The organism is Paraburkholderia sp. GAS42, assembly GCF_050436565.1.
GTDB lineage: Bacteria > Pseudomonadota > Gammaproteobacteria > Burkholderiales > Burkholderiaceae > Paraburkholderia.
On sequence record NZ_JBNDML010000019.1, the window covers coordinates 57,672 to 113,973 of the forward strand.

At 61.9% G+C, this 56,302-nt stretch carries 51 protein-coding genes and 3 pseudogenes (1 of these 54 running past the window's edge); 32 read left to right on the forward strand and 22 right to left on the reverse strand.

Going from position 1 to position 56,302, the window contains the following annotated elements:
• From P3T16_RS25385 to dhaK, 10 genes are all read left to right on the forward strand, one after another.
• Window positions 1–603 carry the 3' portion of a hypothetical protein gene (locus P3T16_RS25385; RefSeq protein WP_429344450.1) on the forward strand. The gene continues 327 nt to the left of window position 1, outside the view, so 603 of the gene's 930 nt are visible here — the last part of the coding sequence; its start codon lies beyond the left edge, outside the window; it ends in the stop codon at window positions 601–603.
• Between the two features lie 385 nt (window positions 604–988).
• Window positions 989–2,008, forward strand: a complete 1,020-nt coding sequence (locus tag P3T16_RS25390; protein WP_429253981.1) for a LacI family DNA-binding transcriptional regulator — start codon at window positions 989–991, stop codon at window positions 2,006–2,008.
• Between the two features lie 111 nt (window positions 2,009–2,119).
• A complete protein-coding gene (locus tag P3T16_RS25395; protein WP_429253982.1) occupies window positions 2,120–3,448 on the forward strand; it encodes an ABC transporter substrate-binding protein in 1,329 nt (442 codons plus the stop codon).
• Between the two features lie 75 nt (window positions 3,449–3,523).
• Window positions 3,524–4,480: a carbohydrate ABC transporter permease gene (locus P3T16_RS25400; protein ID WP_429344379.1), complete on the forward strand. Its 957-nt coding sequence runs from the start codon at window positions 3,524–3,526 to the stop codon at window positions 4,478–4,480.
• The gene (locus tag P3T16_RS25405; protein ID WP_429344380.1) at window positions 4,477–5,430 is read left to right on the forward strand and encodes a carbohydrate ABC transporter permease; all 954 of its coding nucleotides are present in this window, start codon (window positions 4,477–4,479) and stop codon (window positions 5,428–5,430) included. Before P3T16_RS25400 ends, P3T16_RS25405 begins: the two co-directional genes overlap by 4 nt.
• Entirely contained in the window at window positions 5,427–5,624 is a 198-nt protein-coding gene (locus P3T16_RS25410) for a hypothetical protein (RefSeq protein ID WP_429253985.1), read from the forward strand. Before P3T16_RS25405 ends, P3T16_RS25410 begins: the two co-directional genes overlap by 4 nt.
• A gap of 2 nt (window positions 5,625–5,626) precedes the next feature.
• A complete protein-coding gene (locus P3T16_RS25415; protein ID WP_429344381.1) occupies window positions 5,627–6,730 on the forward strand; it encodes an ABC transporter ATP-binding protein in 1,104 nt (367 codons plus the stop codon).
• Window positions 6,723–7,751: an ABC transporter ATP-binding protein gene (locus P3T16_RS25420; protein ID WP_429344382.1), complete on the forward strand. Its 1,029-nt coding sequence runs from the start codon at window positions 6,723–6,725 to the stop codon at window positions 7,749–7,751. Before P3T16_RS25415 ends, P3T16_RS25420 begins: the two co-directional genes overlap by 8 nt.
• Window positions 7,748–8,377, forward strand: a complete 630-nt coding sequence (dhaL, locus tag P3T16_RS25425) for a dihydroxyacetone kinase subunit DhaL (RefSeq protein ID WP_429344383.1) — start codon at window positions 7,748–7,750, stop codon at window positions 8,375–8,377. Before P3T16_RS25420 ends, dhaL begins: the two co-directional genes overlap by 4 nt.
• Before the next feature lie 17 nt (window positions 8,378–8,394).
• Window positions 8,395–9,384, forward strand: coding sequence for a dihydroxyacetone kinase subunit DhaK (gene dhaK, locus P3T16_RS25430; protein WP_429253989.1), 990 nt, complete (start codon window positions 8,395–8,397; stop codon window positions 9,382–9,384).
• A 15-nt stretch (window positions 9,385–9,399) separates the two neighbouring features.
• Here the strand turns inward: dhaK and P3T16_RS25435 are convergent, their stop codons facing one another.
• Both P3T16_RS25435 and P3T16_RS25440 read right to left on the reverse strand, forming a co-directional pair.
• Entirely contained in the window at window positions 9,400–10,173 is a 774-nt protein-coding gene (locus tag P3T16_RS25435; protein ID WP_429344384.1) for a 4'-phosphopantetheinyl transferase family protein, read from the reverse strand.
• A complete protein-coding gene (locus P3T16_RS25440; protein ID WP_429344385.1) occupies window positions 10,170–13,163 on the reverse strand; it encodes an acetoacetate--CoA ligase in 2,994 nt (997 codons plus the stop codon). Before P3T16_RS25440 ends, P3T16_RS25435 begins: the two co-directional genes overlap by 4 nt.
• A gap of 596 nt (window positions 13,164–13,759) precedes the next feature.
• Here P3T16_RS25440 and P3T16_RS25445 point away from each other — a divergent pair.
• The 4 genes from P3T16_RS25445 (at window position 13,760) to P3T16_RS25460 (ending at window position 16,918) form a co-directional block, all read left to right on the forward strand.
• The gene (locus P3T16_RS25445; RefSeq protein ID WP_429253992.1) at window positions 13,760–14,008 is read left to right on the forward strand and encodes a hypothetical protein; all 249 of its coding nucleotides are present in this window, start codon (window positions 13,760–13,762) and stop codon (window positions 14,006–14,008) included.
• A 449-nt stretch (window positions 14,009–14,457) separates the two neighbouring features.
• A complete protein-coding gene (locus tag P3T16_RS25450) occupies window positions 14,458–14,970 on the forward strand; it encodes a hypothetical protein (RefSeq protein ID WP_429253993.1) in 513 nt (170 codons plus the stop codon).
• The gene (locus P3T16_RS25455) at window positions 14,930–16,075 is read left to right on the forward strand and encodes a diguanylate cyclase domain-containing protein (RefSeq protein ID WP_429344386.1); all 1,146 of its coding nucleotides are present in this window, start codon (window positions 14,930–14,932) and stop codon (window positions 16,073–16,075) included. Before P3T16_RS25450 ends, P3T16_RS25455 begins: the two co-directional genes overlap by 41 nt.
• A gap of 249 nt (window positions 16,076–16,324) precedes the next feature.
• Window positions 16,325–16,918 (forward strand): hypothetical protein, encoded by a 594-nt coding sequence (locus P3T16_RS25460; protein ID WP_429253996.1) that lies wholly within the window; start codon window positions 16,325–16,327, stop codon window positions 16,916–16,918.
• Window positions 16,919–17,039: 121 nt separating this feature from the next.
• On the opposite strand, the gene P3T16_RS25465 is transcribed toward P3T16_RS25460, so the two are convergent.
• Window positions 17,040–17,306 (reverse strand): helix-turn-helix domain-containing protein, encoded by a 267-nt coding sequence (locus P3T16_RS25465; protein ID WP_429344387.1) that lies wholly within the window; start codon window positions 17,304–17,306, stop codon window positions 17,040–17,042.
• 35 nt (window positions 17,307–17,341) lie between these two features.
• Window positions 17,342–18,754 carry a PLP-dependent aminotransferase family protein gene (locus P3T16_RS25470; RefSeq protein WP_429344451.1) on the reverse strand — a complete coding sequence of 471 codons (1,413 nt, stop codon included), beginning with the start codon at window positions 18,752–18,754 and terminating at the stop codon, window positions 17,342–17,344.
• Window positions 18,755–18,919: 165 nt separating this feature from the next.
• Between P3T16_RS25470 and P3T16_RS25475 the strand changes: the two genes are divergently transcribed.
• Complete coding sequence (locus P3T16_RS25475) at window positions 18,920–21,274, forward strand: FdhF/YdeP family oxidoreductase (protein ID WP_429344388.1); 2,355 nt, start codon at window positions 18,920–18,922, stop codon at window positions 21,272–21,274.
• Here the strand turns inward: P3T16_RS25475 and P3T16_RS25480 are convergent.
• A complete protein-coding gene (locus tag P3T16_RS25480) occupies window positions 21,219–22,193 on the reverse strand; it encodes a VTT domain-containing protein (protein WP_429344389.1) in 975 nt (324 codons plus the stop codon). The genes P3T16_RS25475 and P3T16_RS25480 overlap by 56 nt on opposite strands.
• 103 nt (window positions 22,194–22,296) lie before the next feature.
• Window positions 22,297–24,312 (reverse strand): VTT domain-containing protein, encoded by a 2,016-nt coding sequence (locus P3T16_RS25485; protein WP_429344390.1) that lies wholly within the window; start codon window positions 24,310–24,312, stop codon window positions 22,297–22,299.
• A 227-nt stretch (window positions 24,313–24,539) separates the two neighbouring features.
• Here P3T16_RS25485 and P3T16_RS25490 point away from each other — a divergent pair, with 227 nt between their 5' ends.
• Both P3T16_RS25490 and P3T16_RS25495 read left to right on the forward strand, forming a co-directional pair.
• Window positions 24,540–25,004 carry a cupin domain-containing protein gene (locus P3T16_RS25490; RefSeq protein WP_429344391.1) on the forward strand — a complete coding sequence of 155 codons (465 nt, stop codon included), beginning with the start codon at window positions 24,540–24,542 and terminating at the stop codon, window positions 25,002–25,004.
• A 36-nt stretch (window positions 25,005–25,040) separates the two neighbouring features.
• Entirely contained in the window at window positions 25,041–25,658 is a 618-nt protein-coding gene (locus P3T16_RS25495; protein ID WP_429344392.1) for a histidine phosphatase family protein, read from the forward strand.
• 45 nt (window positions 25,659–25,703) lie between these two features.
• Here P3T16_RS25495 and P3T16_RS25500 read toward each other — a convergent pair whose 3' ends face one another.
• Window positions 25,704–26,795 (reverse strand): TIGR03118 family protein, encoded by a 1,092-nt coding sequence (locus P3T16_RS25500; protein WP_429254004.1) that lies wholly within the window; start codon window positions 26,793–26,795, stop codon window positions 25,704–25,706.
• 457 nt (window positions 26,796–27,252) lie between these two features.
• On the opposite strand from P3T16_RS25500, the gene P3T16_RS25505 reads away from it, so the two are divergent.
• A complete protein-coding gene (locus P3T16_RS25505) occupies window positions 27,253–29,601 on the forward strand; it encodes a molybdopterin cofactor-binding domain-containing protein (protein WP_429344393.1) in 2,349 nt (782 codons plus the stop codon).
• Complete coding sequence (locus P3T16_RS25510; protein ID WP_429254006.1) at window positions 29,583–30,068, forward strand: (2Fe-2S)-binding protein; 486 nt, start codon at window positions 29,583–29,585, stop codon at window positions 30,066–30,068. Before P3T16_RS25505 ends, P3T16_RS25510 begins: the two co-directional genes overlap by 19 nt.
• A gap of 16 nt (window positions 30,069–30,084) precedes the next feature.
• Here P3T16_RS25510 and P3T16_RS25515 read toward each other — a convergent pair whose 3' ends face one another.
• The 5 genes from P3T16_RS25515 to P3T16_RS25535 form a co-directional block, all read right to left on the reverse strand.
• A complete protein-coding gene (locus P3T16_RS25515) occupies window positions 30,085–31,425 on the reverse strand; it encodes a metallophosphoesterase family protein (RefSeq protein ID WP_429344394.1) in 1,341 nt (446 codons plus the stop codon).
• Window positions 31,426–31,751: 326 nt separating this feature from the next.
• A complete protein-coding gene (locus tag P3T16_RS25520) occupies window positions 31,752–32,945 on the reverse strand; it encodes an amidohydrolase family protein (RefSeq protein ID WP_429344395.1) in 1,194 nt (397 codons plus the stop codon).
• Entirely contained in the window at window positions 32,942–33,745 is an 804-nt protein-coding gene (locus P3T16_RS25525; protein ID WP_429344396.1) for a hypothetical protein, read from the reverse strand. Before P3T16_RS25525 ends, P3T16_RS25520 begins: the two co-directional genes overlap by 4 nt.
• A 53-nt stretch (window positions 33,746–33,798) precedes the next feature.
• Window positions 33,799–35,421, reverse strand: a complete 1,623-nt coding sequence (locus P3T16_RS25530; protein ID WP_429344397.1) for an MFS transporter — start codon at window positions 35,419–35,421, stop codon at window positions 33,799–33,801.
• A gap of 481 nt (window positions 35,422–35,902) precedes the next feature.
• Window positions 35,903–36,613: a glutathione binding-like protein gene (locus tag P3T16_RS25535; protein WP_429344398.1), complete on the reverse strand. Its 711-nt coding sequence runs from the start codon at window positions 36,611–36,613 to the stop codon at window positions 35,903–35,905.
• A gap of 358 nt (window positions 36,614–36,971) precedes the next feature.
• Here P3T16_RS25535 and P3T16_RS25540 point away from each other — a divergent pair, with 358 nt between their 5' ends.
• Together P3T16_RS25540 and P3T16_RS25545 are read left to right on the forward strand one after the other, a co-directional pair.
• Entirely contained in the window at window positions 36,972–37,265 is a 294-nt protein-coding gene (locus tag P3T16_RS25540; protein ID WP_429254012.1) for a GYD domain-containing protein, read from the forward strand.
• A 112-nt stretch (window positions 37,266–37,377) separates the two neighbouring features.
• Window positions 37,378–38,106, forward strand: a complete 729-nt coding sequence (locus P3T16_RS25545; protein WP_429344399.1) for a pentapeptide repeat-containing protein — start codon at window positions 37,378–37,380, stop codon at window positions 38,104–38,106.
• A gap of 88 nt (window positions 38,107–38,194) precedes the next feature.
• On the opposite strand, the gene P3T16_RS25550 is transcribed toward P3T16_RS25545, so the two are convergent.
• Both P3T16_RS25550 and P3T16_RS25555 read right to left on the reverse strand, forming a co-directional pair.
• Window positions 38,195–38,998, reverse strand: coding sequence for a transglutaminase-like domain-containing protein (locus P3T16_RS25550; RefSeq protein WP_429344400.1), 804 nt, complete (start codon window positions 38,996–38,998; stop codon window positions 38,195–38,197).
• Between the two features lie 42 nt (window positions 38,999–39,040).
• Window positions 39,041–39,910 carry a transglutaminase family protein gene (locus P3T16_RS25555; protein WP_429254015.1) on the reverse strand — a complete coding sequence of 290 codons (870 nt, stop codon included), beginning with the start codon at window positions 39,908–39,910 and terminating at the stop codon, window positions 39,041–39,043.
• Between the two features lie 40 nt (window positions 39,911–39,950).
• On the opposite strand from P3T16_RS25555, the gene P3T16_RS25560 reads away from it, so the two are divergent.
• Window positions 39,951–40,145: a hypothetical protein gene (locus tag P3T16_RS25560; protein ID WP_429254016.1), complete on the forward strand. Its 195-nt coding sequence runs from the start codon at window positions 39,951–39,953 to the stop codon at window positions 40,143–40,145.
• Window positions 40,146–40,210: 65 nt separating this feature from the next.
• Here the strand turns inward: P3T16_RS25560 and P3T16_RS25565 are convergent, their stop codons facing one another.
• Window positions 40,211–40,612, reverse strand: a complete 402-nt coding sequence (locus tag P3T16_RS25565; RefSeq protein WP_429344401.1) for a DUF302 domain-containing protein — start codon at window positions 40,610–40,612, stop codon at window positions 40,211–40,213.
• A gap of 191 nt (window positions 40,613–40,803) precedes the next feature.
• On the opposite strand from P3T16_RS25565, the gene P3T16_RS25570 reads away from it, so the two are divergent.
• Window positions 40,804–41,568, forward strand: a complete 765-nt coding sequence (locus tag P3T16_RS25570; RefSeq protein ID WP_429344402.1) for a ribonuclease activity regulator RraA — start codon at window positions 40,804–40,806, stop codon at window positions 41,566–41,568.
• Window positions 41,569–41,667: 99 nt separating this feature from the next.
• Window positions 41,668–41,964, forward strand: coding sequence for a hypothetical protein (locus P3T16_RS25575; RefSeq protein WP_429344403.1), 297 nt, complete (start codon window positions 41,668–41,670; stop codon window positions 41,962–41,964).
• Between the two features lie 64 nt (window positions 41,965–42,028).
• Here the strand turns inward: P3T16_RS25575 and P3T16_RS25580 are convergent, their stop codons facing one another.
• Both P3T16_RS25580 and P3T16_RS25585 read right to left on the reverse strand, forming a co-directional pair.
• Complete coding sequence (locus P3T16_RS25580) at window positions 42,029–43,519, reverse strand: glycosyltransferase family 2 protein (RefSeq protein WP_429344452.1); 1,491 nt, start codon at window positions 43,517–43,519, stop codon at window positions 42,029–42,031.
• A 35-nt stretch (window positions 43,520–43,554) separates the two neighbouring features.
• Window positions 43,555–44,157 carry a cytochrome b gene (locus P3T16_RS25585; protein WP_429254020.1) on the reverse strand — a complete coding sequence of 201 codons (603 nt, stop codon included), beginning with the start codon at window positions 44,155–44,157 and terminating at the stop codon, window positions 43,555–43,557.
• A 340-nt stretch (window positions 44,158–44,497) separates the two neighbouring features.
• Here P3T16_RS25585 and msrB point away from each other — a divergent pair, with 340 nt between their 5' ends.
• From msrB to P3T16_RS25605, 4 genes and pseudogenes are all read left to right on the forward strand, one after another.
• Complete coding sequence (gene msrB / locus P3T16_RS25590) at window positions 44,498–45,013, forward strand: peptide-methionine (R)-S-oxide reductase MsrB (protein WP_429254021.1); 516 nt, start codon at window positions 44,498–44,500, stop codon at window positions 45,011–45,013.
• Between the two features lie 153 nt (window positions 45,014–45,166).
• Window positions 45,167–45,862 carry a peptide-methionine (S)-S-oxide reductase MsrA gene (msrA, locus tag P3T16_RS25595; RefSeq protein ID WP_429344453.1) on the forward strand — a complete coding sequence of 232 codons (696 nt, stop codon included), beginning with the start codon at window positions 45,167–45,169 and terminating at the stop codon, window positions 45,860–45,862.
• Window positions 45,863–46,523: 661 nt separating this feature from the next.
• Window positions 46,524–48,185: pseudogene (locus P3T16_RS25600) on the forward strand (filamentous hemagglutinin N-terminal domain-containing protein); the annotation flags it as partial.
• Between the two features lie 1,098 nt (window positions 48,186–49,283).
• Window positions 49,284–49,652: pseudogene (locus P3T16_RS25605) on the forward strand (polymorphic toxin type 22 domain-containing protein); the annotation flags it as partial.
• Between the two features lie 200 nt (window positions 49,653–49,852).
• On the opposite strand, the gene P3T16_RS25610 reads toward P3T16_RS25605, so the two are convergent.
• On the reverse strand, window positions 49,853–50,032 hold the full coding sequence (locus P3T16_RS25610; RefSeq protein ID WP_429344404.1) for a SymE family type I addiction module toxin: 180 nt from the start codon (window positions 50,030–50,032) through the stop codon (window positions 49,853–49,855).
• Here P3T16_RS25610 and P3T16_RS25615 point away from each other — a divergent pair.
• A pseudogene (locus P3T16_RS25615) lies at window positions 49,993–51,036 on the forward strand (ShlB/FhaC/HecB family hemolysin secretion/activation protein); the annotation flags it as partial. The gene P3T16_RS25610 and the pseudogene P3T16_RS25615 overlap by 40 nt on opposite strands.
• A gap of 434 nt (window positions 51,037–51,470) precedes the next feature.
• On the opposite strand, the gene P3T16_RS25620 reads toward P3T16_RS25615, so the two are convergent.
• A complete protein-coding gene (locus P3T16_RS25620) occupies window positions 51,471–51,776 on the reverse strand; it encodes a hypothetical protein (protein ID WP_429344405.1) in 306 nt (101 codons plus the stop codon).
• Between the two features lie 117 nt (window positions 51,777–51,893).
• Window positions 51,894–52,268, reverse strand: coding sequence for a RidA family protein (locus tag P3T16_RS25625; RefSeq protein ID WP_429344454.1), 375 nt, complete (start codon window positions 52,266–52,268; stop codon window positions 51,894–51,896).
• Between the two features lie 313 nt (window positions 52,269–52,581).
• Here P3T16_RS25625 and P3T16_RS25630 point away from each other — a divergent pair, with 313 nt between their 5' ends.
• Complete coding sequence (locus P3T16_RS25630) at window positions 52,582–53,196, forward strand: J domain-containing protein (protein ID WP_429344406.1); 615 nt, start codon at window positions 52,582–52,584, stop codon at window positions 53,194–53,196.
• Between the two features lie 163 nt (window positions 53,197–53,359).
• Complete coding sequence (locus P3T16_RS25635; protein WP_429344407.1) at window positions 53,360–54,322, forward strand: RDD family protein; 963 nt, start codon at window positions 53,360–53,362, stop codon at window positions 54,320–54,322.
• A gap of 54 nt (window positions 54,323–54,376) precedes the next feature.
• Here P3T16_RS25635 and P3T16_RS25640 read toward each other — a convergent pair whose 3' ends face one another.
• Both P3T16_RS25640 and P3T16_RS25645 read right to left on the reverse strand, forming a co-directional pair.
• On the reverse strand, window positions 54,377–54,649 hold the full coding sequence (locus tag P3T16_RS25640; RefSeq protein ID WP_429254025.1) for a DUF1488 family protein: 273 nt from the start codon (window positions 54,647–54,649) through the stop codon (window positions 54,377–54,379).
• Between the two features lie 116 nt (window positions 54,650–54,765).
• The gene (locus P3T16_RS25645) at window positions 54,766–55,077 is read right to left on the reverse strand and encodes a hypothetical protein (RefSeq protein ID WP_429254026.1); all 312 of its coding nucleotides are present in this window, start codon (window positions 55,075–55,077) and stop codon (window positions 54,766–54,768) included.
• A gap of 515 nt (window positions 55,078–55,592) precedes the next feature.
• Here P3T16_RS25645 and P3T16_RS25650 point away from each other — a divergent pair.
• On the forward strand, window positions 55,593–55,817 hold the full coding sequence (locus P3T16_RS25650; protein ID WP_429254503.1) for a DUF2866 domain-containing protein: 225 nt from the start codon (window positions 55,593–55,595) through the stop codon (window positions 55,815–55,817).
• Window positions 55,818–56,302 lie beyond the last annotated feature (485 nt).

Consider the following 56,302-nt stretch of genomic DNA (forward strand, 5'->3'; position numbering starts at 1 on the left):
GCGGCGTACTACGCTTCGAATCGCTGGATCACGCAGCTTCAGTTGAATCGTGTGCAGGTTCAGCACGGGCCGGACACGACCGCCATATTGCTCGGCGTCGGATATCAGCTCGATGCGCCGGACACGCCCGGCCCGCGCGACTGGGCCGCCGGCAGCACGACCAAAGTCACGCATAGCGAAATCACCGCGTACTTCGGCAAGAGCATCGTCAATTCGACGAGTTCGCCTTCCGCTTTCGCAGGCGCGATCGATTACCGCATTGGTCTGATGAAGTATCTCGACCTGACAGCGGGCTACCTTCACGAAGGCAGCAGCAAGATCGCGCGGCGCGACGGCCTGACCACGCAGTTGTGGCTTACACGCGCGTTCATCGAAAATCGCATCACGCTGGGTGTCGGCGTGGGTGCGTACTACGCGATCAACGAGAACGAGAACAGTGCATCGCCGGGCCCCGGTAGCGGCAAGTTCTCCGGCCTTGTGTCCATCTCGGGCGCGTACCGGTTTACCGCGCACTGGGCGGCGCGCCTCACATGGAATCGCGTCGTCACGCGTTACGACCGTGATTCGGACGTGATCTTCGCTGGCGTCGGTTATCGGTGGTAAGCATCGCGAAGCCGCAGCGGAAAACGGGCGGCTTCGTGACGTGTTGCAGGTCAGGCGAGGCGGCAAGCCTCTGCCGCAAACAGCCCGTGCAACGCAGGCTGTCGAGCACGCTCATCGAGTGAGTTCGCCATGACGTGATGCAGCATTTCACTGTTCTTCACATACCTTCCTTAGTCATCCGATGAAGCTTTTACGGCGTACGGGCGTCGGGCGATGCGGGGTTTTGCATCGCAACGAAAACTTTGTTTTCAACGCATGCTCCATTTAAGCCATCAAAAATGATGCTTTTAACGAAGCGAAAAAGCTTGCATTCGTGCAGGAAAAAACTAACTTGATGTAAAGCGGCATCGATAAAAGATGCAGAGCGCGGCAACGGAGGAGACCCATGCCGGCTACACGTATGATGATTGCGCGTCGTGCGGGTGTCAGTGTGGCCACGGTCGATCGTGTGCTGCGCGACGACCAGGCGGTGCGTCCGGAGACGGCTGAGCGTGTGCATCTCGCGCTCGCGAACCTGCGCGATGAACGCGCAAGTCGCGGACGTCCTGCCAAGCCCAGTGCATTTCGCGTGGCCTTCGTCCTGCCGCAAGTCAATTCCCGCTTTCTCGATCACGTCGAGCGCGACATTGCGCTGTCGGCGAGCTTTTTTCGCGAGCATCGCATCACGCCATCGTTCTATCGATGCGATTTCTCCAGCCAGCGCGACACGGCGACCTTCGCTGAGCAGGCCGTCGATTACGACGCACTTGTGCTCGTGCCACTCGACTACCCATGGGTCGAACGCTTTATCGAAGAGATGAACGATGCGGGCGTGCCGGTTGTCACGGTGTTCTCCGATCTGCCGTCGAGCCGTCGTGCCGCGTATGTCGGCGTAGATAACCGCATTGCCGGGCGTACTGCGGGATTGTTGATGGGCCGCTTTCTCGGCGCGCGCATCGGCACGGTCGCGGTGCTCTCCGCTTCATCGCGTCTGCACGATCAGGTGGAACGGCGCACCGGCTTTTCGCAGGTGCTCGAAGAGGATTTTCGCAATCTGCGCTGGGTCGCCGAACCCGACTTCGCCGAAGACGACGATAGCGCCGGTCTCGCCGTGCAGGGGCTGCTCGCGCGTCATCCGGATCTGGTCGGCGTGTATGCGACGGGCGGCGGTATTTCCGGCATTGCTGCTTCATTGCAGGAATCCGGCGACAAGGCGCGTCTCATTGTGGTCGGCCACGAATGCACCGCAGAGACCCGCACACAGCTATCCGGGCGCGCGATCGACGTGATCCTCGATCAGGATGTGCGCGGCATCGTGCACTGGGCGGGCCTTGCTGCTATCAACTTTCTGAACGACGTGCGGGGCGCCCTTGCCATTCCGACGCCGGAAACCCGAATTTATCTTCGTGAGAATGCGCATGCCTGACGCTCGCGACACGCGGACCGCTAGCTGAATCCGCAAGAGCCGAAACCCGGTGCCCGGCGCATGGGCGCTGCTTGACAGGTTGGAGACCGGAAGGACACAAGGAGAAGATTCATGTTACGTCTTACGTCAGCAAGGGTAATGGCTGCGGTCGTGCTATCGCTGGGGCTCAGCATGGCTGGCGGCGCGCACGCACAGGGCAAGCAGTTGACGCTATGTTGGGCGGCCTGGGATCCGGCCAACGCGCTCGTCGAACTGTCCAAGGATTTCACCGCCAAAACCGGCATCAAGATGAAGTTCGAGTTCGTGCCATGGACGAGCTACGCCGATCGCTTCATCAACGAACTCAATTCGCACGGCAAGCTGTGTGACCTGATTATCGGCGACAGTCAGTGGATCGGCGGCGCGGCGGTGAATGGTCACTACGTCAAGCTCAACGACTTCTTCACGAAGAACAAGATCTCGATGGATGACTTCGTGCCGGCGACGGTTGTCGGTTATGCGGAGTGGCCGAAGAATACGCCGAACTACTGGGCGTTGCCTGCGATGGCCGATGCGGTCGGCTGGACATATCGCAAGGACTGGTTCGCAAGGCCCGAATTGCGCGCGGAGTTCAAGCAGAAATATAAACGCGAACTTGAACCGCCGACAACGATGGATGAACTGAAGCAGACGGCCGAGTTCTTCCAGGGCCGCAAGATCGACGGCAAGACGGTATATGGCGCTTACATCTTTACCGAGCGCGGTTCTGAAGGCATCACGATGGGCGTGACGAACATGCTCTACAACTTCGGCTTCGAATACGAGAACCCGAAGAAGCCGTACCAGCTCGATGGCTTTGTCAATTCTCCGGGCGCCATTAAAGGCCTTGAGTTCTATAAGGCGCTTTACAAGTGCTGCACGGCGCCGGGCATGACGAACGCCTACATGCAGGAAGGCCTGGACGCGTTCAAGTCCGGCCAGGTCGCGATGCAGATGAACTGGTTCGCGTTCTTCCCGGGCCTCTACAAGGACCCTAATGTCGGCGGCGACAAGATCGGCTTCTTTGTGAATCCCAAGGAGACGAAGCAGTTCACGCAGCTTGGTGGACAGGGTATTTCGGTCGTCTCGTATTCGGATCACAAGGACGACGCGCTTGAGTACATCAAGTGGTTTGCTCAGGGTGACGTCCAGAAGAAGTGGTGGCAGCTGGGCGGTTATTCGGCGGCGAAGTCGGTGGTCGATGCACCGGACTTTCCCAAGAGCCAGCCGTTTGCGCCCGCGTTCCTGAAGTCGATGGCGATCGTGAAGGACTTCTGGGCCGAGCCCGCGTATGCCGAACTTCTGCTCGACATGCAAAAGCGTGTGCATGACTACGTGGTGGCCGACAAGGGCTCCGCGAAGGACGCACTCGATCTGCTCGTCAAGGACTGGAACAAGGTCTTCAAGGGTGCAGGCAAGTAACACGTATGAGGACTGGGCCAGTAACCGCTTAAGCGTGGGCAACAGCGGTTGCTGGTCCGCTTGAAGGAGGCAGGCATGTTGGCAAACAAGCCTTTTCCGCCGCACGGTATTGAAACGGCCGCGCAGACGCGTATCAGTGCGCGTCTGCGCGGACTGTCAGACCGAACGATCGCATGGATCTTCATTCTGCCGACGATCCTGCTGCTGCTCGCGATCAACATCTTTCCGTTGATCTGGGCGTTGCGGCTGTCGTTCACGAACTTCAAGTCGAATATGCCGAGCGTGCCTGCGCGCTTTGTCGGCATCGACAACTATGTCGATATTCTCACCGATGAAGATATCTGGTACGCGATGCAGGTTACTGCGCGCTTCGTGTTCTGGTCAGTCGGGCTTGAAGTGCTGCTCGGATTCGGCCTTGCATTGCTGATCAACCGGCAGTTTCGCGGTCACAGTTTCTGGACGACGCTGATCCTGCTGCCGATGATGCTTTCGCCTGCTGTCGTGGGTAACTTCTGGACGTTTCTGCTGCAACCGCAGACAGGTCTCTTCAACGACATCGTCGGTTTCTTCACGGGCATCGCGCCGGGCTCGTTCCAGATGATCGGCGATGTGCCGCTCGCGCCGTGGACGATCGTCATGGTCGACACATGGATGTGGACGCCGTACGTGATGCTGATCTGCCTTGCTGGCCTGCGCTCGATTCCCGACTACATCTACGAAGCTGCAGAAGTGGATCGCGCAACACCATGGCGCCAGTTCTGGTCGATCACGCTGCCGATGACGCTGCCGTTCCTGATGCTCGCGGTGCTGTTTCGCGGCATCGAGAACTTCAAGATGTTCGACATGGTGAATCTGCTGACTTCCGGCGGACCGGGTTCGGTGACGGAAACCGTATCGATCACGCTCAAGCGCGCCGCGTTCGAAAAGTGGCAAACGGGCTATTCGTCGGCGCTGGCGATCATCCTGTTCGTCACGGTGTTCGGTGCGGCCAACATCTACGTGAAGGCGCTCAACCGGGTGAAACAGCGATGAGACCGACCACCTCCCAACATTCAGTCGTGGCGGCGACGCCGCGTGGCAAGCGCGTAGCGGCCACGATCGTCATCGCATATGCGTTGATCGCAACGTTACCGATGGTGTGGATCTTCCTCACCAGCTTCAAGTCTCAGGAAGACGCGATCGCGTATCCGCCCGTCGTACTGTTTCATCCTTCGATGGAAGGCTACGTCAATCTCTTCACGATCCGCTCGCGTCAAACGCCAGAGTTCATCGCGAGCCTGCCGCCCGCGCAGACCTGGTATGAACGTGACGTACGCAAACGCAATATGGTGATTGCGGGCCCGTCGAAAGTGTTGCCGCGCTTCATGAATTCGCTGGTGATCGGCTTTGGCTCGACGTTCCTGGCGGTGTTTCTCGGCACGCTCGCGGCTTACGCGTTTTCGCGCTTCAAGGTGCCGCTAGCGGACGACCTGCTGTTCTTCATTCTGTCGACGCGCATGATGCCGCCGATCGCCGTCGCCATTCCGATCTACCTGATGTACCGAGCGCTGGGTCTTAGCGATAGTTATGTCGGCATGATCGTGCTTTACACGGCGGTCAATGTGTCTTTGGCGGTATGGCTGCTCAAGGGCTTCATGGACGAGATTCCGCGTGAGTACGAAGAGGCGGCGCTGGTCGATGGCTATACGCGGTTGCAGGCATTCGTGAAGGTCGTGCTGCCACAGGCGATCACCGGCATTGCTGCGACCGCGATCTTCTGCCTGATCTTCGCGTGGAACGAATACGCGTTTGCCTCGCTGCTCACGAGTGGCGACGCGCAGACGATGCCGCCATTCATCCCGTTCATCATCGGCGAAGGTGGTCAGGACTGGCCCGCGGTCGCAGCGGCGACCACGCTCTTCGTGCTGCCTATCCTCTTCTTCACCGTCGTGCTGCGCAAGCATCTGCTGCGCGGCATTACCTTCGGAGCGGTGCGCAAATGAAACATGACTCTGTCCTGCCGTCACGCCGACGCTTCCTGCGGCGCGGTTATAGCGAAGGCGCGTCGACCGTGTTGATCGGCGTCGGTACGGCGATGCTGGTTCAGCCTTTTTCGCTCGCGCTCTTCACTTGGTCGTTTCCCGTCATCCTGGCTGGCGCGCTTGCGTTCGTCGTCACCAGCCATTTTCCCGATTGATCATGTCCACGATCGTTCTCGCCAACCTGCACAAACGCTTCGGTGATTTCACCGCCGTGCGCGACACCAGTCTGACGATCACCGCGGGCCGCTTCGTCGTGCTGCTTGGCCCGTCGGGCTGCGGCAAGACCACGACGCTGCGGATGATCGCCGGCCTGGAGTTGCCCACATCGGGCCAGATTCTTATCGATGGTGAAGACGTAACCGCGCTTCGCGCCAGGCAACGCGATATCGCCTTCGTTTTTCAGATGTTCGCGCTGTATCCGCATATGACGGTGCGCAACAACATCGCGTTTCCGCTCAAGAACGAGCATGTGTCGCGTCAGGAGATCGCGACGCGCGTCGCTGCGGCCGCGCACATGCTGCGAATCGAGAACATCCTTGATCGCAAGACGGGCGGCCTTTCGGGTGGCGACCGCCAGCGGGTTGCATTGGGCCGCGCCATCGTGCGGCAACCGAAAGCCTTCTTGATGGACGAGCCACTCGGCACGCTCGACGCCGACTTTCGTGAACTGATGTGTCTGGAGTTGCGCAAGCTTCACAACGCGCTATCCGCGACGACGGTTTACGTCACGCATGACCAGAGCGAAGCGATGGCGATGGCCGACGATATTGTCGTGATGAACAAGGGCGAAGTGCTGCAGTCCGGGTCGCCGCACGAGATCTATCACTTCCCGGCGACGGTGTTTGTCGGCAATTTCATCGGCAGCCCGCCGATGAATTTTCTGCGCGTCGACGGTGGCGTCGAGGCGGGCAGCGAGCAGGTGCTTCTGCGTGGCGCGCCGGTCGCTGTGCCGCGCTGCGATGCAGGCGCGGCCAGTGTGCTGCTGGGCATTCGTCCCGAGCACGTGTTTATCGATGATCTCGGCCCGCTGCGCGGCAAGGTCATTGCCGATGAATATCTCGGCTCACATCAGGTGCTGGTGATCGAGACCGCGCTCGGCATCGTGCGGGTGCGGGCCGGCAAGGACGACGGCCTGCCTGCGGGTACGCAGGTGGGCCTGTCGTTCCGCACGGAACGCACGCTGCTCTACGACGCCGTCACCGAGCGCCTGCTACCCAGTGCGGCGCCTGCGATTCCCGCTAACGGAGACAGCCATGGCTGAAATCCAGTTGCGCAATGTATCGAAACGCTTTGGCGATATCGTCGCGGTGGATGATCTGTCGATCGACGTGAAGGATGGTGAATTCGTCGTGCTGCTCGGGCCAAGTGGCGCAGGCAAAACCACAACGCTGCGACTGATCGCTGGACTTGAGAAGCCCGACAGCGGCGATGTGTTGATCGACGGCGAAGTGGCGACTCATGTGCATCCGTCCGATCGCGATGTCGCGTTTATCTTCCAGCAGTATTCGTTGTATCCGCATCTAACCGTGTTCGGCAATCTCGCGTTCCCGTTGCGTTCGCCGAGACGACGCAGTAGCGAAACTGATATTCGTGCACGCGTTCAGGCCGTCGCGGAAATGCTGCACATGGAATCGAAGCTCGACAACATGGCGACGCATCTGTCTGGTGGCGAAATGCAGCGCGTTGCGATTGGACGCGCGCTCGTGCGGCAACCCAAGGCGTTCCTGATGGACGAACCGCTTTCATCGCTCGACGCCAAGTTGCGCGAGGAATTGCGCATCGAGCTCAAGCGGCTGCATCGCACGATCGGCGCGACGATCGTCTATGTGACACACGATCAGGTCGAAGCGACGACGCTCGCCGACCGCATCGGCATCCTCGAGCATGGGCGTCTGGTGCAGCTGGGCACGCCGCGCGAGGTCTATGGAAATCCTGTGTCACTGGGCGCGGCGCAGCGTCTTGGCTCGCCGCCGATCAACCTGTTGCCGCCCGCGCTGTTCGATTCCGCGGTGATGCCGGCGGGCACGGCGACCGTCGCAATCCGTCCTGAGGACATTGTGCTGCACGACGCAGCGTCGCAACACACGGGCGACGCGTTGAATCTGAAGGTGCTGGAATATTCGCCGCTACGTCATTTGCTGATTCTCGATCGCGAAGGAACGGCGGTTGTCGCGACAACCGTTGCCGAGCGCAACTTCATTCCAGGGCAATCGGTAGGCGTTTCGTTGCCACCGCGCAGCCTTCTCTATTTCCGTGCCGACGGCAGGAGGATCCCGACATGAACGGCAAAACGGTCATGGCGTGCATCGACGCCGCGTATGCATCGCTAAAGGAACACACTGAGGAGATCGCGCTGCTCGACCAGCAGATCGGCGATGGCGATCACATTTTCAATCTGCTGCGCGGCATGGAGGCGCTGCTCGCGGTGCGCGCCGAGATCGAAGCGGAAGGTTTTGGACCATCACTTGAAATCGCTGCAGCGAAGGTTCTCTCGACAGTCGGAGGATCATCAGGGCCGCTGTTTTTCTCATTGCTGAACGGCATGTCGAAAGCCTCTGTGGGCAATGCGATGGACGTCGCAGGATTTGCACGCATCTATGCCGCGGGCGTGGAAGCGGTTGGGCAACGCGGCAAGACAGGTGTAGGCAGCAAGACGATGATGGACGTGCTGATTCCAGTCGCAATCCGTTTCGATGAACTTGCCGCGGCAGGCGAGCCGAAACGCGCGGTGCTCGATGCACTGCCGCAGGTCGCGGAGGAAAACATGCTGGCCACACGCGACATGCTCGCCACTAAAGGACGTGCATCGTTTCTGGGCGAGCGTTCGCGCGGGCATATCGATCCGGGTGCGCGTTCGAGCCAGTTGATGATCACGGCGGTATGTGCGCGGCTCGCGCAAAGCAGCTAATGAAAGGAGCGGAGACCATGAAGAAATTTATCAATCACGTCGACGATTTCCTTGCGGAGAGTCTCGCCGGGTTTGCAAGTGCGCATGCCGATCTCGTCGTGCTCAACCAGGAACCGCTGTTTGTCCGGCGCAAGGATCTTAAGCCCGGAAAGGTTGCGCTGATTTCGGGGGGCGGTTCAGGACACGAGCCCTTGCATTCTGGCTTTGTCGGCTATGGCATGCTCGATGCGGCATGTCCGGGGCAGATTTTCACGTCGCCGACGCCGGACCAGATGATGGCTGCCGCAAAAGCTGTCGATACCGGCGCGGGCGTGCTGTTCATCGTCAAGAATTATTCGGGCGATCTGATGAACTTCGAAATGGCATCCGAGATGTCGGACGTGCCGAACGCGATGGTGCTGATTAACGATGACGTCGCCGTCGAAAACTCCAGCTATACAACCGGACGGCGCGGCGTGGCAGGTGCGGTGATCGTCGAAAAGCTGGTCGGTAGCCTGGCGGAAAGCGGCGCGAATCTGGAAGAGTGCAAGGCATTTGGCGACAGGATCAACAAGCGGACGGCTTCGATGGGCGTTGCGTTCACAAGCTGCACGGTGCCGGCGGCGGGAACGCTGACGTTCAAGATCGGCGATGACGAAATTGAAGTCGGTGTAGGCATTCACGGCGAGCCGGGACGGCGTCGCGCGAAATTTGCGCCCGCCGATACGATTGTGGCTGAGTTGCTGACCGCGATCGTCGACGATCTGAAACCGGCGGCGGATGCGCAGTTGCTGGTGCTTGTTAACGGCCTTGGAGGCACGCCGCTCGGCGAGCTTTATCTGCTCTTTAACTCGACGCGCGCGTGGCTGCAGAAACGCGACCTGCGCATAGCGCGCGCGCAGGTCGGCCCGCTGACGACGTCGCTTGAAATGGCAGGTGCGTCCATCACGCTATGCGTGCTCGATGATGAAATGATGCGGCACTGGGATAGCGCGGTGCATACGCCGGGGTTGCGGTGGGGCAGATAGGCTGGGAGAAAAGCGTCAGTGACACAGGGAGGCGAGCTCGTTCGTCATCTGGCAACGATGCACCATGACGCGCACGCCTTCGTGCGACACCGCGAGCGCACCGCGGATGTCCTGCCCCAGCACGAGATCGAGACACGTCCAGCCCGAAATGGGGATGCCGTTGCGCGAGGCGCGCCAGCGGCCGTTACCTGGACATGGCCCGTCTTCTGTTACCCAGGCAGTCGGATCGCCGGACAGACCCGTACCGAGCGCCTTCAGCAACGCTTCCTTGCGGGTCCAGATGCCAAGCAAGGTCGCTAACGGATCGGGTTGTGCAGCGTCGAGCCTTGCGGTTTCGATTGCAGAGAATATGCCGCTCCCAAGGCCATTGATGTCCATGCCATCAATCCGGCGTTCTACATCCACGCCGAGATAGCGGGCCCATGCGAATGCGAACAGCGTCAGGCCTTCGGTGTGTGCAAGGTTGAACGCGAAGCCTGCAGCGCGAGGCCACAGAAGGATCGGCTTTCCGAAGTCACTGACGCTAAAGCGCAATGACTCCGGCTTGCAGGACAGATAGCCTCCGATCAGCCAGCGGAGCACGCTCCGTCGCGCGATAAAACAACGACGATGCCGTTCCTGCCGATAGGTGCGGGCGCGTGCCCGTTCGTCGCGCGAAAGCGTGTACGCGAGCGCCGAGCACATCGGTTCGATCAGATCGTCCCTCAGTGTCCACAGCGCTACGGCGTTGTTCGGTAGCGACAGGCGACTGCTGCATTGCAATGCCGGCGGCCGGCTACGTGGTGTCATAGGGCGGCCAGTCCACGGTCGAGCACGGCCGCGACGACATGCACGTTCGGCTCTGCGATCATGCCGTTGTGGTCGCCGGATACTTCTACGACCTCCAGGCCGGCGCGCGCGACGCGTCGCCAGAGCGGCAGCGGATCGCCGCGACCGTTCTGCCCGACGGCAGCGCGCACGTAGACGATCGGTCCCGCGTGATACGGACGGGGCCGGTAGATCGTCATCGCAACACGCATGGTTTCGCGGACGCGCTGCAGGACGGGCGGCATCGATGCATTGTGGCTGTCGGGACGATGCGCGAGACGCCCGACGCGCATCCGGATGAGATCGGCCGCGCCCAACGCCCTTTCGCGCAGATAGCCTGGCAGTTGCGTCACCGGTACCGCACGCAGTTTTCGCCAGTGATCGCTCACATAGCTCCATTGGTGACGAATGCGTGCGCGCCACGGCAGACAGTCTTCATGGACGTACGTATCGAGCAGGCACAGCAGTTCGATTTCTTCGCCTGCACGCTGGAGCTGCTGCGCGATTTCGAACGCGATCAGACCGCCGAATGAATAGCCGGTAACGGCGTAAGGGCCCGATGGCTGCACGGTGCGAATCTGTTCGATATAGCTGGCTGCAATGTCTTCGACGCGCCGTTGCGGCTGCTGGTCGCCGTCAAGGCCGCGCGCCTGCAGTCCGTAGACCGGACGGGCGCTGTGCAATGCACCCGCGAGCGCCCAGCATTCCATCACCGTGCCGCTTACGCCATGCACGAGAAATAGCGGTGTGCCGACGCCGGCGCGCACCGGCACCAGCATCGGCGAAGACGCTGGCAATGTCCCGCTTTCGATCACAGTGGCGAGCCGCGTGATCGTCGGCGCGATCAGCATGGTGGCGAGGGGGATTGCGCGCCCGGTTGAGTGGCGCACATCGGCGAGCAACCGCGCCGCGAGCAGCGAATTGCCGCCGAGCTCGAAGAAGTTGTCGTCGGACCTGATCGGGGAAAAGTCGAACAGGTTCCCCCACAAGGACTGCAGGTATCGCTCGAGTTCTTCGCGCGATGCGCCGGCGGGCGGCAATTCGCGGGTTGCCGGGTTCGGGGCCGTCTGCTTTCTGATCGCGTCGAGGCACGCCGGGTTGCGTAACGCGGAAGCGTTTCCGACCGGCACTCCATTGACCGCATTGCGCGCGGCCGCTTCAGACAGTTTGCCATTGTGCGTAACCGGCAATTCACTCACCGCGATGATCCGGTCGGGCACGTGCGCGGCCGACGCACGTTGCGCGAGTTCGCGGCGCACACGCGCGGTCAGCTCGGCCGTCAACGTCACGCCATCGCGCAGGACCAGTAATAGCACGATCATCGCCGGATCAATACTCCCCGATGGCGAGCGCTGTGCCAACGCATGACTTGAGCGTTGCTCGACCACAATCGCTTCGCGGATCTCGGGGGTGCCGTTGAGCACCCGATAGATCTCGCCCGGTCCAACGTTGATGCCGCGGACATTCAGCATGCCGTCAGACCGGCCGTGCAACCGGGCGCTGCCCTCCGGTGAAAACCCGATCAGGTCGCCGTGCGTCCAGACGCCAGCGTTGGCGGCGAAATAGGCAGCGTGAAAGGCGGTGCCGTCTGCGTCGCCGAGAAAGCCGAGAGGACGAGACGGAAATGGACGCGTGCAGACCAGTTGGCCGATTCCACTAGTGCGCGCGCCGTCGCGCCATGCCTGTACATCGAGGCCGAGGCTCTTGCATTGCGCTTCGCCCGCGTAGACCGGCAGGCTCGGATTGCCCAGCACGAAGCAGCCGAGTATGTCCGTGCCGCCCGAGATCGACTGCACGGGCAGTGGCTTGACGTGGTCGCGCACCCAGTCGAACTGGCTGTCGTAGAGCACGGCACCGCTGGACATCACGGTGCGCAACGCGTCGAGATCGAACTGCTTCCCTGGCGAGAGGCCCGCGTCCTCGCACATCTTCAGATACGCGGGGCTGGTGCCGAACACAGTAACGCGCTCGTCCGCGACAAGTCTCCACAAGGTATCGACGGCCAGAATCGGACCATCGTAAGTCACGATCTCGATACCTGACGCAAGTGCCGAGAGTTGCCAGTTCCACATCATCCATGCGCAGTTCGTGTGGAAGTACATTCGATCGCCGGGTCGCAGATCGCTGTGCAGCCGATGCTCTTTCAGATGTTCGAGCAGCGCTCCGCCAGCGCTGTGCACGATGCACTTCGGCTTGCCAGTGGTGCCCGACGAAAACATGATAAAGAGCGGATGCTCGAACGGAAAACGTTGCCACACGAAGCGGGCAGCTTCGCCGCCTTCGATGAGTTCATGCAGCGACAAGACCGGCTGCGTGACGCTGTCAGGCAACTCGCCGTCATCCAGGCAGACGATGCCTTGCAGCGACGGCAACACAGCCGCCAGATCGGCTATGTTCGTCGCAACCGGGTTGGCGTCGAAACGCTGCGGTGCGGTGTGTGCGAACAGCAACCGCGGTGCGAGCGGTGCGAAACGATCGATCAGCGCCTCCGCGCCCATCTCGGGCGCCGCCGTCGAAAGTGTCGCGCCGAGCGCCGTAACGGCCAGTGCCGTGACGATCGCATCAGCGTCGCTGCGCATCACGCAGACCACGCGATCGCCTTCGCGCAGTCCCCACGTGGAAAGCGCGTGCGCGAGGCGCGTCACGCGATCACGCAATTCGCCGCGCGTCAGGCGTACACGCCGGCCGTTCGCGTGACATGCGGTCAGTGCGGGCGAGTCTGCCGGCGCGACGGACAGTCCAAGCAGATTGTCTGCGTAGTTGAGCTGAACGTGTGGAAAGAAGCGCGCACGTTCGCACTCATCCCCGATGCACACGGGCTCCGTGCTGCCGGACCAGGCGAGGTCCTGCGACCATTCCACGAAGTATCGCCAGAACGTGCGGTACTCGTGCACCGAAAACGCGTGTAGCGCCTCGTAATCGGTGAAAACCTTTCCGGTGTGAAGCTGCAATGCCGCGGTAAATGCAGTCATTTGCGACGCTGCGATCTGCCCGGGCATGCTGCGATAAAACGGGACGCGTGTCGTAGCGATGCTGTGGTGCGGCATTGTGTCAAACATTTGACGGCGCTCCATATAGGTTCCACGTAGACGTGGCGAACGCCGTTTAGACCTTGCGATGCCTCGAAGGCAACATTTTTTTTGTCAAGGCTCCGCCTGGCACTGACCACGCTATTGAGTCTGACTGACTTGCAGAAACGCTCAGGACCACGCGATTGCGTGTGTTCGGATAGTCCAGACTAGAAGCTCGCAATTGTTTGCTATGTACGAAAACACACTCTGCGCGGTTCGGCTGCGTTGATCCGGATGACCGCTAAAACACAGCATCCCGGACCACGAAGCGCACTTCGATTCCTGCTTCGCCAGCGCAACGGTCGTGTGTTGTGAAGCACCGGACAGGTGCCGTCACGCGCGGTTTTGTGCGATGCGTCAGCACGCTCCGCGTCACAATAAAGCACGCATTCCAGTGCACAATTGAACAGAAGACCGCTGGTCGAGCGTTTGCTCAACGCGGCATATAACTTGCGTTGCAACGCGCGCCACGCGACGCGAAGAAACTGGAGGACGTCATGCTTGAGGCCGTGCCGGTTGTCGCAAGCAGGATAGTCGATGGTGAATCGATCCGCGCCGAGTTCTTCTGCGATACCGGGCGTTTGCGCATCATCGGCGGGGGAGTTGTGAGGGCGGAATGGTTTCCTCCTCACTCATGGGTCGCCATAGCGTCCGTTTCCGGGCATAGCCGATGGGGCACCCGACCCAATGAGAGAGACCTCCAGCTGCTGATCGACAACTTCATTGTCGGTGGCGCGCCGGGATAGAACGGCGGCGTCGCGTTCTCCTGAAGCGGCTTGATGCGCGCTTGCGGCAGCATCGAAAACAATACATTCACCACGCTCGCACCTCACCATCCTCCTGCCCGAACGCCGCGACAGGCCGATATCGTGCGCTTCCCGATGTTGTCATACCGACTACTTTAAATTTTGCACTGCACAGGCCTGTTTGTTGCATGGCAGGTGGCGCCGCTCGCGACGCTCACATTGGTGCTACGGAAGCAGAAGCATGGCAGGCGTCGCTTCGCGCGGATCGCCTGCCAGTGCGCGGGCTACATTCTTGCAACACTTCGCGCCAGACGGTGCGCGATGGTGTAAAAAGTTCTCTGAATGCCGGAAGAAAGTAGTTGGAGGGGGTTGTGATGATCGAAGATACGCGGTTGCGAAAGGGAGCCGTAAACGTTCCCGACAGTAGCTTCAATTCTGACGAGGAGTCGATGCCGGCCACAACGGGTGCGCGCTTCGGACGTCTTGCGCTTTGCGCTGCGTCGGCGAGCGCTTTGGCCCTTGGCGTGGTGGGTACGATCGCGTATGTCGTCTGGTTCAACCACGACCAGCGCATTTATGCCGAAGCAGTCATGAACGCGCGACAGGCGCTCCGGTTCACGGGCTTGAAACCGCCGGCACAACAAATCGCTTCGTCCGGTCAGATAGTGCTATCTCCGTCGCCTGCTGCCAGCGCAGTGCCCGTCGCGAGTGTGAGTCTCGCCGCATCCGCCTCTTCCGACGCGCCGGATCAGCTGGTAGCGAATTCCACGGGCGCTGCGGCGCCGCGCCCGGCTGCGCGCCCTGCGCCCGCGCCCGCGCTCGCGCATCGTTCCGGCAACAAGCAGGCGGCAAGCAACAGGCCCCCCAACAGCCTGCTCACCCGCATGGGTTCGTTCTTTCATCGCGCGAGCTATCGGCAGCATGGCACCGGAAACCAGCGGGACCTCTACTCCCATCCGTAAGGAACATCGCTCACAGCGTGCCGGCTTCATGCGCGCTTTCGCGATGCCGTTCCGGCCAGGTCCGGCAACGGTGGCCGGAGTATCGATGCTTTGTCTTCTGATCGGCCTTCTGTATCTCGCGCTGGAAATCAGGACGATCTTTTCCGACCAGATGAAGCAGGAATATGCGGGACTCGTTCTCGAGGCGGCCCAACGAGCGGAGGGTGCCCGCAACCGGGTCGGCGTGTGGCAGCAACTGTCCGATGGTGATGTTGCCAAACCGGAAGGCTATCGACAGGCACGTGCCGATCTCGCTGCACACCTTGCGTCACTCGCCGCGCTGGTGAATGCCAGCCCGTTCGACGCGCCGCGCATTCCGGGGTGGGTAGTGTTGCCGGATGCGAGTCTCCAGAATACGGACGCGTTGCTCAACCAGGCGTTGACGTATTGGACTGCACAGCGCGATCGCGACAGCGCTGACGTGCGCACCCGCATTTTTCGCGTGGCGGCCGTGCTGATCGCTTTGGCGGCGCTCGTGTCCGGCATATTGATCACCGCGTTAGCGATGTACACAAAGCGCACGCTGCATCTGGCTGGCCAGTCGCAGAAATTCGAACACGCCGCAACGCATGACGCGATGACCGGGCTGCCAAACAGGCGGAAACTGATTGATACGCTTGAGGAAGCCGTCGCCTGGTCGGCTGCTGAGCCGGTGCGCCGCAAGATTGCTGTTCTTTATGTCGATCTGGACGGGTTCAAACGAGTCAATGACTCGCTCGGCCATCACGCCGGTGATGAATTCCTGGTTGCTGTTTCCAGGCGCTTTCGTCAATCGGTTCGCCGGACTGACGTCGTCGCCCGGATCGGCGGCGACGAATTTGCCGTGCTGGTCCGCGAGTTTTCAACCCACGCCGAACTGGGCGAGATCGCGCGGCGTCTCATCGCCTGCGTGACTGAGGTAGATGCGCAGATGGGGAACGGACTTGTCCGTGCCAGCATCGGCATCGCCAGCTTTCCGGATCCCGTCAACGACTACCATCGTCTCCTCGCGGCAGCCGACGAAACGATGTACCAGGTCAAGCGGAACGGCAAGAACGGTTATGCGTTCACGGTGCGGGGCAATTGAACGGGATGGGTTTAGCGCCTGCACGAACTCAGGCGGGACGATCGATCCTCCGACGCCGGTTGGAAACATCGCGGCGACCATTCAGGCCGAATCGGAACTCGCAGCGCTAAGCGAAGGAGTTTTGTAAGTAAATTCCTTGGAGAATATCTAAAGAATTTCGCCGCAACGCCGACAATCTCATATGACGGAGAGGCGAACGGCAAACTCGTCGCTCAAAAAAAACTAACTTGAAAGAGAGAGCGAGGCCAGATGAACAAGATTGCAATGATTTTCCTTGGTGCGGCACTCGTGGGTGCGCTGAGTGGCTGTGCAGGTTCAAACTTCGTGCGTCCCGATGACGCCGTTCTGCAGAATGACAAAACCACAATTTCTGCAGTGCGGGAAACATACGGCAAGCCGTTTCGCGAGAGCAATGTCACGAAGAACGATCAGGACGTAACGCTTTTGTCCTATGCGTATGCGTCGACAGGCGGCACACCACTGGAAACCGGCGTGATACCTGCTCGATCGTTAGAGCTGGCCTTCTGGAAAGACAAGTTGGTGTCTAACGTCTTTAACTCTTCGTTTAAGGACGACGCCAGCACCTTCGATGCATCAAAGCGCACGCAAATTATCAAAGGCAAGACGACCCGTGAAGAAGTTGTCGGGCTACTTGGTCGACCAGCAGGCTACGCCGTTTACCCTGCGATCAAGGATAAAAATGGAAACGCGTTGGTGTATTCGTATCACACGACTAGCGGTTCAGCGTTTAATTTGAAGTTCTCGAGGCGTGATCTGATCGTGACGCTTGATCCGAAAGGAATTGTTAGCGATGTGAGTTACGAGTCGTCAGGTATGCAGTAGCAGGCCGGGCGAGCGTTGGAAATTGCCCGGACAGTATCTGGTCGGCGCGGAGAGGAGCCTTGGGGGCTTCTACCTGTCCGGTGAAGTGCATTCCCGACGCCTGGCAACCCATTGCCCTGTTTCACCCACCCGCATCACCAAAAACACCCACACACAGCAACCGGCCCGCCTCACTCAAACGCGCGGTGCCGGTCCCAGCCTCATCGAAAGTCGTTTCAACAAACCCGCCATCGACAAGCGCCGTCAACTGACGACGCAAACCGCTCATCGGCAGGCCGGCCTGCTTGGAGAGCTTCGCTAGCGACCACGCGCGCTCCGGCGTCTCCTGCGCCGCGCGCCACAGTTGCGCGAGTACCGCGACCAGCGCCGGATCGATTTCATCGTTCATCTGCGTCTCCGCTTTGGTTTTCTTAAAACACAACCTCAAGCCATCTGCGCAACAAGCTCACCCAGCGTCTTAAGGGCAGTTTCCGTCTCAGACGTCCACGCATAGCTGTAGTTCAGCCGGATGAAATGATGAAACTCATTGCGCGTCGAAAACATATAGCCCGGCCCGATCGTAATGCCACGCGCGAGCGCGGCCTGATAAAGCCGCATCGAATCGACGCGTTCCGGCAACTCAACCCACAACACATAACCACCCTGCGGTGCTGACGTACGCGTACCCGCTGGAAAGAACCGCTGCACCATCGCCGTCATCAGACGCGCGTGTTGCCGATAGACCCTGCGCACATGCCGCAGATGACGATCGTAGCCATCCTGCCGCAGATAATCCGCGACGGCGACCTGTGGCACGGAAGGCGTCGTGAGCGTATTCAGGAACTTGAGTTTCTCGACCTGCGCGCGATAACGTCCCGGCATTGCCCATCCGATACGATACGAAGCAGTCAGGCTTTTAGAGAACGACGCGCAATGCAGCACGAGCCCTTTAGTGTCGAAGTTCTTGAGCGTCGAAGGCCGTGCATCGCCGTAATAAAGCTCGTGATACACGTCGTTTTCAATAGCCGGAATATCGTGTGCCGCCAGCAGTTCAACCAGCTGCTTCTTCCGCCCATCCGGCATCTGGAACCCTAGCGGATTCTGAAAATTCGGCATGACCATACAGGCCGCGATCTTCTCTCTTGCGATGATCCGCGCGAGCACCTCAAGGTCGATGCCATTCACAGGATCAGTCGGCACTTCGATCGCGCGCATGCCGAGGCGTTCGATCGCGTGAAGCATCGCGTAGTAGGTCGGCGATTCGACGGCCACGGTATCGCCAGGTTTCGCGACCGCCTGCAGGCTGAGGTTGATGGCCTCCGTAGCGCCCACCGTGATGATGATTTCCTGCGGATCGACCGGCACGCCGTTTTCCGCGTAACGCCGCGCGATCTGGCGGATCAGTTCGGGATTGCCGGGCGGCAGATCGTCCATCAGGTTCCAGCTCGCGTGACGCCGCGCAATCGCGTTCGCGTACTGGTTGATGCGGCGCCAGGGAAACAGCGAAGGATCGGGATACGGCGAGCCGAGCGGCATCGCGTCGTTCGCACGAATGCTGCGAAGCGTCGACAGCACGAGCCGGCTCACATCGACTTCGGACGCCACCGCCGGCGCTTGCGGCGACGTTGGCCGCGTGGCCTGTGCCCGGGCGAACTCGCGCACGAAATAGCCGGATTGCGGCCGTGTCTCGACCACGCCACGCCCTTCAAGTAGTGCGTACGCATGCAGCACGGTCTTGATGCTCACGCCGTGCTGCTGGCTCGCCTGCCGCACCGATGGAATGCGCTCTCCCACAGCGAACACGCCATTCCGCACGGCGGCTTCGATTTCGTCGGCGAGTTTTTCGTAGAGCTTCACGGCGTCGAAGGCCCCGGCAATGGAATCCCGCCAGTCTATCGCGGTACAGTACAGACTGTACTCCTCGAATTTCACGATTTCTGTGCGCCGCATTCATTTTGGAACACAGTACGCTTCGTCCATCGGCACATCCGCCTGCTTATCCGTCTGCCCGGCGACACGATCATGAAGAAACCCGAAGCGCGTATCGAACCGTACACGCACCCCGCAGCAGGCTGGGGCGCGCTCAAATATGTCGCGCTCAACCTCCTCAAGGAGAAGGTCGCAGGCGGCAACTACCGCACGCTGCTCGCACAGAACCAGCCGGACGGTTTCGATTGCCCCGGTTGCGCATGGCCGGATCGCGAACACGCATCGACCTTCGAATTCTGCGAAAACGGCGTCAAGGCCGTCGCCGCCGAAGCAACCAGCAAGCGCGCCACGCCCGCACTCTTCGAGCAGTTCACAGTAGCGGACCTGATGACCCAGTCCGACTTCGAACTGGAGCAGCACGGCCGCCTGACCGATCCGCTCGTCTACGACGCCCGGCGCGACCGCTACGTCCCGATCTCGTGGGACGCCGCCTTCGACCTGATTGCCCGTCACCTGAATCAACTCGACGACCCCGACCGCGCCGCGTTCTACACCTCCGGCCGCGCGAGCAACGAGGCCGCGTTCCTGTACCAGTTGTTCGTGCGCATGTACGGCACGAACAACTTCCCCGACTGCTCGAACATGTGCCACGAAGCGACGAGCCGCGGCTTGCCGCACACTGTCGGCGTCGGCAAGGGGACAGTGACGCTCGATGACTTCGAGCACGCCGACACGCTCCTGCTCTTCGGCCAGAATCCCGCGACGAACCATCCGCGCATGCTGGGCGAACTGCGCGAGTGTGCGAAGCGCGGCGCGACCATCGTGTCGATCAATCCGCTGAAGGAGCGTGGGCTCGAGCGTTTCGCGAGCCCACAGCATCCGGTCGAAATGATCACGATGGGCAGCACGAAAATCAGCTCGGTCTTTATCCGCCCGAAAGTCGGCGGCGATTTCGCGCTGATCAAGGGCGTGGCGAAGCGCGTGATCGAACTCGATGACGAAGCGGTGACCTCAAATCTGGAACGTGTGCTGGACGTCGATTTCATTGCAGGGCACACCGTCGGTTTCGACGCATTCGCCGACGATCTGCGTGCCGAAAGCTGGGATGCGATCGTCGCGGAATCGGGCGTGCCATTCGAAGACGTGCTCAAGCTTGCCGACATCTACGTCAAAGGTCGCGCTGTCATTTCAACGTGGGGCATGGGTCTCACGCAGCACAAAAACTCGGTGCCGACGGTGCAACTGCTGTCGAACCTGATGATGATGCGCGGGAACATCGGCCGGCGCGGCGCGGGCCTGTGTCCGGTGCGCGGACACTCGAACGTGCAGGGCGACCGCACAGTCGGCATCGAAGAAAAGCCGACGCAGCAGTTCCTCGACCGCCTCGGCGAAGTCTACGATTTCGAGCCGCCGCGCGAACATGGCCTCGACGTCGTGAACACGATTCAGGCGATGCTCGATGGCAAGGTGAAAGTATTCATCGGGCTTGGCGGCAATTTCTCGATCGCGACGCCTGACACGCCGCGCACGTGGGACGCGATGCGCGCGTGCGATCTGACCGTGCACATCACGACGAAGCTGAACCGCAGCCATCTCGTGCATGGCCGCGACGCGCTGATCCTGCCGACGCTCGGTCGCACCGAAATCGATCTGCAGAAAGGCGTGACGCAGGGCGTAAGCGTCGAGGACTCGATGAGCATGGTCCACATCTCATACGGCATGAACAAGCCGGCCTCGGAGCATCTGCTGTCGGAAATCGCGATCGTCGCGCGCATGGCGCATGCAACGCTCGGCAGCGCGAAAGTCGACTGGCTCGCGCACGCCGACAATTACGCGCTGATCCGCGACGGCATCGCGAAAGTGATCGACGGTTTCGCGGATTACAACGAGCGGCTCAAACAGCCGGGCGGTTTTCATCTGGGCGTCGCGTCGCGCGATCGCATCTGGCATACGCCGAGCCGCAAGGCGCAGTTCATCGTGCACGCGATCTCCGTCGATACGCCGATCCACCGCGCGCGTGCGCTTCACGGCGAACGCCTGATGACGCTCATGACGACGCGTTCACACGACCAGTACAACACGACGATCTACGGCCTCGACGACCGCTATCGCGGCGTATACGGCCAGCGGCGCGTGCTGTTCGCCAATAAGGACGACATCGCGATGCTGGGCTTTAAGGCTGGCGAGCGCGTCGACATCACCAGCGTATGGGACGACGGCATCGAGCGGCGCGCGGACGGTTTTCTGCTCGTCGAATATGACATTCCGCGCGGTTGTCTCGGCGCGTATTACCCGGAGACGAATCCGCTCGTGCCGTTGTCTTCCGTAGCCGATGGCGCGGGCACGCCGACTTCGAAGTCGATTCCAGTTCTGCTCACCGCCAGCGCGACAACTATGTTCCCACCAGCGCGGCAGGAAACATCTCGACGCGAGGCGGCATCGGTTTGACCGGGTAGCCGAGGCGCCGCCACGCGTCGAGACCGCCCGTCAGCGACAGCGCGTGGGAAAAGCCATCCTTGTGCAACTGCTCGCACATTTTCCGCGAGCTCGAATTGTTCTCGCAAAAGCAGTACACGACGATGCTGCGACCCATCACCTTCGATCGCAGTGGTGCGGCTGAATTCAGGTCGAGCAGCAATGCGCCGGGAATGAGCCATGGATCCTGATCGCGAACCGCTTCAGGCCTCGCATCGACGACGATGGGCGGAGACTGCGAATGCATCATCGCGTCGAGCTGTTCCGGCGAGACCTTCATGTGCGCAATGCGCCTGCGAAAGTTCAGGCGTTGCCAGTATCGATACGCCAGATAGAGCACGGCGGCCGCGGCGATGACGTCGAAGATCGTCGCGCCGTGCGATCTGACGATCGCCATGAACTTTGACACATGCTGCTCGAAGGCCGCGCCGCCCAGCAGCCAGAATGCGGCCCACGCGAGCGTGCCGGCCGTGTCCCACGCGAAATACGCTGTCGCGGCAACACTGGTCGCGCCCATCAGCGGCGGCGTAGCGAGCGCAAGACCCGGCACGAACTTGCAGACACCGACGATCGGCAAGCCGAACCGCTCGAAGAGGCTGCGCGCGTGCCGTACGCCGGTTGCGACCGTCAGCGACAGGCGCGCGAGTGTGTCAATGAGCCGGCGACCGAAGCGCCGTCCGGCTGCGAACCAGATGCAGTCGCCGAGCAGCGCGGCGGCCACGGCCGCGAACAGGATGTGCGTGAACGACAGCGTCCCGTTGCCGATCGCGGAGCCGGCGAAGACGAGCACGGGAATCGCGGGCAGCGGCACGCCGAGGCGGGTCAGCAACACGTTGCCGAACACCACCACCGCGCCCCACGTCGCGATCGCCGCTGCGGGAAACTCGATCACCTGCTGGCTCCTGTCACGTCCGGATACCGCCTGCCACTTACCCTGCCGCATCCTGCTTATTGTGCCGCGTCGTCCGATGGCGCGCTTGTCGCCGCCCAGACCGTCATCCTGCCCTTGAAGCGATCAGCGTCACCGGCACGCCCAGACAACCGGTGCTTCTCGCGATCTGCAGATCGCGCCAGGCCGACGCGCTGCTCTGGTCGAGGATCATCGGCTGGATGCGAAGGTCCGGCCGCAGTACGTTGAACGGCCATGTCGGGCGCCGCAACCGTTCGTGGACGACCGAGCCGAGCCAGATCGGCGTCGGCGCGCCTCCGCGTTGATGCTCGACCGCGTAATCTGTCGTCCAGAAACGCAGGACGTCGCGCTGGTCGGCGGCCGCATCGGCGCGGATGAAGACGAGTGTCGACGGTTCGCCGTTGTTCAGCTTGGGCAACGCGGGCAGGTCCACCGCTGTCACATCGGGTGAAACGAGCGAGAGCACGCTGCGCGCGGAAAGCGGTGTGCCTTCCACCCAGCCGCGGCTCAGCAGCTGCGTGCGCACCTGGTCGGCGGTGGCGGTCCACTGCACGGTGATCGGCTCGCGGCGGTCGCCTTCCATGCTGGAGCGATAACAGGAAAATGTGCGCCATACCCGGTCGGTCCATTGGACCGGTGTAATGACAATCGGTGCAGGCGGCTTCGCGGCGTTCATCCACGCGCTCCGCTGGACGGCATCCAGTTGGGCCCCGACGGCGAGGCCGATCAAGAGGAGAACCACGAGCGGCATGAGCGGCCGCGGCGGCGGGTTTGAAGGATGTCGCCACACGGCGGTCAACGCAACGAGAAACACCCAGATGGCCGCGAGCGCGGCGCCGCCGAGCGCGGCCGAAAACGAGAATAGCCCCGAGTACAGGCCCGAAAGCGCGACCGCAACGAGGATCGCGGTGGTGGTTGTCGCAACCAGAATCTGCGACAGCAGGCCGACGCGGCGCGCGAGCAGAAACGCGAGAAATCCGTAGATGACCACCGCACCCGCGACATGATTGCTCGGAAACGCGCGCACGCTGGAGGTCACGGATGCCGTCGACAAACCCGAGGCAGCAATCTGGATCGCGAGGATAAGCACCTGGGAAAATACAACGGCGATAAGCCAGTACAGGACGGTGCGCCAGCGGCGCTCGACCGCCATCCATATGACGGCGAAAAGCGCCAGGATTGAAAGCGTGAGCGTACTGCCGAACGTCGAGAGCGCAAAAATCGCCTTGTCGTACAGCGAAGCGTGAAAGGACCGCAGGAACCGGTACACCGACATATCCACCTGAACCAGCGGATTGCCGCTCGCGACATCGTTGAGCGTGGAGATGAACACGGCACCCGAAACCAGCAGCAGCAACGAGATGCCGACGATCAGCCCGGTGGCCGGATTGTCCGGATCCAGCGTGCGCAGGACGATGCGGCCGATTGCGTGCGGGTTGTGTTTCGCCCAGTACAGCAGGCGTTGGCGCGAGACATCGGTCCAGTTTCGCGCGTGCGACACGATCACGCCGATGAGCTTGACCGTCATCCAGCCGATTGCCACGAAGATCGCGACAACGATCACGAGCCGGAACGACACGGCGCCGGCCAGCTCCATCGATGCGCCGAACACCACGCCCGGCAGAATATGCGCGGGCGCCCAGAGCAGCGCCGACAGGACGTTGACCGCGAAAAAGCGCAGGCGCGACATGCCCATCATGCCCGCGACGACCGGCACGATCGCGCGTACCGGTGCGATGAAGCGCGCGAAGATCACGCTCTTGGCGCCGTGTTTCTCGAAGTATGTCTTGCCCGCCTTAAGGAGCCCGGGGTGCGAACGGAACGGCCACAGACGCATGATCGTCGTCTTGTGACGGGCGCCGAACCAGTAGCTGGCGGCATCGCCCGCGATGGCGCCGCCGATCGCGCACGCCATCACCCAGCCCAGATTGAGCGAGCCGGTGCCGACCAGCGCGCCCGCAATGAACATCGCAGTGCTGCCTGGCACGAAGGTGCCGATGACGGCGATCGCTTCGAAGAACGCGGCAAGCACGACGACCGCAAGCGCCCACGACGGATTCGCAGTCAGAAAATGCAGCAACTGGAAGTAGGCGTGCTCCATCAGCGGGTGTGTGTCCTTCGGGGCGGGTGGGTTTTAAACATCGGAAACATAGCACGCGATCACTTTATTCCGCTCGCCACGAGCCAGCGTCTGAAGCGGCTGCGCCATCGGGCCGCTGTCCGCAGCAGCTTCGTCACTACTGAGGTTTGTCCCGATTGGGGCGCAAGGCGATAGTGGGACAATTGGACCCCGATAAACACCACGGCTCAGTGGGAAAGGGGACAAACATGCATCGTTCGATCTATCTCGCGGCCATTCCGGCTGCTTTTGTCGCCGGTCTCCTCGCGTCTCATCTGGGCACGCCGGCCCATGCGCAAACGCCCGAGACAAAGCTCGCGCCGCAGATCATCGATGTCGGCGCGATGAGCGATGCAGACGTAGGCCCGGTAGTTCCGAATCTCGGCACCTTGCGCTCAAAAGGTCTGGTTACGACGCCGTCCGGGACCGTCGCTGTCCAGACCGGCAATGTTCCGAAGCACACACATACGGGCTCCGACGAAATCCAGTACGTGATTTCGGGCAGCGGGACGTTCTGGCTGGGTAACGAACAGCGTCAGATTCATCCCGGCGACCTCATCATCATCCCCAAAGGCACGGTACACGCCGGTGCCGAGGCGACGACCGGCGAGTTCAAGGTGCTTGCGATCAAACTGCCGCCACAGGCGCCGGGCGACCTGCACCTGGTGCAGTGAGGCGGTGCCGCCACGTCCATCCATTCGAGCCTCCCCATGAATACTTCAAGCGCTGCCGCACATCGATACGAAGGCCACGTCGAACTGTGGCTGATCCGACATGGCGAAACGGAGTGGAGCCTGTCCGGCCAGCACACAGGCCGCACCGATATTCCGCTGACCGAACGCGGACACAAACAGGCGCAGCTGCTCGCACCGCTCCTCGCCACGCAGCACTTCGACAGGGTGCTGACGAGCCCGATGTCGCGCGCAATCCAGACGTGTCGCGAGACGGGGCTGGGCGAGCGCGCAGAAGTCGAACGCGATCTGCACGAATGGGACTACGGCATCTACGAGGGACGCACGACATCCGCGATCCGTGAAACCGTGCCCGGCTGGTCCGTGTGGGATTCGCCGATTCCTGAAGGCGAAAGCCTCGAACAGATCCAGACGCGCGCGCGCTCGCTGATCGAGCGCCTGCTCGCATCGCAGGGACGCATCGCACTCTTTTCGCACGCGCATTTTCTGCGTGTGCTGGGCGGCTGCTGGATGGGCGATTCGGCGGCGCTCGGTGCGCATCTGATCCTCGATACGGCTTCGATCAGCATCCTCGGCTTCGATCGTGACAACCGGGCGCTGCGTCAGTGGAACGTGCGCTGTTCCGAAGCTGAATGACGCGTCCTGCGGCAACGTCGTCCAGCGAAGCCTCTGCATTGAAGGCTATTGCGAAACGTCGATACGTCCGTACACCCCGGTGGTCGGCGTAGGCCCTGCCGCGAAGAAGAGCGTGTTGACCGGCTGGTTGTCGACACCGTTGCCGAACGCGATGCCCCATATGCCGGGCTGTTTGATGCTCGAACCGTTGGCCTGCGTGAGCGGCCCGAGTGACGCGCCGGAATTTGGGTCGAACGCGTTGATCGTACCGTCGCCGAAGTTGCCGACCAGCAGGTCGTTGCTGAACTTCCCGAAGTTCGCGGGCGCCATCGCCACGCCCCATGGCGAGTTGAGCACGCCGCCCGCCGAGATGCGTTTCACGAAGCGGCCGGCGCTGTCGAACGCGTCCACCACGCCGTTGCCTGCGCCGTTGGTCTGGGTGCGGCCGTCGGGTCCGCGAACCGCGTACGTCACGTAGATCACGCTGCCGATCGCCTGGATGCCGAACGGCGCCATGCCGGCGGGCAGATTCGGATCGGTGAAGTTGCCCAGCAACTGGACCTTGTTGAAAGCCGCATCGAAGATGTCGACCTTTCCATTGTGAAAGTCGGCTGCGTACAGCATGTTATTGCCGGTGTTCTGCGCAAGCGCGAGGCCCTTGTACACGGCGCCGCCTGCGCCGTCGTCGTGCGCTGTGACGGCCTGTGTCGGCAGCACCTTCGGCGACCAGCCGGCGATCGTGCCGGCGTCCGTGGCCCACAGGAATATGGCGTTCGCTGTCAGGCCGTTCGCCGTCACCTTGAAGTCCGTGCTGCTGTTGAATACGATGCCCGTTGGGCCCGCAGCCTGGCCGCTCGCGGCTGGCGGGATCGTCACCACCAGCGCCTGTGGCACGCCGTTGCCGTCATACAGCGTCGACTTGTGCGTGTTGTTATCCGAGACCCAGACGAAGCCGGTCGGATTGAACACGATGCCCCAGCCGTTCTTCAGATTGGGATCGGTGTTTGGCGCCGTGACGCTGCCATCCGAAACAAGCACTGCCGCCTTGAACTGTCCGGGTGTGGGCATGCCGGAATTCGAACTGCCGCCGCCGCCGCACGCGACGACGCCCAACACGGTTGCGCCGGCCAGCGCGAGTGCAATTGCAAGTTTTCGCATGCGAGTCTCCTGATTCGATGGACGAACTGATCCGCGCGGCCGGAACGGATTATCGGCAGCGAACGGCAGCAGTGAATGACGTCTGGAACAGACGCGATGCGCCGCCGAAGTCACGGACAACGTGCGGATACGCGCTCGTCACGCTTGCCTGTCATGCTTACCCGCGCTGTTCGCGCTTGCGGTGTTGCGTCTTCGAGTACAGAACGAGCCGGCTTTTGTGTTTATTCCGCGCGAGACGATGTACCAGCGTGCCGGGTTGGACGCTGCGTTGCAGCAGAAACGCAGCGCTGCCGCGACCACCGTGCCGCGCTTCCCTGGAACCGCACGAGCAGGTACGGGACTAAGATGAAGCATTTCAGTCCCGTACCTGCTTGCGCGTTTTATAAGTGTTCAGAACAAACGGCGCCCCGCGCATGTCGGGGCGATCCTTCATCGTGAACTCGACTCGGGTCATCGGATGATGAAGCGCAGAACTTTCCTGCTCGGTGGCGTCGGTGCGGGTGTGTTGCTCGTCGGCTGGACCGCGATGCCGCCGGGACAGCGTCTGACGACATCGAAGCCATTGCCCGTCGAAGGCACGCAGGTCGCGCTGAACGGCTGGGTCAAGATCGCGGCGGACAGCACCGTCACGATCATGATGTGCAAGTCGGAGATGGGACAGGGCGTGCACACCGGCCTCGCGATGATGCTCGCCGATGAACTCGACGCCGACTGGTCGCAGGTGAAAGTCGAGAACGCGCCCATCGACAGAATCTACAACGACCAGCAGAGCATTGTCGACGACCTCTGGTTCCGGCCCGACGACGAAAGCGAAATCAAGCGCCTTGCGATCTGGATGGTGCGCAAGTTCACGCGCGAGTTCGGCGTGAATACGACAGGCGGTTCGGCGAGCCTCAACGATCTGTGGACGCCCATGCGCGAAGCCGGCGCGTCCGCGCGTGCGATGCTGGTCGGCGCGGCGGCCGCGAAGTGGGACGTGCGTACGGCGGACTGCACTGTCGAAGGCGGCAGGATCATGCATCCGTCGGGCCGTACGGCGAGCTTCGGCGAAATGACGGCGCTCGCGGCGCAGCAACCGTTGCCGCGCCGGGTGGATCTGAAAAAGCCGGCGCAGTTCAGGATTATCGGCAAGCCGCTGCGGCGTATCGAGGCCGCCTCGAAGACCGACGGCAGCGCGCGCTTCGGCATCGATGTGCTGCCTGAAGGCCTGCTGTACGCAAGCGTGAACATGTGCCCCACGTTAGGCGGCAGGGTTGCGCATTTCGACGCGTCGCATCTTCCCGCGAAGCTGGGCGTCATCAAGGCATTCGCGGTTGCGCCGTATAACGGCGGCACCGGCGGCGTAGCGGTGATCGCGCGCGACATGTACGGTGCGCTCACCGCCGCCGCAGATCTCAAGCCGACATGGCACGAGGGCCCTGCCGCGAAACTGTCCAGTGCGGATATCGACGCCCGGCTCTCAAAGACGCTCGACAGCGAAAGCGGTCACGCGTTCTACACGCTCGGCAATGTCGATGCCGCGCTGGCGACGGCTCACCAGAAAATCGCCCGTGAATATCGCGCGCCCTACCTCGCGCACGCGCCGGTCGAGCCGGTCAACTGCACGGTGCAGTTCAAGGACGGCGCGGCGACCGTATGGGTTGCCACACAGATGCCGACGCTCGCGCGCAGGCATGTCGCGAAGGTGCTCGACATCGACGAGGACAAGGTCGATCTGCGGGTGCAACTGCTCGGCGGCGCGTTCGGCAGGCGGCTCGAAATGGACTACGTCGCGCAGGCCGCGGCCATCGCGAAAGAAGGCGGGGGGCGGCCGGTGCAGACACTCTGGTCGCGCCAGCAGGACACACAGCATGACTTCTACCGGCCGGCGTGCCTGTCGCGCTTTGAAGCCGGTCTCGACGCCGACGGCAAGCTGGTGGCGTGGCGCAATACATCGGCGGGGCAGGCGGTCGTTCCGCAGGCGCTGAAGCGGACGTTCGGCGTACCGGACCTGCATCTGCCTTTCGACAAGACGACCTCCGAGGGCGCCTTCGACCAGCCGTACGAATGGCCGAACGTGCGCGTCGCACATGCGTTCGTCGAGCTGCCGGTTCCGGTGGGATTCTGGCGTTCGGTCGGGCATTCGCATCAGGCGTTCTTCACCGAGTGTTTCATGGACGAGGTCGCCGCGCTCGCGGGCAAGGACCCGGTCGAGTTTCGCGCCAGCCTTCTTGCGCGGCATCCAAAGCATCTGGCCGTGCTGCAGAGCGCAGCGGCACATGCCCACTGGGGCAAGCCGGTCGCGCTCGCACCGGACGGCGCCCGGTGTGCGCGTGGCATCGCATTGCATCAGGCGTTTGGCAGCATCGTCGCGCAGGTCGCCGAGGTCTCGCTCGCGCCGGACAGGAGTGTGCGCGTGCATCGGGTTGTCTGCGTGATCGATTGCGGCACGCCAGTGAATCCGAACCTGATTGCGCAGCAGATGGAAGGCGGCATCATCTTCGGGCTGTCGAGTGCATTGCAGAACGAGATCACGATCTGCGAAGGACAGGTGATGCAGAGCAACTTCCTCGACTTCCCGGTTGTGCGGATGTCGAATTGCCCGGCGATCGAGGTCTACATCATGCCGAGCGAAGAACACCCGCAGGGCGTTGGCGAGCCGGGAACGCCGCCCATCGCGCCCGCAGTCGCGAACGCGCTCTTCGCGCTGACTGGCGAGCGCCACTATTCACTGCCTCTCGATCCCGACACCGTACGGCTGCGAACCCCATGTCCGCTGGATCCCGCTAACACTGCATCGAAAAAAACATGTCCTCCCTCAACGTGAACAGCAAGACGGTGACCGTCGAATCCGATCCCGACACGCCGCTTCTCTGGGTGTTGCGGTGCGAGTTGCACCTGACCGGCACGAAGTTCGGCTGCGGCCTCGGCGTCTGCGGTGGCTGCACGGTCCATCTGAATGGCGAAGCGAGCCTCGCCTGTCAGAAGAAACTCAAGGAGTTGAACGGCCAGAAGATCACGACGATCGAAGGCGTGCAGGGTGCCGAAGCGAAGGCGCTCAGGGCAGCGTGGCTCGATATCGACGTCGCGCAATGCGGGTACTGTCAGAGCGCGCAGTTCATGGCGGCCTGCGCGCTGCTCAAGCACATGAAAGGTCCGAAGTACGCGAAGGAACTGGACACGGACATCGACGCGGCCCTGTGCGGCATCGTCTGCCGCTGCGGCACGTATCCGCGTATCCGCAAGGCCATCCAGCAGGCCGCGGCCACGCTGCACCTCGTCAAACGGCCGTAGCGGGCGTTTGCGTCGGCTACAGGTCCTCGGTGAACATCGGCGTGGTGCCGTTATTGTCTTCGTAGTATTCGGCTGTCGCTGCGCTGCCGGCTCCCAGCCGGACGACCGTGAATCCATGCATGTAGGTGCGGCCTTCGACGCCCAGTTGCACATCCGCCACCTTCGGCGGATTGACGATGCCCGGCATCGGCGCGAACGGCGGTGTGTCTGCGTCCGCGAAAACCGGCACCGCGCCGTTGCCGATGCAGCGGCCGCGCTGAAGCCCCTGGCAAGGGTCGTAGACGGAAAGATTGTGCTCGTGGCCCCAGAACCACGCGGCGATCGGCTGCTTCGCGGCTTTCGCGAAGCGCTGGTAGCTCGCGACAAGCTTCGGGTTCCAGGCCGTGAACGTGCCGTCGGTGCCGCGCGGGCCGATTTGCGAAAACGCGGAAAAGAGCTGATGGTGCGACATCAGGATCGTCTTGCCATTGAATTCGCTCAGCCTGTCGATGATCCAGGCTTCCTCGTCCGGTTCGATGAACGTCAGCACTTCCTCGCCGATAATCGGGACGCTGTCGTGCAGGCCGGTGTCCATCGCAATGAACTGCCAGTCGTCGTTACGCAGACAGAAGAAGCTGGCCGGCTGCACCCATGGATGACCGTTCAGCGAGGCGATCAGACCGTAGTAGCCGGCGCCGCCCGAATACATGTCGTGATTGCCGGAGAGCGTGTACACCGGCACGTCCTTCTCGTCGCGCTGCAGTACCGTATCCACGATCCGTTTGAAGTTGACGTCGCACTCCTCCGCGGTGCCGGAGTAGTAGATGTCGCCGAGATGAATCACGACATCCGGATCCTGCAATGCCACCTGCTTCAGCAGATTGACGGCGATGTCGGTACCGGTACCCCAGTCAGCGATCAGCGCGACCTTTGCGCCCGCCATGAGCGGCACGGTGACCGGCCCGACCGTCGCCGGACGGATGTATGGAATCGTCGCGCGCCCGCCATCGGGCCCGAAGTACTGCACGTAGTTTGCAACGGCGCCGGCCCAGGCGGGATCGCAGACGTTGTAGCGCATGACATCCTCGATGCTCTGTGCGGTGGTCGTATCGCCGCGCGCACGCGCTTCCATGAGGGCGAAACCCAGCTTGGCGCACTGCCACACGTCCTGCGCGATGCCGTCCGGCGGTGCATCGGGTAGCGTGGCAGCGCCTTTTGCCTTGAGCGCGGCGACCTGCTCCGCCGCGTGCACGAGGCCGTTCTCGAGTCCAGGGCGCGATGCGAGGCCAGTCAGATCGCTGGCCGCGCGCACAACGTGGTCGACGACGGATTGATAGAGCGAGACAAATGGATCGCGGAAGCTCTGCGGCATGCTCATGGTGGTCTCCTTGCGGCTCGCGCGCACGCGGGGTGGCGCGCGGCGATCCCTGATCGGGGCGTAAGACGGTCTCTGCGACGCAGGCAGGCGAACGCGCGGTCGCCTGATTGAAACGACTCAATGGCCGGGTTTCTGAAGTGTGCGCGATGTGAGTGGCCCAATGGCGGACGCTCGCGCATCCCGGGCGACGCGCAATGACGTCCGCACGCGATGCGCGGACGTCAGCCCTCTTCAGTATTGATAGAAGGAATGGAGGGCGATCGTTTTGTTGTCGCGCTATGTGCGGTAGCGCACATAGCGCGTGGCTGTGGCACTGGCGCCGGCGGTTATGGTGCGACGCCTTCGCCGTTTCGCGCGACGATCCGTCCGTGCGAGACCACCAGTTTTCGCTTCGGCCGGGCGGTGACGGCGTGTGCGACTGTATCTGCGTCGAGCAGCACGAGGTCGGCGCGTGCGCCCACGTTCAGGCCGTAATCCGCGAAACCGCAGCCGCGCGCCGCAGCGCCGGTGACGCAATCGAACGCGAGTTCGAGATCGTCGTCGCGACGCAGGTCGTAGCGCATGCCTAGAAGCATCGCCCGCTCCAGCATGTCCGGCGAACCGTACGGTGTCCACGTATCGCGCACGCCATCGTTGCCCGCGAAAATCGTCACGCCCGCTGCGATGCATGCCTTCAGCGGTGGAACCGGTACGGAAGACGGCGCCGTTGTCAAAAGCGCGACGCGCAGACCGGCCAGACGCGCAAGCAGCACATCACGCGCGCGCTCCGGCAGATCGCCGAGACAGAACGCGTGACTGATCACGACGCGCCCCTGCATGCCGAGCGCTTCGACGCGATCCAGCAGCAGGTTCATCGTGAAAGCGCCGATCTCGCCGGGCTCGTGCAGATGAATATCGATGGGCTTTTGATGTCGCGCTGCAATATCGAACGTCGCATCGAGCGACGCGACCGGATCGCCGTCGATAAGCGCCGGATCGAGCGCGCCGAGCGCGTCGGCGCCTTCGGCGAGCGCGCGATCGAGCAATGCGGCCGTGCCGGCCCGCTTTAGCATTCCCGATTGCGGGAACGCGACGATCTGCAGATCCATCGCGCCATTCAAGGTTTCGCGCGTGGCAAGCACACCTTCGAGATGACGCAGGCCGGCGTCCGTGTCGATATCGACATGCGTGCGAAGCCGTGTGGTGCCCGCGTGCAGAAACGCGCGCGCAAGCGCAAGCGACTGCACGCCCGCATCGTGCCCACTGCCGGCGCGCCAGTTCCGTTCGTTTTCGATGCGGTCGGTAAGCTTCGGGCCGACTTCATTGCGATACCACGGCATGCCCCACATGGTCTTGTCGAGATGCGTGTGACCTTCGACGAAACCCGGCAGCGCGAGCGCGCCATGACCGTTCTCTTCCACAGCGCCGGGTTCGCGCTTCAGGTCAGGTCCGATCGCCGCGATGCGCGTGTCGATGATCGAGATGTCTGCACGCGTACCGTCCGCAAGACGCACGCCGGTGATCAGCAGATTCCTGCTCACGCTGACTCCGCGGGCGCTTCAGGGGCTTCAGGCGGCGCGAAGCGCGGTTGCACGGCGATGAGCTGATCGTCGGAGGTCGCCACGATCCATCGGTGTGCGCGCTCAACCATGTGCCGGTTGTGATCCTTCAGCGGACCGAGCGTGCTCGCGGTTTTCCACACCACGGGCGCGGCGCGGCTGGTTCTTCCGGAGGGCCCGCCCACAAGCAATGCATAAGGGCCGAGCGGTAACGAAACAAACGGGAGCGCCGGGCTGATCCGCACGCGCCAGTCGATGAACGGCGCATCGCTGAAAAGCAGCGGCGACGGCAAGCCGTAGAGCACAGTGAAGTCGTAGAGTGCGAGCTGTTCGCGCATCGGCACGTACGGCCGACGGATATCGCCGACAACCGCTGCGCGGATTTCGTCGTCGAACATGGCTTCTTCTGAATAGCGCGCGTGGGCTTCCTGTGCTTCGCGCTGGTAAGCGCTGAATACGCCGAGGTCCACGCAGTCGTGCACGGCGCGCTGCACTTCCGCCGCCGATCCCGCTTCTTCAGGTTTGCCCATCTGCGCGGCCCGCAGAAAGCGGGCGAGGCCGGCTTCGTGGACCGCGGGTCCCTCTGCCCTGGGTTCGTCTTCGGCATCCTTGCCGAGCGGCACGAACAGATATTTCTCCGCGGCGAAACGGGATTTCTTGCCTTCGTCGAACTTCACGCCGCCATCGGTGCAGTCGAGATAGCGTGTGCCGACTCTGCCATGCTCCCAGACGTAGTTTTTCAGAAAAGGCCGTAGCGGATGCAGTATTTCGTGTTCGGTCATTCACACCCCTGTCTGAGTTTTTAAATGCTTACCGGCAACGCACACATCCGCTGCTAATGATCGCTAACCCCGGCCCCCGGACGGCCGGCCCCCGGATCACCGGGGTGCTCATGCCCCACATGCACGGGCGGCACGAACCACGCGAGACACAGACCGATCACCGCCGCGACAGTGGCAAGCGCGAGACCCACGTGTATCGAAGACACGAGCGCGTCGCGTGCGGAATTCATCATCGCATTGCCGGAATGGCCCGCGCTGATCAGACGGCTGATCAGCGCGGCCTGTTCGTCGCGATCGACCAGCAGTTCAGGGCTCGCGAACGACTTGAACCACTGCGTCGCCTGATACGAATCCAGCGAACGGTGCACGCCCATCGTGTACAGATGGCCGAGCAGCGCGCCCGTCATGACCGTGCCCAGCATGCCGCCAAACGTGCGGAGCGATTGCAGCAACGCCGTAGCCGCGCCGACATGATCGCGCGACACGATCTGCTGCGAAAAGATCGTCAGGTTCGCGGCGACGAGACCGAGGCCAAGACCGCTCACGCCCATGCAGGACATCCATACGATATGCGGTTCCGTGCCATTTAGCGCGACGAGGACGAGACACGCTATGGCGAACAGCGCAAATCCTGCATACATGAGGGCATTCGCGCGCCGTACGCGCGTGACGATGCGATTGTTCAGCACGCTGCCGACGGTCGTGCCGAGCAGCAGCGGTGTGATCAGCGTGCCGGAATCGTGCGGCGACATCGCATAACCGCCCTGAAACAGCAACGGCACATAGAACACGAGCGAAAACAGCGCGAAGCCGCCGAGCACGGCCATCGCAAAGAGCGCGGCGAGCTTGCGGTCCATCAGCATGTCGATCGGCACGATCGGATCGCCCATGCGTTTTTCCCACAGCCAGAGCGTGATGGTGCAGCCCGCGGTGATGGCGGCGAGCACCATCGTCGCGCGGCTGAAGCCTTCTCGCGGAAACACTTCGATGAGCAGTTGCAGCGCGCCGAACGTTACCGCAAGGACGAGTGCGCCGAGCCAGTCGAGACGCACCGGCCCGCTCTGCCGTGCGTGGCGCAGATGCGGCAGGAAGCGCAGCACGAACAGCAGCGAGACGACGCCGATCGGTATGTTGACAAAGAACACGAGCCGCCAGCCGCCGTATTGCGTCAGCATGCCGCCGAGCATGGGACCGACGATATTCGCGAGGCCAAACGCGGTCGAGACGAACACCAGCCATCGCAGACGCAATTTCGTATCGGGGAAGAGGTCGGCGACGGTGGCGAACATCGTGCCGATCAGGATGCCGCCGCCGATGCCCTGCAACCCGCGCGCGATGACGAGGAACAGCATGCTGGTCGCGACGCCGCACAATACCGACGCGACGGTAAACACAACGATCGCGGCAACGAGAAAGGGCTTTCGTCCGAAGAGATCGCCGAGCCGCCCGAAGATCGGAATCGTGATGACCGAAGCCAGCATGTACGACGTGGCGACCCACGCATACAGATCAAAGCCCTTGAGGTCCGCGACGATGCGCGGCAGCGCGGTGCCGACGATGGTCTGGTCGAGCGCCACCAGCATCGCCACGAAAGCCACACCGAGCATGGCCAGCAGCGATTCGCGAAAGGGCAGCAGTTGCCTGTCTGGATCAAAGGCAGCGATGCCGGGAGTCATGACGTGCTCCGCGCAATGTCGGGGGCGGCGAGTCGCAGGCGACCGGCCGGAATGCCTGCGTATGCCGGGCTTCATGAATGTCGCACCGCGAATTGAAAGCAGCAAGGCATTTGATTGATACGACGAACGTTCTGACCTGAACCATCTGATACGCGGGCTTGCGCACGCCCATGCCCGTCGCGGTCGACCCGGCGTTATTTGAGGGGAAACCCTGAGAGAGAAAACGACAATGGCGCGACAAGAAGGAATGACTAGACTGTAACCAAACGTAACTAAGTGTGACGAAACGATAACGATAGGTACGGGGATGTGACGCACGCGGGACCAGTTGGTCGGGGAAAAGAAGAAGAGTTCGGGGAAAAATAAGAAGAACAGAAATAACAAACACGTAGCGGCTTTAAAGCCGCACGCATGGGGGTAAATGGCCGCAGGTTTCCTGCGGCCATTTTTTTTTTGCCGATACGGATGTGCGTTACCCGTATCAGGCCGGCTTGCGTGCGGGAATCGCCAAACCTCTGGCCACGGCCGGACGCGCAATAAACGCTTCGAGCGCGCGCGTGACGTGCGGGAAGTCCGAGATCTGGACAAGGTCGCCCGCTTCATAGAAGCCGACCAGATTGCGCACCCACGGGAACGTAGCCATATCGGCAATCGTGTAGGCGTCGCCCATGATCCAGTGACGTGTTGCCAGCCGCTCATTCAGCACGCCCAGCAGACGCTTCGATTCGGCGACGTAGCGGTCGCGCGGACGCTTGTCTTCGTATTCCTTTCCCGCGAACTTGTGGAAGAAGCCCACCTGACCAAACATCGGGCCGACGCCACCCATCTGGAACATCACCCACTGGATCGTTTCGTAACGTCCGGCGGCGTCCTGCGGAATGAACTGACGGGTCTTGTCGGCGAGATAGATCAGGATCGCGCCGGATTCGAACAGCGCCAGCGGCTTGCCGTCGGGTCCGTCGGGATCGAGGATCGCGGGAATCTTGTTGTTCGGATTCAGCGACAAAAACGCGGGTGACATCTGATCCTGGGTCTCGAAGCTGACGAGATGCGGCTCGTAAGCGAGGCCTGTCTCTTCAAGCATGATGGAAATCTTGACGCCGTTCGGGGTCGGCAGCGAATAGAGCTGGATGCGCTCAGGATGTTGCGCAGGCCATTTCGTTGTAATCGGGAAGGCGGAGAGATCGGTCATCGTGAGTCCATGGGGCAGAGTGATTTGCGGCGACGCCGCGCCGGTCAGTGCGATTCAGCGTTATTCGTCGTACAGGACGATAAATATAAACACTTCCGTGGTTTCCTGCCTGGGCTGACCCGAGGCGCATGGCGCGGGTAAGTGCCAACGCGGTTCATGCGGGCGCTTTCTATACTTCATCGTGCTCAGTTCCCGATTCACATGCCGAACCTGTGACACCGCATTCGACCTGCCGAACGGGCCTGAACGACGTTTTAGGCGCGTCGTCCGGTCATGCAGTGGTGTCCGGCGACGCAATCCGCCCGCGCCCATGATCCAGACGGATTGCGGGCACGGTAACGCATTGCGGGAGGGCGATATGGCGACATACATCGAGCTGGTCAACTGGACGGATCAGGGCGCACGCACCGCGAAGGACACGATCAAGCGTGCGAATGCATTCAAGGAAGTGGCAGCCGGAATGGGCGTCAAGGTGCTCAGCGTGCAATGGACGCTTGGGCCGTACGACATCGTCATCACAGTCGACGCGCCGGACGACGAGACCGTCACGCGAATGGGACTGATGTTGGCACTTCAGGGAAATGTGCGCTCGACGACGATGCGCGCATTCGGCGAAGAAGAGATGGGGCGGATCATCGGAGGGATCAAGTAGGGCCGCCGCCTGCAGCGTGCGCGACATGGCGCCGTTCGCTGCCGTTAAAATGGTTCATGTGCCTCATCCATGCCGCGCGCGACATCCTGCGCGCGGCACACTTCGACCGCTCATGAACCACGACCTCTTTCCGGACCGCGGACCCGGCCGCGCCGATCACGCCAGTCAACCGGTTGCATCCACAACCTTCACGCGCGAATCGCTCGAAGCGCTGCTCGCCGGCGCTTCGACGCCGCCTTCCTTCGTAGATTGCATCTTCGACATAGCGGACCTGTCGCGACTCGATCTGGGCGGGTGCCACTTTACGCGCTGCTCGCTCGTGGAAACGTCGTTCTTCGGCGCGCAGCTAAACGGGACGCGTTGGCGCAATTGCCGTGGCCGGCAAGCCGATTTCGGCGCTTCCGATCTGCACGACGCGACGTTTCGTTCGTGTGATCTCAACAACACCAGCTGGCGCCGCGCGAAACTCGCGTCCGTATCGTTCAGCGAAAGCAAGCTGACGGGCGCAACGTTCGAGTATGCATCGACGCTGGGTCTGGAGTTCAGCGAGTGTCTGCTGATCGGCGCGGACCTGCGCGGCATCTCGTTCCGAAAGGCGACGCTGGAGCAGCTCGATTTTTCCGACGCCGACCTCGACGGCGCCGACTTTCGCGATGCCGTTTTTCACGGCGGCAGTCTGCGCGACGCGCTGTTGAAGAACGCGCGCTTCGCCGGCGCCGATCTGCGTGACGCAGACCTCGGCGGCCTCCGGCTCACCGATGCGGCACAGTTCCGTGGTGCGACCATTTCGCACGCGCAGGCCGCGATGCTGATGGAGGAACTCGGGCTGCGGGTGGCTTGAGGCGCGCGTGCAATACGCTTGCCTGCGAGGTCATTGAACGTCCGCGTGGTGCTGGCGACCCGCATTCTATCCATATGCACGTGCGCGCCTATTCTGGCGCGCAGTGCACAACGAACCTGATCAGCTTCGTCGGGCCGAATGCGTTGCTGATTGCAACATCGGCGGCGTCGCGTCCGCGCGCCATCAACACGCGGCCCGTGCGCGGCACGTTGTTACGCGGATCGAACGTTTGCCAGCAGCCGCCGACGTACGCTTCGAACCACGCCGCAAAATCCATCGCGCTCCACGGCGGGGGCGTGCCGACATCGCTGATATAGCCGGTGCAATAGCGCGCTGGAATATTCATCGCGCGGCACAGCGTCACCGCCAGATGCGCGAAATCGCGGCATACGCCTTTCTTTTCCTGCCACGCCTGAAACGCGGTCTTGGTCGGACGCGCGAAGTCATAACCGAACGTGATGTGATTGAACACATAGTCACAGATTGCCTGCACACGATCACGACCCGGCGGCGAACTGGAGAAGAGCTGCCACGCGACATCGGAAAGCAGATCGGTTTCGCAATAACGGCTGCCCAGCAGAAACACGAGACATTCGTCGGGCAGCGCTTCGACGGGAACCTGGTAGCTGAACGGTTCCGGCGCCTCCGGCTGATCGGAGATGTTGAGCAGCGCAGTCGTCGATAGCGAGATCTGCCCTTGCGGCGCGACGATGCGGCTGCACAGGTTGCCGAAGCCATCGCGATACTGCGTGATCGGCACCGGCGGATTCACGTGCAGCACATCGGGGCTCAGCACATCCTGTACGCGCGAATAGTGCGTGTTCAGCATCAACATCATCGGTGTCGGCTGCTCGCATTCGTAGATCAATTCATAGCCCACGCGGAGTTTCATCGGAACAACCTTTCTGTGTTGAGAGCGATTGGAGCGGAGCGGTCAGTCTTCGGTGACGCTCACTTCGACATCGAGACTTCGGAATGAATGCATGGCGCCATGCCATGTGCCCCACAACGGCAGCGCCTGGTAGTAATTCCACGCAACCGCCACGCGGATCAGATGCCGGTTGCCGATGATGCTGTTGGTCGGATCGAAATCGATCCAGCCGGCCCCCGGCAGATAGATCTGCAGCCACGCGTGCGTCGAGCCACCGCCCTGCGTCGCGTCGTGATCGGGCACGAAGATGTAGCCGCTGACGAACCGCGCAGCGAGCCCGAGCGAGCGCACGGCATCCATCATCAAAACCGCGAAATCGCGACAGCTGCCGCTGCGGTGGCGCAACGTATCGGCCGGACGGTTGACGCCCTTTTCGGTGCGTCGTACGTAGAAAAAGCTGGTTTTGATCTCCCGCGTCATCGCGCGCAAGAGGGCCATCGTGCCGGTCTTTCCGTCCGGCGAGATGAAGGCGCGCGCCCACGTGTCCACTTCTTCGTCAGGATGCTGGCGGCTGCGCGCATTCACGAGGTCCGTCGCTTCCTCGTTCGTGTACGCGAACGGCCAAGTCGCGGCATACGGTTCGAGCGAGTAGTCGGGCAGCGGCGCTTCGTAGTGTTCGAGCGTGACCTCGCTTCTGAAGAGCAGTTCTGTCGCCTTGCCCGAGAACGTGGCCACGGCGACCGAGTTGTCGAAGACATCGTGCAGCCAGTGCAGACGCGCGGGCGTGGGCGTGATGACAAGCTGCATCGTCAGCAGACGCAGGTCGTGACTCGCGCGCGGCCGGAACATCATTCGGTGCTCGCCAAAACTCACCGGCTCCGAATAACGGTAGACGCTGCTGTGTCGCACAGTCATGCGTTGCGGCTCATTCATGCCGCTTCACCAATCAGCCGTGATTGCAGGAGCCACCGGAATGACTGAAGTTGCCGGGACCGAAACGATCGCCATGTTGTCGCCCGTGAAAACCTGCCGCGACAGCACGAACTGGGGCGACGACCGTGGCCTGCTTCTCGTGAGCCACTTCGTGCTTCCCGGCGCGCTTCGTCGCTATGCGACCCGCCCGGCGGAAAGCATTCCGCCTTCAGCATACACGCGCCATATTTCCTGACGTCAGATGTTTTCTGCGTCGGGCGGCCGCGTTGATGGGTCAGGCGTTGTCCGTAACGGTAGTTGTTACTGCACGGTCTGCTCCAGTAGCTGCGCGACCTGCCGGAATGCACCTGTGAGCGCGGGATCGACGCCATATCGCTCTGCCAGCAACGCGCCCGGATCGAGGTAATCGACGCACACCGGCTCCTGCGCGTCCTGCCAGATCACGATCTTCAGCGGCAATTCGAGCGCGGCGTGCGGGTTGGCCTGCATGACAGGCGTACCGCCCTTTGGATTGCCGAAGAGAATCAGCCGGGTTGGGCGCAATGTCGTCCCCGCCTTTGCCGCTGCGGCGGCCTGATCGATGTCGGCGAAAATCGTCATGCCGCGTGACGTCAACGCCTGAGTGACAAGCTCCGCGGTTCGATCGAAATCGAAGCGGCTTTGCAGCGTGACCACAGCGGCCGGAGCGGAAAAAGTGGCCATAGCAGTGCTCCTCTATATATGGGCCTGTTTGCGGGGATCGCAATGGCCTGCCGCCAGCATACTGTGCCCCGGAATTAATGGCAGGCGAGCTGTACGCGTAATCCCTGGCGGGCGCTCCAGGGCGGTGGCGATACCATCGACCGGCTCGCGTCATAGCCAGCCTGCTTCACACCCACTACGGAATCCACCCGATGACTTCGACCGAACTTGCCGTCAGCGAAGCAGCCCTCGAAAAACTTCGCCACGTCAGCACCGCCACGCTTACCACGCAACTCTTCAAGCACGGCCTGCGCAACGTGTTCGTTCAGGGCATCGTGCCGCTCGTGAAGCCCGCTTTGGGCGCGCCGAATCTCGTTGGTCCTGCTTTTACGCTGCGCAATATTCCGGCGCGCGAGGACATCGATCACGTCGGCATCTTTCAGGATCCGGACCACCCGCAGCGCAAGGCGATCGAAACCGCGCCGCCTGGCAGCGTGCTCGTGCAGGACTGCCGTGGCGAACGGACCGTTGCATCGGTCGGCTCGATTCTCGCGACGCGCCTCAAAATGCGCGGCGTCGCCGGTATGGTGTCGGATGGCCCGATCCGTGACAGCGCGACGATCGCGGCGCTCGGCCTGCCGCTCTTCTGCGCGGGCGCGAGCGCGCCGCTGAATCTCGCGAAGCATCACGCGGTCGATGTGAACGTGCCGATTGGTTGCGGCGGCGTGGCGGTGTATCCGGGCGACATCGTCGTTGGCGACGCGGACGGCGTCGTGATCGTGCCGCGTCATCTTGCTGAAGAAGTCGCACACGCCGCGGCCGAGCAGGAACTGATGGAGCAGTTCATCACGGAGCGCATCGAAGCGGGCGCGCCGCTGCGCGGCACCTATCCGCCGAATGAAGAGACGCTTGCCGCTTACAGGCAGTGGCGTGCGGATCGCAACGAGGACGTGCCGAAGATGGGACCCGCGGACTGACGCATCGCGCGCACGCGCAGCCAGTCGATTCGACCACAGCAACCAGGCACGAAGAATGCCTCTGACTATGGTCACATTCCGTGGATCAACGAGGTCACTATGGAAATCGAATCAACTGCGTGGTTCCCGCTAGACCGGCATGCTCCCGTCCGCGATGGGTGGTACGAGGTGCGCCTCGTGAACGGAGACACGGCCTTCGCGAAGTTCGGCGAGGGTGAATGGACTGAGAAACCGATGCTCGTTTTTACACACTGGCGTGGCCTGTCTTCCGATCCAGCCGGATCAGATGAAACCGAAACCATCGACGCCGAAGTCGCCGCAGCCGAAGGCGTCCGTGCAGCCTGGAATGCGTTTTTCCCTGGCGTGGGCGGCGAGGTGCATCAGCAGAAGCATTAACCCGCTTCGCGTTTGCCCTGAGCGTGTGCGCGCCTGCCAGCTTCCGCCGCCAGGCGCGCACGCGTTAATGCTCGTCCGGCGCCACGAGCCCCGAGCGGCGCTGCTTGCCCCATGATCGTCCGCCGCGCAGAAAATGCAGCCAGCCGAGTGCCGCGCCGCCATGACGGATCAGCTGGAACGTGAACGGCTCGGCGATCGCGGCGGCCATCGCCATCCACAGGCTCGAGCCTGCGCGATTACCCGTCCAGCGACGGTACAGATGCACGCACCACAGATAGAACGCCAGATCGATTGCGGTTTTCAGGCCTATTACGCCGAAGATCGAAATCACAATCGCGCCGTGTCCGCCGAATACAAAACCGAGCAGCAGCGCGAACGCGGTCAGCCCATAGATCGGCTGCATCGTATCGATCGCCTTGACGGGCAGCATCAGCATGCCGAGCGTGCCGTAACGCGGATTGCCGGTCATGTCACGATTCCAGTATTGCGTCTGCAGAAAGCCCGCGAACCAGCGGCGTCGCTGGCGAAGGAAGCTCGCCAGCGTACCGGGCGCGTCCGTGCGCGCGTGCGCATTTCCAACCACGCTCACGTCCCAGGGCAAACCGTGATCCACCGAGTAACGGCGCAGACGATGAATCAGCTCGTAGTCTTCCACCAGACACTGCGGATCGAAGCCGCCGACCGCGATCAGCGCGTCACGGCGAAACGACGCGAACGCGCCTGAGATCAGCAGAAGGCTGTCCGCGCGCATCCACGCAAAACGCGCGATGAAATTGCGCATGTACTCGTACGTCTGGAAAAACTGGAAGAGCCGGCCCGCGACCGTCTTGCTGCAGACCGGCGTGAGAATGCCGGCGGCCGCCACCAGATCCGGGCTCGCGGCGAAGGCGGCGCGCATCGCAAACGTGGCGTCGTCGGCGAGCAGCGTGTCGGCGTCGACGGTCATGACCGTTTCGGTTGTCATCACGGTGATCGCGGCGTTCAGCGCGCGCGCCTTGCCGCCGTGTGGCACGCGCAGCCAGTAGAGATTCGGATACAGCGTGCTCGGCGCGCTCAGTTCGCCATCGGCAGGCGCGGTCAAGCCGAAGCGGCGCGTGAGCAGGTCGCGCGTGCCGTCGGTGGAACCGTCGTCGGCGATCACGATCTGCGCCGGGCCGTGCATCTGCTGCAACAGCGCGGCGAGCGTGACGGGCAGTACGGCGGCCTCGTTATGCGACGCGACGATGACGCCCATTTCGGGCATCGCGGTTTCCCGCGCGCGTGTTGATGCCGATGCAGCGGGCGGTTGCACGGGCCGGATCAGCGGCAAGGTTTTGAGCGTGACGAACGCGAGCAGCAACGTGTCGTAGACGACATACGCGATGCCGGTCGACCACGCGACGACGCCATGCAGAAAAAACGCGCGCGCAAACAGCACGAGCCACAACGCTACGACGCTGCAATGAATCAGCACGCCCAGCATCGTCGCGGGACGCGGCAGGATGCGCGGCGACGCGAGCGCGAGCGCATTTTCCAGCGATGCCTTTGCCTTGCGCGCCGCGTCGGCGGAATTCACGGGCGCGGTCTCGACAGGAAGATCGACGTCCGGGGTCACGGCACCATCCGCTTCAATACCGATTTGCGATCGATCCACTCGTGTTTCAGCGCGCCGCCAATATGCATCGCGAGCAGTGCATAGAGCGCATAGCCCAGCCACGTATGCAGCGCGCCGAATGTGTCGTGCAGCGGTTCTTTCACGGCAGGATCGAGGTTCATGATGAGCCCGATGCGCGGCCACGGTACGGTGCCGAAGAGGCTCATCGGATGCGTCGCCGCATCTTTCCACGCCGAGTCGTGCATCCAGCCTGACAGCGGCAGGCCGATCATCAACAGATAGAGCACGAAGTGGGCAACATGCGCCGCGCCGCGTTCCCAGTTCGGGAAGCTGCGTGGCAGCGGCGGCGGCCGGTGCGAAGCGCGCCACAGAATGCGCAGCAACGCGAGGCCAAGCACCGTAATGCCGATCGACTTGTGTGTGTCGATGACGGGGCGCACCCAGTTGTCCGGGAGCGAATCCGCGCTCAGCCCGAGGGCGACGTTGATGAGAATCAGCACTGCGATGATCCAGTGCAGCAGCATCGCGGTGCGGGAGTACTGGGAGGGCGTCGACGCGTCGGACGGTTCGGCGCGTGAAGGAGTGGCCTGTGTGTTCATCGGTGATGTTGTTTGAAAGGGTGCGATGAAAGCTGTTCGAAATGGGGTGGAAGTGTATCCCGCTCTTGACCGTGCCGCTGTCCCCAAGTCAAACGCCTCTAACGCGCACTTTATTCCGGATGCACCATTTCGGACATTTCCGGATATTTCACGGAATAAACCAGCACTGGATGTGTAAACAGTGCAGGCGTACTGTCATTTATCGGCGTGTCGCGCGACTCATGCTTGCGAACGCGCAAAAGCGTTTGACGGATCCCGCAGGCAAACGTGCAGATCCTCAACGCACCTCACGCGCCGTGGCCCTGGCATCAGAGCCGGAGACATTATTCGGATGAATATCATGAAACGCTCGAAACGGATTTTCCTTAAGGTGTTCGGCGCCACGACGCTCGCTGGCGGAACGGCCGCGTGGCGCCTGTTCGGCGCCGCACCGGCGCAGGCACAGGCGGCGACCGGCACGCCATTCGAAGTCAGTCATACGGACGCCGAGTGGCACAAGCTGCTCACCGACGCGCAGTACAACGTGCTGCGTGAGGAAGGGACGGAGCGCCCCTACAGCAGCCCGCTCAACAGCGAACATCGCCCGGGCATCTTCGCCTGCGCGGGTTGCAAGCTGGACCTTTTTTCGTCGAAAACAAAATTCGACAGCCACACCGGCTGGCCGAGTTTCTGGAAGCCGCTCGATGGCGCCGTCGCGACGCAGACCGATACGTCGTTCGGCATGACGCGCAACGAGGTGCATTGTCGACGCTGTGGCGGCCATCTCGGCCACGTCTTCGATGACGGCCCGCAGCCGACTGGTCTGCGCTATTGCATGAACGGCCTGGCGATGACGTTTACGCCGAAGGCGGTTTGACGCTGCGTTGTGCTGGTTTCGGTTTTCACGCGGTTATCCGCGAGCAACGGTCCTGCGCCGGCCGGGCATGATGCCAAAACGGCGCGCTGAACGAGGACGTGGATCATGAAGTTGCTGACTCAGACTTTCAAACGGTCGACGCGCGCGCGGGCGATGGCCATCGCGATTACGCTCGGCCTGTGTGGCGGCGCGCTTGTCGTGACGCAGCGCACGGCGTTTTCTGCGGAAGCGGCTGTCGCGATTGCACCGCCCGCCGTCGACGAACCCGCGACTGGCGCGCACACGGAAACGGCGGTGCTCGCCGGTGGCTGCTTCTGGGGCGTGCAGGGCGTGTTCCAGCACGTGCGTGGTGTGACGAACGTCGTCTCCGGCTATTCGGGCGGCCAGCGGGATACGGCGGAATACGAAACGGTCAGCACAGGGCGGACTGGCCATGCGGAATCGGTGCAGATCACTTACGATCCGTCGCAGATCACGTACGGCCGTCTGTTGCAGATCTACTTTTCGGTCGCGCACGATCCGACTGAACTCAACCGCCAGGGTCCGGATGTGGGCACGCAGTACCGGTCGGCGATCTTTCCGGCCAACGACATGCAGAAGCAGATCGCGCAAAGCTATATTGCGCAGCTCGACAAGTCGCATGCATTTCCCTCGCCGATCGTGACGAAGACCGATCCGCTGAAGGCGTTCTATCCGGCCGAGGGCTATCACCAGAACTATCTGACGCTGCACCCGGACTCGATGTATATCGCCATCAACGATCTGCCGAAGGTCGAGAACCTGAAGCGGCTGTTCCCGACGCTCTATCGCGACAAGCCGGTGCTCGTTACGACGGCGGCGTCAAAGTGAACCTTGCCTGCGGCGACGCCGCAGGGGGATAGTCGTTGCGCGTCAGAGACTTGAGAGGGGTGTGCGCAGGTTGTCCACAGCCTTTTCAACATTATCTGTGGATAAGCGAAGCGCGTGAGCTTCGCACCACGCGATGGATGCCAGCGGGGATCGCGCTGCACGATCCTGATCCGCCAGTCGCAATCCTTTTCCGCTCAGGCACTTGACGCGTTCGCCCCTGGCTTATCAACAGCCCTGTCAACAGAAACTGTGGATAACCGTGGCGGGTCAGGGATACAGCTTATGTAGCGTTCCCGGCGGCCGGTGCCAGCGACACACAGACACCGGATGTGTCCCGCAACGATGTGCCGAATGCAGGGTCCGATCTGCGCATCAAGGTCCGCCTGTGTAGCAGGCGCTGACGCAGAGCAAAGTAGGACTCTGGACGCTTCTATCCCCAGCCTGCGTTGACACTCCCCATTTGATCTGGCTGTTCCGCCCGCCTGGTGCGGGATTTTTTTTGCCCGCTCCGGTAACGCGATATCCCGTTGATCCCCTATAGGAAAAGTACGATTTGATAAAAACGTTGCGGCACTGCGAATTTTGCGAATTGTTGACAAATCGTTAGCTTGATTTCCGCTAGTTTACGGGCGGTTAATAGTCCGTAGTACGAAGCAGAAGAATGAACCGGAAGACATACAGGCTGGTATTCAGCCAGCTGAGAAACATGCTTGTCGCCGTCGAGGAAACCGTCGCGGCAACCGGCAAGCAGGTGGGAGAGACCCCGGTACGCAGCAGAAAATCACAGGGTGTGATTTTTTCGATTCACGCCACGCTATTCACACTGAGACAGATCGCGCTGGCCGCACTTGCGCTGCTCGGCGCGCTGCCCTCGCTGTCGGGCGCCCAGATCGTTCCAGGTGGCGCGCATGCACCGTCCGTCATCCAGACACAGAACGGGCTGGATCAGGTGAACATCAACCGGCCTTCCGGCGCTGGCGTTTCGATGAACACCTACGGCCAGTTCGACGTGCAGCCGAAAGGCGCGATCCTGAACAACTCGCCGGTGATCGTGCAGACGCAGCAGGCGGGCATGATCAACGGCAATCCGCACTTCGGCCCCGGTCAGCCGGCGCGCGTCATCGTCAACCAGGTCAACAGCAGCGCGGCAAGCCAGATCAACGGGCATCTGGAAGTTGCGGGCCAGCGCGCTGAGGTCGTCATCGCGAACGGCTCGGGCATTTCGGTCAATGGTGGCGGTTTCATCAACACGTCGCGCGCGATCCTGACCACGGGCACGCCGAACTTCGCACCGGACGGCTCGCTGTCGGGCTTTAACGTAACCGGAGGCAATATCAGCATCCAGGGCGCGGGGCTGAATGCAGGCGACACCGGTCAGGTTGACCTGCTCGCGCGCGCGGTACAGGCAAACGCCGCAATCTATGCGAAGAACCTGAATGTCGTGACCGGTGCGAACAGCATCAGCCATGACACGCTCAATGCAACACCTGTCGCGGGTAATGGTCCGGCACCCGGTGTGTCCATCGACGTGAGCCAGCTCGGCGGTATGTACGCGAACAGGATCGTTCTTGTCGGCACGGAGAATGGCGTTGGTGTCTCAAATAAAGGTGTTCTCGCGGCGCAGGCGGGCGATCTCGTACTGAGCACCAACGGCCTGCTGACGCTAGCCGGACAGACCAACGCGAGCGGCAACATGGCGCTCTCCGCAGCAGGCGGCATCGACAACAGCGGGACAACCTACGCGCAGCAGAGCGTGACGGCGAACACGTCTGGCGCGCTTACGAACAGTGGCGTGCTGGCCGCGCAGCAGAACGCCGCCGTCAATGCGGCCAGCGTGGCCTCGACTGGCACGCTCGGCGCGGGCGTAAACGGCGACGGCAGCCTCGCGCAGTCCGGCGACCTGTCCGTGACGGCTGGCACCACACTGACCGCGACCGGTGGTAATGCGGCGGGTGGCAATGCGACGCTGAACGGGGCGTCGGTCAATCTCGCCGGAAGCAGTACCTCCGCTAACGGTGCGCTGGCACTCACGGCCAGCGGCGGCGACCTGAACCTGTCGGGCGCAACGGTGACGGCAGGCGGCGCGCTGGACACGCGCGCCTCCGGGACGCTCACGAACGTCGGCGGCACGATTGTCAGTAACGGCCAGGCCACGCTTCAGGCCGGGACGCTTGATAACACGGCTGGGTCGGTCATCGGCCAGAACGGGCTCACGGCAACGGTCGGTGGCGCGCTGGACAACACGAACGGCAGGCTGCTTTCGAACACGGACCTGAGCCTTGCCAGCGGCACGTTGAACAACAACGGCGGCCAAATTGGCGCGGGCGCGAACGAAACGATCCATGCCGGATCGCTGATCAATGCGGGCGATGGCGGTTTCAACGTCAACGTCAAGGGCAATACCGACCTCAAAGGGGCAACCATTGCCAGTACGGCCACGCCGGATAAAAACAGTCTGACGACGGGCACGCTAACCTTTAGCGATTTCGAGAACAGCTCGAGCTACGATGCGAAAAGCAGCGGGATCTCAGCCGGTGCGTCGATGGGTTTGCCGGACAAGGCGGTAGGCCCGGCCTCGGTGCCGAACTCGGGCGGCATCACGCCGTCTCTTGGCCAGCATGACAGTGGCAACGACAGTGCGACGACACGCAGCGGCGTGAGCGCTGGCGCGATCAATATCACTGACACTGACCATCAGACGCAGGACGTTGCGAGCCTGAATCGTGGCACGTCGGACACGAACGGGACGGTCGCGAAAACGCCGGACGTGGACAACCTGCTGGAGCGGCAGGCCGACATGATGGGTGCGGCGAGCGCGGCCGGTCAGGCAGTGGCGACGCAGATCGGTAACTATGCGGACCTGCGTCTGCAGGAGGCTCGGGATGCGGGCGACCAGGCGGGCATTGCGGCGTGGTCTGAGGGTGGCAGTGCGCGCGTGGCGATGCACACGGCGGGCGGTGCGCTGGCGGCCGGGCTCGGCGGCGGCAATGCATTGGGCGGTGCTGCGGGCGCGGCGACGGCGGCGGTACTGGCGGGGAACCTGAACGGCATCAGCAATGCGGTTTACGATGCAAACCCAACTGGCGACGCCGACGCGAATCGCATGCTGGGCAATATCCTGGCCAATGTGCTGGCCGGAAGTGCGGGCGCACTCGTGGGCGGAAATTCCGGGGCATTTGCGGGGGCGAACGAGGATCTGTACAACCGTAGCACCTCGTGCAACGGCGCTCACTGCGATGACAGCAATGCGATCGGCAAACGGAGTGATCCAGCCGATGCATTCAGAATCGATCTGGTGAGCAGGTATTGTGGTGCAGGTAATTCATGCACCGATGCCCAGTTGAAGCAGGTCATGCAAGCTCAAGCTGATATGGCAAAAGCGGTGGGCGAGACGCCGTTGGTGGCAACTCTGTCGCCAAATTACGCCACTGTCGGTGCGGGTAGCCTGTCAGGCGCAGTGGGCGGTGCGGTCAACCTCTACGACGGTGCAGTTTATACGTCATACAGTGTTAGTCAGTCATTCCCGCCCGCATCGTGGGCGCCGGGTGCTACAGCCACGTTTGGTTGGATTTGGGGGGCGCGTAATGCATCGTCGACTAATGCATTCATGAATGGAGACGGAAACCAGTTTTACGTCTCTATCCCCCTCGGTAGAATTAATTTAATGGGTGCGGTTACCCACGCCTATGGCGGTTCAACAGCTATTGAACTAGGCATTACCTCGCCCGGAGGGATTACGGCGGGCATTGTGCCTTGGAGTCATTCGACTCCGCTTAACGAGAAAAAGTGACGATGGAGGATCGAGATGCGAGGGCCAACTGACGAAGAATGGAAGCGCATGACCCCGGAGCAGAAGACGACTTATAAAATATTTGTTGGAGTCGTTCTGTGTATCTTGGCTTTACTCTTGGTAAAGAAGTTCTTCTTCTAAATCTATACGACCAGAACAGCAAACCCGGCTGCGGCCGGGTTTGCTGTTTGTGGAGTCATTCAATCCGGCGTGATAACGAGCCTGCCGTGCTCCACCTCGATCCTCACGCGCTGGCCGGGCGGGAATCCGGCTTGCTCAAGCCACATGCCGGCGATGCGCAGCCACGGAAAAAACCTTGGTGTTCGCCAGGGCCTGCCGGGTTTCGGTGAAGCGCGCGAAACCCTGGAGCTTTGTTGCATCCGTCGATAACTCGGGCACGGATGCGACCGGCAAGCGGCAGGGCAACGTGAGCCTCGGCATCGACAACCCGCTCGGTCTGAACGACGTGTTCACGGTCGGCGCAAACCAGGACCTGTCGTTCGGCAACAAGTCGCTCGGCTCACACGGGTTCAACGGCTCGTATTCTGTGCCGTGGGGTTACTGGACGGCCACACTGTCCGGCAACACGAACACCTACTACCAGAACATCGCGGGCGTGAACCAGATGTTCGTGTCCAGCGGCAATTCACAGACCGCCGCGCTCAGGCTCACGCGTGTCCTGAGCCGCAGTCAGAGTGATGTGTTTGGCGTGGGGCTCCAGCTCTCGAAGCGCTTCGGTGAGAGCTTCATTGACGACACCGACATTCCGCAGCAGCGGCGCAACAACACGTTCATCGAAGCTGGCCTGACCGACCGGCACTACTTTGGCGCGTCGCAGTTCGACGGCACGCTCGCGTACCGCCAGGGCATAGGCGGGCTTGGCGCGACGCCCGATCCGTATCCTGATGGCCCCACGTATCGCTACCACATGGCCGTGCTCGACGCGAACCTGTCGGTGCCGTTTGCCGTCGCCAGCCAGAGCTACCGGTATGTAACGACCTTTCACGCGCAGTTCACCAACGACACGCTGTTCTATCTGGACGACCTGACCATCGGCAGCCGTTACACGGTGCGCGGCTTTGACGGCGAAACCATGCTGGCGGCAGAGAAAGGCTTCTACTGGCGCAACGAACTGCAGTGGCCCATCGGCCAGACCGGACAGGCGCTGTATGCGGGAATTGACTATGGGCGCGTGTTCGGACCGAACACGGCGTTTCTGGCCGGGACACAACTGGCGGGTGCAGTGATCGGCATCCGCGGTGGTCTGCCTTCCCGCTTTGTCGGTATCTCCTATGACCTGTTCGTCGGAACGCCGGTTTACAAACCCAGCGGCTTCCCGACTTCGCGTGTGACGGTGGGAGTGCAGGCTACGGCGCAGTTCTAGCATGCCGTGGGGGAACGCGAGGGACATCGCCCACTCGACGTGCACCGCAGCATCGACAACTCACATGTATAGACTTTAGACAAGTCACTTGTCTTGTTGATCGGCGTTAAGGGTCGCCGTTAGCTTGAATCTCAAACGAGACACATGTCTAATATGTAGGACCGTCCTTCTGTGGGGGACGAAGGTTTCGCCGCACCGCAGCGTGTGTGGAAACGTGGGGAATGGATGTTTGAGGACACGAGGGGAAAGAAATTTCCCCCACACGCCGCCCGGAAAGCCTTATGCGACGGGGCTGTTTATCACAGGGTGTGATTTGTCCACAGCTTTTTCAACAAGATGTGGGGATAACCTGTGCGCGTCGCGGGCGGCCACTGAAAGCCACCCGCGACGCATCGAGCGTGGTCTGAAAATCCACGCTGCCGGATCAGAGAGCCTTAATAACCGCGCCAGCCGCCATGACGCTCGCGCCATTCGTGTTCGCGCCATGCTTCGCGACGCCATTGACGTTCACGCCATTCGCGCTCCTGCCATTGGCGCGCGCGCCAGTCTTCGTAGCCACCGCCATAACCATAGCCATAGCCGACCGCGACCGGTGCGGGCTGCACATAAACAGGTGCGGGCGCGTACACGGCAGGGCCAGGAATGCCAAGCCCGATCGCGACATCGACATGAGCTGACGCGGCCGACGACGCCGCCAGCACGGCGATACCCAGTACTGCACCAAGGATCTTCTTGTTCATCTGTTTCTCCTTGCACGTCGTGTGCGTTGTCAGTGACTACGGCTCGAAGTCTATGAGGCGATGTCAGACACAGGTGAAACAGCAATGCGAGAAAGGTAACGCGTCGTTACGAAGCGCTTACGGCCTTCTCGCGATGAAATCGATCTCGACGAGCGCATCGCACGCGAGCGCCGTCACGCCGATGCATGTTCTGGCAGGTAACGCATCGTTCGGGAAATACGCCCGGTACGTCTCGTTCATCGACGCGAAATCGCGTTTGAATTCGGTTAGAAAGATACGCGCCGATACCACGTGTTCGAGCCCGAGTCCCATGCCCTGCAATACGAGCATGAGGTTGTCCATCACGCGCCTTGTCTGCTCGACGACGCCTTCGGGCAGCGGCGCGTGGTCGTCATCGGGCGAAGTGGGCATCTGTCCGGTGACGAAAACCCAGCCGTCTGATTCCGTTGCGTGACAGAACGGCCCGACTGGCGTCGGCGCGGCGGGGACCATCCAGAATTTGATGTTGTGACTCACAGTCGTCTCCGTTTAAAGCGACCGGGCGCTGCGCGCGGTCCCGTCAGAAGGTAGCCCGCCAAAAAGCGTTTGCGCAGACCACGCGCCCTACTTTGCGCCGGTGGACGATAGTCTTTTCGCGTCATGTACTTGCGACGTATCCGGTGAGGTTGTCCACAGCCTTGCCAACACAATGTGGGGATAACCTGTGAGCGCAGCGGACGGCGCGGAGGCTCGCCGGCTGCTGTAACGGAAGCGCATTTCGCGCATGCTACGATGATCCGCACTGTGATCGATGGGCGGACTGGCAATGACAACCCTCTATGACACGCTCGGCGTGCCCGCGAGCGCCACGGGCGATGAAATCAAGCGGGCTTACCGGAAGGCGGCGATGCGCTGGCATCCGGACCGCAATGCAGGACACGAAGACGTGGCGCGCGCGGCGTTTCAGGACGTGAAGAACGCGTACGCGATTCTGTCCGACGCGGCCCAACGCGAGGTCTACGACGCGGTATACGCCGAACAGATGCGCGTCTGGGAAACGCATCAGCAGCGCAAAGCGCGGGAGCAGGCTGAACGCGACGCGGCCGCGCGCGCAGCGGAAGAAGCGGCGTACGCGGAAATGGTCGCGCTGGCGATGCGCTTCGCCGATGAAGGACACAATCGCGACGTCGTGTTCGGCGTGCTCATTGGACAGCAATGCGAGGCCGGTCTGGCTGCGCAGATTGCCGCGAGCGCGGTGGCGCTGCATGCGTCGCGCCAGGCTCCGCCGGTCGTGGAGGAAGAGGTTGCCGCTGCTCCCGATGATTCACGCAGCCCTGCAGCGACCGACGACGACGCGCATCAGGCGAAAGCCAACGGGAACGCGAATGGAAGCGGTCTCGGTACGCTGTGGTATCAGTTCCTGAGCGGATTGCGGTTTTGATCGATTGCGGCGCATCTTGTTGCGCTCGCGATGTTCCGGTGCGCAAACGTTTGTTTGCGGGGATCTGAGCGATGCCACACGCACGTCTGTAGACGACCCCGATGGACAGAAGTAGAGTTCGGACAGAGTTGAGAAAAACCATCCAGAAGAATACGGGGGCGACATGACATACCGGTCATGGACGGTCAGGACACTCGCTGTTCCATCGGCAATCTGGCTGGCGTTTGCCTGCGGTTTTGCCATTCACACGCTCAATCCGCTTTACGCGATGCTGACCCTCGGCGCGTTACCGCTCGCCGTGCTGTGGGGCATCGTGTGGCTGTTCGCAAGCGCGTTGGGCAAGGAAAACCTGCCCGTTGCACCCGGCGATGCCAGGGCGAAAGCGGAACCGCTCACCAGTACAGCACTTGTCGTGGTGACTGCCAGCGAAGCGCAACCGGCCCAGCCGGTTCAACCGTTCACCGTAACCGTGGCGCCGCCGGTCGCGCCTGCGGCCACAGGCGTATGGCGACGCTACGCGGCGCGAACCATGGATCTGCTGTTATGGACGTTCGTCGCCGGCTATGCGGTGGGTTTCGTCAACAGCGCGACGGGTTGGCATCTGCTGCAATTCCGCTCGACGCTCATGGTGAATATGAGCTTTCTGGGCATGATCTATCTGCCGATTGCCTTTCTCATCGATGCACTGGTGTATGCCGCCTGCGGAAACAGCATCGGCAAGGCATTACTCGGCATCCGGGTTGTCGAAACCAATGGCGCCGCGCCGTCGTTCAGTCGTTACCTTGCACGGAATTTTTCTGTATGGGCGCGCGGATTCGCGTTTGGTGTGCCGGTTGCGCAGCCGCTTCTGTTGATCCTGAATGCGGTGATGCTCAAGCGTGATGGCGTCACCGCGTGGGATGCGCGCCTCAAGTTTCGCGTGGTGCGCGAGCCGTGTACGGTGGTCCACTATGTACTGGCAGTCGTGTTTGCTGCGCTGCTCGTGTCAGCGGCCGCATACCATCGGGCGACGCATCGCAGCGCGGGCGCTTTCGCGCCTGCCGTGAAAATGCAGCCCGATGCCGCACGTGCGAAACCCGCAAACGCGGCGACGTTGCAGGCGGAGCCCGGCGTGAAAAAGCTTTAGGCCTCGCGGAGACAGGCGCAACGCCTGCCGCATTGTTCTGGTTAAAGACGCAGGCTAGCGCCGTGTGCCGAAGTCGTTTGCAGTGACGACGACGCGTCCACCTGGATTGGCCAGCAGCTTCCTTTCGGCGACAGCGAAGATGCGCTTGCGGCCGTCCTCGAAAGTTCTGAGGATTCGCGCTTCGGCTGCATCATGCTGCAGCCAGAAATGCTGCTCCAGCGCCTCGCGCGTGACCGAACATTCATGGTCGCGGCCCCGAAGTGACAGAACGAAGACCACTGCCCGTCCATCGGGCGAGACGTTGGGTTCGAACTCCACAATCTCCATGACACACCTCGCAGCGTCCGGTTGGCCAGCGGAGCCTCATACCCCGCGTGGCGCCCGGACTAATTTAACAGAAGCGCAGCGCACAAGCTTTTTAGCATCGTCACCGGAAGACGGCATTATCGGAATCGAGCAAAACCCGCGAGTGAGGCAGGTTCGCGACGCTGACGGACACGCGCGTTCGTAAAGCGCGTGCCGGTTGTAAATTCAGTCAGCAAAACGTCCAGGCGTTGCTTGCTTGGTGCAGCGCCCAGCTGATCGTTTCGTGCGAATGACGAAACGGCGAACCAGGAGTGCGGCGGAAGAAGTTCGTGCAGGCAGGTGCCCGCAGCATCGGAAAATCGCAGGCAGCCCGTATCAGGATAGAAGGCGATGGTGATCGCGTCACCGCCGCTGCCCCGCGTTGCAGTGCATGGTTTTGTCGTAAGCATGTTCTGGTTCTTTTGCCGGTAAGTATGTTTCGTTTAGCGGCTCACCGGAATGTCCGGCGGGCGTCCAGGCTCGAGCGGGAGGCCATGCCGGTCATTTCAGCAGTAAACGGTGTATCTGACCGTTAGCGGCCGCACGGAAATGGGGTGTATTTGGGATCTTGAGCGCGCGTTTCGGGTCGCCGGCGAGGAACCAGGCATTACTACAGACGAATGAGCGTGCGGTAATGTGGACACCGACATGTTCCCGTCCGACGTCACAACCTCGTTGCCGTCGAGGGTCGCGGCGGCCGTCATGTCGGGCCAGGGCCGTCGCGCACGTCTGGCTTTTCAGACACGGCTTTAAGGCTCGCTTAATTGTTCGCTGCGACTATGGGTCGACCTCCTGTTTAGCCGCCAGTTCATCGGCGGCAACTTTTTCAACGCGCGAGACAGGGAAGGTCGAAGTGAAGCGATGTGCAACCAGCAATGGAGAGTCAACGATGGTTCAGGATAATGTGCGTGAACAGCTTCGGGCCATGTCCAGCGCGGAGCGCGGATTCGCAACGCGGACATGCCGGATTTCCGAGCCTTTCCAGCCGCTTTGGGGACGTCCGTATCGATTCGTCGAGTGGTCGCCGCATGCGGAAGAAGACGCGTGCCGTCGCGTGGTGCCCGCGGAGAGCAGCGCGGAAGAGATTGTCGCGACCCTCATGGCCCACGTCCCAGGAAGGCGCGTTCGTCATTTCGCCGAAGACAGATAGGCCGGTTTTAGCGGGAAGGGCACCGGTTTTCCATGCATGCCGTCTACGTTTGAACACACTACTACATCGCATTCTGACGCGCGCCCCGCGAAGTGCCCCTGGCGATTCGCGGGATGTGCCCGTTCGGTTTAGTGAGCAGTTGTAAAAGGCCGCCGCATTCAGGCGCAACGAATTTCGCTCCGTCTGCAAAACGCAAGCGGGTGCGGAATGGTTGCCTGAGACATCGGCAAGCGCTTTGTCAGAACGGTTTCCGATGCCAATCCTTAATACCTGTTGCGCGTGATCGCGCTTTGCATCGACATCTCGCGGCTGCTCGCGCTTCGCGCGAAGAGCGCTCGAAAGGATTTAAAAAGGTTAAAAAGGGCTTTAAAGGGAGTATCGAAAACCAGGGAAACGAAATGTGAATGCAGAAAATATCGCTTTAACAACGTCAAGTATTGACAAAACTTTTGTCATATAGCCCTGGCACGTGGCATAGTGCGACC

What these genes read in the sequence shown, in the direction of transcription:
- P3T16_RS25390 (WP_429253981.1), top strand. Translation starts at nt 989, where the DNA reads ATGCCGGCTACACGTATGATGATTGCGCGTCGTGCGGGTGTCAGTGTG.
- P3T16_RS25395 (WP_429253982.1), top strand. Translation starts at nt 2,120, where the DNA reads ATGTTACGTCTTACGTCAGCAAGGGTAATGGCTGCGGTCGTGCTATCG.
- P3T16_RS25400 (WP_429344379.1), top strand. Translation starts at nt 3,524, where the DNA reads ATGTTGGCAAACAAGCCTTTTCCGCCGCACGGTATTGAAACGGCCGCG.
- P3T16_RS25405 (WP_429344380.1), top strand. Translation starts at nt 4,477, where the DNA reads ATGAGACCGACCACCTCCCAACATTCAGTCGTGGCGGCGACGCCGCGT.
- P3T16_RS25410 (WP_429253985.1), top strand. Translation starts at nt 5,427, where the DNA reads ATGAAACATGACTCTGTCCTGCCGTCACGCCGACGCTTCCTGCGGCGC.
- P3T16_RS25415 (WP_429344381.1), top strand. Translation starts at nt 5,627, where the DNA reads ATGTCCACGATCGTTCTCGCCAACCTGCACAAACGCTTCGGTGATTTC.
- P3T16_RS25420 (WP_429344382.1), top strand. Translation starts at nt 6,723, where the DNA reads ATGGCTGAAATCCAGTTGCGCAATGTATCGAAACGCTTTGGCGATATC.
- dhaL (WP_429344383.1), top strand. Translation starts at nt 7,748, where the DNA reads ATGAACGGCAAAACGGTCATGGCGTGCATCGACGCCGCGTATGCATCG.
- dhaK (WP_429253989.1), top strand. Translation starts at nt 8,395, where the DNA reads ATGAAGAAATTTATCAATCACGTCGACGATTTCCTTGCGGAGAGTCTC.
- P3T16_RS25435 (WP_429344384.1), bottom strand. Translation starts at nt 10,173, where the DNA reads ATGACACCACGTAGCCGGCCGCCGGCATTGCAATGCAGCAGTCGCCTG.
- P3T16_RS25440 (WP_429344385.1), bottom strand. Translation starts at nt 13,163, where the DNA reads ATGACTGCATTTACCGCGGCATTGCAGCTTCACACCGGAAAGGTTTTC.
- P3T16_RS25445 (WP_429253992.1), top strand. Translation starts at nt 13,760, where the DNA reads ATGCTTGAGGCCGTGCCGGTTGTCGCAAGCAGGATAGTCGATGGTGAA.
- P3T16_RS25450 (WP_429253993.1), top strand. Translation starts at nt 14,458, where the DNA reads ATGCCGGCCACAACGGGTGCGCGCTTCGGACGTCTTGCGCTTTGCGCT.
- P3T16_RS25455 (WP_429344386.1), top strand. Translation starts at nt 14,930, where the DNA reads ATGGCACCGGAAACCAGCGGGACCTCTACTCCCATCCGTAAGGAACAT.
- P3T16_RS25460 (WP_429253996.1), top strand. Translation starts at nt 16,325, where the DNA reads ATGAACAAGATTGCAATGATTTTCCTTGGTGCGGCACTCGTGGGTGCG.
- P3T16_RS25465 (WP_429344387.1), bottom strand. Translation starts at nt 17,306, where the DNA reads ATGAACGATGAAATCGATCCGGCGCTGGTCGCGGTACTCGCGCAACTG.
- P3T16_RS25475 (WP_429344388.1), top strand. Translation starts at nt 18,920, where the DNA reads ATGAAGAAACCCGAAGCGCGTATCGAACCGTACACGCACCCCGCAGCA.
- P3T16_RS25485 (WP_429344390.1), bottom strand. Translation starts at nt 24,312, where the DNA reads ATGGAGCACGCCTACTTCCAGTTGCTGCATTTTCTGACTGCGAATCCG.
- P3T16_RS25490 (WP_429344391.1), top strand. Translation starts at nt 24,540, where the DNA reads ATGCATCGTTCGATCTATCTCGCGGCCATTCCGGCTGCTTTTGTCGCC.
- P3T16_RS25495 (WP_429344392.1), top strand. Translation starts at nt 25,041, where the DNA reads ATGAATACTTCAAGCGCTGCCGCACATCGATACGAAGGCCACGTCGAA.
- P3T16_RS25500 (WP_429254004.1), bottom strand. Translation starts at nt 26,795, where the DNA reads ATGCGAAAACTTGCAATTGCACTCGCGCTGGCCGGCGCAACCGTGTTG.
- P3T16_RS25505 (WP_429344393.1), top strand. Translation starts at nt 27,253, where the DNA reads ATGATGAAGCGCAGAACTTTCCTGCTCGGTGGCGTCGGTGCGGGTGTG.
- P3T16_RS25510 (WP_429254006.1), top strand. Translation starts at nt 29,583, where the DNA reads ATGTCCTCCCTCAACGTGAACAGCAAGACGGTGACCGTCGAATCCGAT.
- P3T16_RS25515 (WP_429344394.1), bottom strand. Translation starts at nt 31,425, where the DNA reads ATGAGCATGCCGCAGAGCTTCCGCGATCCATTTGTCTCGCTCTATCAA.
- P3T16_RS25525 (WP_429344396.1), bottom strand. Translation starts at nt 33,745, where the DNA reads ATGACCGAACACGAAATACTGCATCCGCTACGGCCTTTTCTGAAAAAC.
- P3T16_RS25530 (WP_429344397.1), bottom strand. Translation starts at nt 35,421, where the DNA reads ATGACTCCCGGCATCGCTGCCTTTGATCCAGACAGGCAACTGCTGCCC.
- P3T16_RS25535 (WP_429344398.1), bottom strand. Translation starts at nt 36,613, where the DNA reads ATGACCGATCTCTCCGCCTTCCCGATTACAACGAAATGGCCTGCGCAA.
- P3T16_RS25540 (WP_429254012.1), top strand. Translation starts at nt 36,972, where the DNA reads ATGGCGACATACATCGAGCTGGTCAACTGGACGGATCAGGGCGCACGC.
- P3T16_RS25545 (WP_429344399.1), top strand. Translation starts at nt 37,378, where the DNA reads ATGAACCACGACCTCTTTCCGGACCGCGGACCCGGCCGCGCCGATCAC.
- P3T16_RS25550 (WP_429344400.1), bottom strand. Translation starts at nt 38,998, where the DNA reads ATGAAACTCCGCGTGGGCTATGAATTGATCTACGAATGCGAGCAGCCG.
- P3T16_RS25555 (WP_429254015.1), bottom strand. Translation starts at nt 39,910, where the DNA reads ATGAATGAGCCGCAACGCATGACTGTGCGACACAGCAGCGTCTACCGT.
- P3T16_RS25560 (WP_429254016.1), top strand. Translation starts at nt 39,951, where the DNA reads ATGACTGAAGTTGCCGGGACCGAAACGATCGCCATGTTGTCGCCCGTG.
- P3T16_RS25565 (WP_429344401.1), bottom strand. Translation starts at nt 40,612, where the DNA reads ATGGCCACTTTTTCCGCTCCGGCCGCTGTGGTCACGCTGCAAAGCCGC.
- P3T16_RS25570 (WP_429344402.1), top strand. Translation starts at nt 40,804, where the DNA reads ATGACTTCGACCGAACTTGCCGTCAGCGAAGCAGCCCTCGAAAAACTT.
- P3T16_RS25575 (WP_429344403.1), top strand. Translation starts at nt 41,668, where the DNA reads ATGGAAATCGAATCAACTGCGTGGTTCCCGCTAGACCGGCATGCTCCC.
- P3T16_RS25585 (WP_429254020.1), bottom strand. Translation starts at nt 44,157, where the DNA reads ATGAACACACAGGCCACTCCTTCACGCGCCGAACCGTCCGACGCGTCG.
- msrB (WP_429254021.1), top strand. Translation starts at nt 44,498, where the DNA reads ATGAAACGCTCGAAACGGATTTTCCTTAAGGTGTTCGGCGCCACGACG.
- msrA (WP_429344453.1), top strand. Translation starts at nt 45,167, where the DNA reads ATGGCCATCGCGATTACGCTCGGCCTGTGTGGCGGCGCGCTTGTCGTG.
- P3T16_RS25610 (WP_429344404.1), bottom strand. Translation starts at nt 50,032, where the DNA reads ATGCAACAAAGCTCCAGGGTTTCGCGCGCTTCACCGAAACCCGGCAGG.
- P3T16_RS25620 (WP_429344405.1), bottom strand. Translation starts at nt 51,776, where the DNA reads ATGAACAAGAAGATCCTTGGTGCAGTACTGGGTATCGCCGTGCTGGCG.
- P3T16_RS25625 (WP_429344454.1), bottom strand. Translation starts at nt 52,268, where the DNA reads ATGGTCCCCGCCGCGCCGACGCCAGTCGGGCCGTTCTGTCACGCAACG.
- P3T16_RS25630 (WP_429344406.1), top strand. Translation starts at nt 52,582, where the DNA reads ATGACAACCCTCTATGACACGCTCGGCGTGCCCGCGAGCGCCACGGGC.
- P3T16_RS25635 (WP_429344407.1), top strand. Translation starts at nt 53,360, where the DNA reads ATGACATACCGGTCATGGACGGTCAGGACACTCGCTGTTCCATCGGCA.
- P3T16_RS25640 (WP_429254025.1), bottom strand. Translation starts at nt 54,649, where the DNA reads ATGGAGATTGTGGAGTTCGAACCCAACGTCTCGCCCGATGGACGGGCA.
- P3T16_RS25645 (WP_429254026.1), bottom strand. Translation starts at nt 55,077, where the DNA reads ATGCTTACGACAAAACCATGCACTGCAACGCGGGGCAGCGGCGGTGAC.
- P3T16_RS25650 (WP_429254503.1), top strand. Translation starts at nt 55,593, where the DNA reads ATGTCCAGCGCGGAGCGCGGATTCGCAACGCGGACATGCCGGATTTCC.